49 protein-coding genes, 2 tRNA genes and 1 rRNA gene (1 of these 52 only partly in view) are annotated in these 52,284 nt (G+C 32.7%); 14 read left to right on the forward strand and 38 right to left on the reverse strand.

The features are described 5' to 3' along the window. The 3 genes in view from DU428_RS09910 to DU428_RS09920 are tightly spaced (at most 6 nt apart) and all read left to right on the forward strand, a layout consistent with a single transcriptional unit that may run on beyond the window. A protein-coding gene (locus DU428_RS09910) for a phosphatidylserine decarboxylase family protein (protein WP_113966471.1) crosses the window boundary here: on the forward strand, window positions 1–620 show its 3' portion. Its footprint begins 31 nt before the window's first position; only the last 620 of its 651 coding nucleotides appear in the window; its start codon lies off the left edge, out of view; the stop codon is at window positions 618–620. Beyond that, window positions 620–886 (forward strand): acyl-CoA-binding protein, encoded by a 267-nt coding sequence (locus tag DU428_RS09915; protein WP_072351335.1) that lies wholly within the window; start codon window positions 620–622, stop codon window positions 884–886. The genes DU428_RS09910 and DU428_RS09915 overlap by 1 nt, the downstream gene beginning before the upstream one ends. A gap of 6 nt (window positions 887–892) precedes the next feature. Continuing rightward, window positions 893–1,210, forward strand: coding sequence for an SdpI family protein (locus DU428_RS09920; RefSeq protein WP_072351336.1), 318 nt, complete (start codon window positions 893–895; stop codon window positions 1,208–1,210). 85 nt (window positions 1,211–1,295) lie between these two features. Here the strand turns inward: DU428_RS09920 and pafA are convergent, their stop codons facing one another. Then, window positions 1,296–2,966 (reverse strand): alkaline phosphatase PafA, encoded by a 1,671-nt coding sequence (gene pafA / locus DU428_RS09925; protein ID WP_072351337.1) that lies wholly within the window; start codon window positions 2,964–2,966, stop codon window positions 1,296–1,298. Window positions 2,967–3,089: 123 nt separating this feature from the next. Here pafA and DU428_RS09930 point away from each other — a divergent pair, with 123 nt between their 5' ends. Both DU428_RS09930 and DU428_RS09935 read left to right on the forward strand, forming a co-directional pair. After that, complete coding sequence (locus tag DU428_RS09930) at window positions 3,090–3,827, forward strand: MlaE family ABC transporter permease (RefSeq protein ID WP_072351338.1); 738 nt, start codon at window positions 3,090–3,092, stop codon at window positions 3,825–3,827. Continuing rightward, window positions 3,827–4,594 carry an ABC transporter ATP-binding protein gene (locus DU428_RS09935; RefSeq protein ID WP_072351339.1) on the forward strand — a complete coding sequence of 256 codons (768 nt, stop codon included), beginning with the start codon at window positions 3,827–3,829 and terminating at the stop codon, window positions 4,592–4,594. Before DU428_RS09930 ends, DU428_RS09935 begins: the two co-directional genes overlap by 1 nt. A 47-nt stretch (window positions 4,595–4,641) precedes the next feature. On the opposite strand, the gene DU428_RS09940 is transcribed toward DU428_RS09935, so the two are convergent. The 3 genes from DU428_RS09940 to DU428_RS09950 form a co-directional block, all read right to left on the reverse strand. Then, window positions 4,642–6,135: a DUF389 domain-containing protein gene (locus DU428_RS09940; protein ID WP_113966472.1), complete on the reverse strand. Its 1,494-nt coding sequence runs from the start codon at window positions 6,133–6,135 to the stop codon at window positions 4,642–4,644. 2 nt (window positions 6,136–6,137) lie between these two features. Further along, complete coding sequence (locus tag DU428_RS09945) at window positions 6,138–7,217, reverse strand: mannose-1-phosphate guanylyltransferase (protein ID WP_113966473.1); 1,080 nt, start codon at window positions 7,215–7,217, stop codon at window positions 6,138–6,140. Between the two features lie 109 nt (window positions 7,218–7,326). Then, window positions 7,327–7,944, reverse strand: coding sequence for a SprT-like domain-containing protein (locus DU428_RS09950; RefSeq protein WP_113966474.1), 618 nt, complete (start codon window positions 7,942–7,944; stop codon window positions 7,327–7,329). Window positions 7,945–8,112: 168 nt separating this feature from the next. On the opposite strand from DU428_RS09950, the gene DU428_RS09955 reads away from it, so the two are divergent. Then, window positions 8,113–9,288: an LETM1-related biofilm-associated protein gene (locus DU428_RS09955; RefSeq protein WP_113966475.1), complete on the forward strand. Its 1,176-nt coding sequence runs from the start codon at window positions 8,113–8,115 to the stop codon at window positions 9,286–9,288. Window positions 9,289–9,310: 22 nt separating this feature from the next. On the opposite strand, the gene DU428_RS09960 is transcribed toward DU428_RS09955, so the two are convergent. The 9 genes from DU428_RS09960 to DU428_RS10000 all read right to left on the reverse strand — a co-directional run bounded on the left by DU428_RS09960 (window position 9,311) and on the right by DU428_RS10000 (window position 17,728). Continuing rightward, window positions 9,311–10,057, reverse strand: a complete 747-nt coding sequence (locus DU428_RS09960) for an energy transducer TonB (RefSeq protein WP_072351344.1) — start codon at window positions 10,055–10,057, stop codon at window positions 9,311–9,313. Between the two features lie 224 nt (window positions 10,058–10,281). Continuing rightward, window positions 10,282–11,754: an IMP dehydrogenase gene (guaB, locus tag DU428_RS09965; protein ID WP_072351345.1), complete on the reverse strand. Its 1,473-nt coding sequence runs from the start codon at window positions 11,752–11,754 to the stop codon at window positions 10,282–10,284. 84 nt (window positions 11,755–11,838) lie between these two features. Then, window positions 11,839–12,540: an Insecticidal toxin complex protein gene (locus DU428_RS09970; protein WP_072351346.1), complete on the reverse strand. Its 702-nt coding sequence runs from the start codon at window positions 12,538–12,540 to the stop codon at window positions 11,839–11,841. 33 nt (window positions 12,541–12,573) lie between these two features. Next, on the reverse strand, window positions 12,574–13,077 hold the full coding sequence (locus DU428_RS09975) for a hypothetical protein (RefSeq protein WP_072351347.1): 504 nt from the start codon (window positions 13,075–13,077) through the stop codon (window positions 12,574–12,576). After that, entirely contained in the window at window positions 13,078–13,605 is a 528-nt protein-coding gene (locus DU428_RS09980) for an FMN-binding protein (protein ID WP_072351348.1), read from the reverse strand. 155 nt (window positions 13,606–13,760) lie between these two features. After that, complete coding sequence (locus DU428_RS09985; RefSeq protein WP_072351349.1) at window positions 13,761–14,924, reverse strand: porin family protein; 1,164 nt, start codon at window positions 14,922–14,924, stop codon at window positions 13,761–13,763. A gap of 208 nt (window positions 14,925–15,132) precedes the next feature. Beyond that, window positions 15,133–15,996, reverse strand: coding sequence for a hydroxymethylglutaryl-CoA lyase (locus tag DU428_RS09990; protein ID WP_072351350.1), 864 nt, complete (start codon window positions 15,994–15,996; stop codon window positions 15,133–15,135). 79 nt (window positions 15,997–16,075) lie between these two features. Beyond that, window positions 16,076–16,693 (reverse strand): LysE family translocator, encoded by a 618-nt coding sequence (locus DU428_RS09995; RefSeq protein ID WP_113966476.1) that lies wholly within the window; start codon window positions 16,691–16,693, stop codon window positions 16,076–16,078. Window positions 16,694–16,696: 3 nt separating this feature from the next. After that, window positions 16,697–17,728, reverse strand: coding sequence for a quinone-dependent dihydroorotate dehydrogenase (locus tag DU428_RS10000; protein WP_113966477.1), 1,032 nt, complete (start codon window positions 17,726–17,728; stop codon window positions 16,697–16,699). A 100-nt stretch (window positions 17,729–17,828) separates the two neighbouring features. Here DU428_RS10000 and pepT point away from each other — a divergent pair, with 100 nt between their 5' ends. Then, window positions 17,829–19,067, forward strand: coding sequence for a peptidase T (gene pepT / locus DU428_RS10005; protein ID WP_113966498.1), 1,239 nt, complete (start codon window positions 17,829–17,831; stop codon window positions 19,065–19,067). 114 nt (window positions 19,068–19,181) lie between these two features. Next, entirely contained in the window at window positions 19,182–19,781 is a 600-nt protein-coding gene (locus DU428_RS10010; RefSeq protein ID WP_113966478.1) for a YdeI/OmpD-associated family protein, read from the forward strand. Window positions 19,782–19,872: 91 nt separating this feature from the next. On the opposite strand, the gene yajC is transcribed toward DU428_RS10010, so the two are convergent. The 4 genes from yajC to DU428_RS10030 all read right to left on the reverse strand — a co-directional run bounded on the left by yajC (window position 19,873) and on the right by DU428_RS10030 (window position 22,918). Next, entirely contained in the window at window positions 19,873–20,169 is a 297-nt protein-coding gene (gene yajC / locus DU428_RS10015) for a preprotein translocase subunit YajC (RefSeq protein WP_113966479.1), read from the reverse strand. 5 nt (window positions 20,170–20,174) lie between these two features. Next, window positions 20,175–20,741 carry a DUF1573 domain-containing protein gene (locus DU428_RS10020; protein ID WP_072351355.1) on the reverse strand — a complete coding sequence of 189 codons (567 nt, stop codon included), beginning with the start codon at window positions 20,739–20,741 and terminating at the stop codon, window positions 20,175–20,177. Window positions 20,742–20,797: 56 nt separating this feature from the next. Beyond that, window positions 20,798–21,709: a transcription antitermination factor NusB gene (nusB, locus tag DU428_RS10025; RefSeq protein ID WP_072351379.1), complete on the reverse strand. Its 912-nt coding sequence runs from the start codon at window positions 21,707–21,709 to the stop codon at window positions 20,798–20,800. Window positions 21,710–21,814: 105 nt separating this feature from the next. Continuing rightward, window positions 21,815–22,918, reverse strand: a complete 1,104-nt coding sequence (locus DU428_RS10030; protein ID WP_072351356.1) for a Glu/Leu/Phe/Val family dehydrogenase — start codon at window positions 22,916–22,918, stop codon at window positions 21,815–21,817. 148 nt (window positions 22,919–23,066) lie between these two features. Between DU428_RS10030 and DU428_RS10035 the strand changes: the two genes are divergently transcribed. Beyond that, a complete protein-coding gene (locus DU428_RS10035) occupies window positions 23,067–24,821 on the forward strand; it encodes an ABC transporter ATP-binding protein (RefSeq protein WP_113966480.1) in 1,755 nt (584 codons plus the stop codon). A gap of 141 nt (window positions 24,822–24,962) precedes the next feature. Next, window positions 24,963–25,364: a PUR family DNA/RNA-binding protein gene (locus DU428_RS10040; protein WP_072351358.1), complete on the forward strand. Its 402-nt coding sequence runs from the start codon at window positions 24,963–24,965 to the stop codon at window positions 25,362–25,364. 85 nt (window positions 25,365–25,449) lie between these two features. Here the strand turns inward: DU428_RS10040 and DU428_RS10045 are convergent, their stop codons facing one another. From DU428_RS10045 to DU428_RS10055, 3 genes are all read right to left on the reverse strand, one after another. Further along, window positions 25,450–26,406, reverse strand: coding sequence for a 1-acyl-sn-glycerol-3-phosphate acyltransferase (locus tag DU428_RS10045; protein ID WP_243633492.1), 957 nt, complete (start codon window positions 26,404–26,406; stop codon window positions 25,450–25,452). A 71-nt stretch (window positions 26,407–26,477) separates the two neighbouring features. Next, window positions 26,478–27,386 (reverse strand): bile acid:sodium symporter family protein, encoded by a 909-nt coding sequence (locus DU428_RS10050; RefSeq protein ID WP_113966481.1) that lies wholly within the window; start codon window positions 27,384–27,386, stop codon window positions 26,478–26,480. Window positions 27,387–27,388: 2 nt separating this feature from the next. After that, on the reverse strand, window positions 27,389–27,724 hold the full coding sequence (locus DU428_RS10055; protein ID WP_113966482.1) for a tRNA-binding protein: 336 nt from the start codon (window positions 27,722–27,724) through the stop codon (window positions 27,389–27,391). A gap of 139 nt (window positions 27,725–27,863) precedes the next feature. Between DU428_RS10055 and DU428_RS10060 the strand changes: the two genes are divergently transcribed. Continuing rightward, window positions 27,864–28,421: a thioredoxin family protein gene (locus DU428_RS10060; protein WP_113966483.1), complete on the forward strand. Its 558-nt coding sequence runs from the start codon at window positions 27,864–27,866 to the stop codon at window positions 28,419–28,421. A 50-nt stretch (window positions 28,422–28,471) separates the two neighbouring features. Here DU428_RS10060 and DU428_RS10065 read toward each other — a convergent pair whose 3' ends face one another. The 6 genes from DU428_RS10065 to porU all read right to left on the reverse strand — a co-directional run bounded on the left by DU428_RS10065 (window position 28,472) and on the right by porU (window position 37,824). Then, complete coding sequence (locus DU428_RS10065) at window positions 28,472–29,152, reverse strand: SDR family NAD(P)-dependent oxidoreductase (RefSeq protein ID WP_113966484.1); 681 nt, start codon at window positions 29,150–29,152, stop codon at window positions 28,472–28,474. 94 nt (window positions 29,153–29,246) lie between these two features. Further along, a complete protein-coding gene (locus tag DU428_RS10070; protein WP_113966485.1) occupies window positions 29,247–30,860 on the reverse strand; it encodes a pyruvate dehydrogenase complex dihydrolipoamide acetyltransferase in 1,614 nt (537 codons plus the stop codon). A 3-nt stretch (window positions 30,861–30,863) separates the two neighbouring features. Next, window positions 30,864–31,862, reverse strand: a complete 999-nt coding sequence (pdhA, locus tag DU428_RS10075; protein ID WP_113966486.1) for a pyruvate dehydrogenase (acetyl-transferring) E1 component subunit alpha — start codon at window positions 31,860–31,862, stop codon at window positions 30,864–30,866. A 181-nt stretch (window positions 31,863–32,043) separates the two neighbouring features. Then, window positions 32,044–32,526 carry a cytidine deaminase gene (gene cdd / locus DU428_RS10080; protein WP_113966487.1) on the reverse strand — a complete coding sequence of 161 codons (483 nt, stop codon included), beginning with the start codon at window positions 32,524–32,526 and terminating at the stop codon, window positions 32,044–32,046. A 147-nt stretch (window positions 32,527–32,673) separates the two neighbouring features. Then, entirely contained in the window at window positions 32,674–33,912 is a 1,239-nt protein-coding gene (gene porV, locus DU428_RS10085) for a type IX secretion system outer membrane channel protein PorV (RefSeq protein ID WP_113966488.1), read from the reverse strand. A gap of 33 nt (window positions 33,913–33,945) precedes the next feature. Beyond that, window positions 33,946–37,824: a type IX secretion system sortase PorU gene (gene porU, locus DU428_RS10090; RefSeq protein ID WP_113966489.1), complete on the reverse strand. Its 3,879-nt coding sequence runs from the start codon at window positions 37,822–37,824 to the stop codon at window positions 33,946–33,948. A gap of 268 nt (window positions 37,825–38,092) precedes the next feature. Between porU and gldJ the strand changes: the two genes are divergently transcribed. Together gldJ and DU428_RS10100 are read left to right on the forward strand one after the other, a co-directional pair. Beyond that, entirely contained in the window at window positions 38,093–39,769 is a 1,677-nt protein-coding gene (gene gldJ / locus DU428_RS10095) for a gliding motility lipoprotein GldJ (protein ID WP_113966490.1), read from the forward strand. Between the two features lie 65 nt (window positions 39,770–39,834). Next, on the forward strand, window positions 39,835–41,112 hold the full coding sequence (locus DU428_RS10100) for a UDP-N-acetylmuramoyl-tripeptide--D-alanyl-D-alanine ligase (RefSeq protein ID WP_113966491.1): 1,278 nt from the start codon (window positions 39,835–39,837) through the stop codon (window positions 41,110–41,112). 54 nt (window positions 41,113–41,166) lie between these two features. On the opposite strand, the gene DU428_RS10105 is transcribed toward DU428_RS10100, so the two are convergent. From DU428_RS10105 to DU428_RS10150, 10 genes are all read right to left on the reverse strand, one after another. Beyond that, window positions 41,167–41,241, reverse strand: a tRNA-Val gene (locus tag DU428_RS10105). A 124-nt stretch (window positions 41,242–41,365) separates the two neighbouring features. Then, a tRNA-Val gene (locus tag DU428_RS10110) sits at window positions 41,366–41,440 on the reverse strand. A 113-nt stretch (window positions 41,441–41,553) separates the two neighbouring features. Continuing rightward, window positions 41,554–42,771: a bifunctional folylpolyglutamate synthase/dihydrofolate synthase gene (locus DU428_RS10115; RefSeq protein ID WP_113966492.1), complete on the reverse strand. Its 1,218-nt coding sequence runs from the start codon at window positions 42,769–42,771 to the stop codon at window positions 41,554–41,556. A 3-nt stretch (window positions 42,772–42,774) separates the two neighbouring features. Further along, window positions 42,775–43,626, reverse strand: a complete 852-nt coding sequence (locus DU428_RS10120; protein WP_072351370.1) for an energy transducer TonB — start codon at window positions 43,624–43,626, stop codon at window positions 42,775–42,777. 60 nt (window positions 43,627–43,686) lie between these two features. Continuing rightward, a complete protein-coding gene (locus DU428_RS10125; protein ID WP_113966493.1) occupies window positions 43,687–44,079 on the reverse strand; it encodes an ExbD/TolR family protein in 393 nt (130 codons plus the stop codon). Between the two features lies 1 nt (window position 44,080). Then, complete coding sequence (locus DU428_RS10130; protein WP_207802369.1) at window positions 44,081–44,782, reverse strand: MotA/TolQ/ExbB proton channel family protein; 702 nt, start codon at window positions 44,780–44,782, stop codon at window positions 44,081–44,083. 10 nt (window positions 44,783–44,792) lie between these two features. Continuing rightward, window positions 44,793–45,956: a cell envelope integrity protein TolA gene (tolA, locus tag DU428_RS10135; RefSeq protein ID WP_113966494.1), complete on the reverse strand. Its 1,164-nt coding sequence runs from the start codon at window positions 45,954–45,956 to the stop codon at window positions 44,793–44,795. A 3-nt stretch (window positions 45,957–45,959) separates the two neighbouring features. After that, window positions 45,960–46,352 (reverse strand): ExbD/TolR family protein, encoded by a 393-nt coding sequence (locus DU428_RS10140; protein WP_113966493.1) that lies wholly within the window; start codon window positions 46,350–46,352, stop codon window positions 45,960–45,962. A gap of 1 nt (window position 46,353) precedes the next feature. Continuing rightward, window positions 46,354–47,055 carry a MotA/TolQ/ExbB proton channel family protein gene (locus DU428_RS10145; RefSeq protein WP_207802370.1) on the reverse strand — a complete coding sequence of 234 codons (702 nt, stop codon included), beginning with the start codon at window positions 47,053–47,055 and terminating at the stop codon, window positions 46,354–46,356. A gap of 188 nt (window positions 47,056–47,243) precedes the next feature. Then, window positions 47,244–48,308 (reverse strand): anhydro-N-acetylmuramic acid kinase, encoded by a 1,065-nt coding sequence (locus tag DU428_RS10150; RefSeq protein ID WP_113966495.1) that lies wholly within the window; start codon window positions 48,306–48,308, stop codon window positions 47,244–47,246. Between the two features lie 91 nt (window positions 48,309–48,399). Between DU428_RS10150 and DU428_RS10155 the strand changes: the two genes are divergently transcribed. After that, window positions 48,400–49,542, forward strand: a complete 1,143-nt coding sequence (locus DU428_RS10155; protein ID WP_113966501.1) for an acyl-CoA dehydrogenase — start codon at window positions 48,400–48,402, stop codon at window positions 49,540–49,542. Between the two features lie 72 nt (window positions 49,543–49,614). Here DU428_RS10155 and DU428_RS10160 read toward each other — a convergent pair whose 3' ends face one another. Beyond that, window positions 49,615–52,041 carry a helix-turn-helix domain-containing protein gene (locus DU428_RS10160; RefSeq protein ID WP_113966496.1) on the reverse strand — a complete coding sequence of 809 codons (2,427 nt, stop codon included), beginning with the start codon at window positions 52,039–52,041 and terminating at the stop codon, window positions 49,615–49,617. A gap of 158 nt (window positions 52,042–52,199) precedes the next feature. After that, window positions 52,200–52,284 (reverse strand): 5S ribosomal RNA (gene rrf, locus DU428_RS10165); the annotation flags it as partial.

Consider the following 52,284-nt stretch of genomic DNA (forward strand, 5'->3'; position numbering starts at 1 on the left):
CTATTACATTCATCGTTGTTATTTTAGCTTATATATTAATAGACAAATTTGTTACCATAGAATGGCTTCAAATAGCGCTATTTATTGTTTTAGCTGCGTTTTTATATTTGATACTTCAGTTTTTTAGAAACCCTAAAAGAAACACAGTAGTTAATGACAGTCAAGTGATTTCTCCTGTAGACGGAAAAGTAGTTGTAATTGAAGAAGTTTTTGAAAAAGAATACTTCAACGAAAAAAGATTACAAGTTAGTGTGTTCATGTCTCCTTTAAATGTACATGTAACACGTCACCCTATTAACGGAAAAGTATTATTTAGCAAATACCACCCAGGAAAATATTTAGTTGCTTGGCATCCAAAAGCTAGTGAAGAAAACGAACGTACAACCGTTGTGGTTGAAAGTGAAAGCTACGGAAAAGTGCTTTACAGACAAATTGCTGGAGCTTTAGCAAAACGTATAGTAAACTACGCTAAAGTTGGTGATGCTGTAACACAAGGAACCGACTCTGGTTTTATTAAGTTTGGTTCAAGAGTAGATTTATACTTACCTTTAGATACAAATATTAAAGTTTCTTTAAACCAAAAAGTTCGTGGTGGCGAAACTGTAATTGCTGAAAAATAATGACTTCTGAAGAATTAGATATAGCCTTTAAAGATGCCGTTTCTAGAATAAATGAGCATAAAGAACCGTTTCCAGCAGACTTCTTGCTGCGTCTTTATGCATACTACAAAAAAGCGACAAATAATTATAGCAGACCAAGTAGTAAAAAACAGATAATAAACGCATTTAAAACAAATGCTTTATTTCAAATTCAGAATATTACTTCAGACGAAGCTAAAGAAACCTATATAGAATTAGTGAAAAACTATTTTTTATATAGAAAGTAAAACGCTATGGATGTACTTTTACTTGCTGGTGGTGCGTTTATTTTAGCAGGAATCATCATGCATTTTTTTCCTCCTAAAAAGATCAATAGTATATATGGCTATAGAACAGTTCGTTCTATGAAAAACCAAAACACTTGGGATTTTGCACAAAAGTATTCTGCTAAACTTTTATTAGGGATTGGTGCAGCTTTACAACTGGCATCAACAATATATTACTTATTTACAATTGAAGGACTTGCTCAATTAATAATCAATGCCTGTTTAATCATTGGGGCGGTTGTTTTTGTTTTCGTTAAAACAGAAAATACTCTTAAAAATATATAATTTTAAACAACAATCCTTAAAGAATAAAATCAAAAGCTCTTCCAAACGGAAGAGCTTTCTTTTTAAATAATCTATTCTCTAAATACTATTCTTCTTCTATTACAAATTCTAACGGAACTCCAGTTGCGCCATTAGGAAAGCTAGTTCCTAAAAGTGCAGACATAGTTGGAGCTATATCTGTGATTCTTGTTTTCTTTAATGTGCTTCCTTGTTTAATTCCTTTTCCGTAAAATAAAAGAGGCACGTGAGTATCATAATTTAATCCAGATCCGTGTGTAGAACCTGTTCTACTATAAGAAATTACAGCTGGTTCATAAACAATAACTATATCACCAGAACGCTTTTGGTTATATCCGTTTTGTAGTAATTCTTCTATTCCGGTTGAAAAACCTGTGTTTTGCATCGTAGTTGCAGTGTATACTTTATCAATATTTTTATAAGTAATCAACTCATCTACCAAAGCTTTTTGAACTGCTTCTAAGTCTAATCCTAGTAAAGCTATTCGCTCTCTATTTAAAAAGATTTGATTGTTACTTCCGTTTTCAATTAAGTCACTTGCACCAAATTTCTTTGCTGCAAATTCACTAATATTCTTTCTTAAATCTCTTGAGTTGATATAACCAGCAGGAATATTTACAGATTGTAAATAAGAAGGAACATCAACCGCACCGTGATCTGAAGTTAGAAACAAGGTGTATTCCCCTTTTCCTACCTTTTCATCTAATGTGTTTATTAATCGTTCAATATCCTTATCTAAACGCAAATAAGTATCTTGAATTTCTTTAGAATTAACACCAAAGTTATGACCTACATAATCTGTACTAGAATAACTAAGTGCTAAAACATCTGTAATTTCATCTTGCCCTAATTGCTCTCCATCGATAGCAGCAATTGCAAAATCGGTAGTTAATGCATTTCCGTAAGCAGTTGCTTTTAAAATGTCATATCCTTTATTGTCTTTACTTAATGCTTTTAAGTCATAAGGAAATGTAGCTGTTTCTTTTCCTTTGAAACCTCCTTCAAAATTATTTAAATCGGAACCACTTTCTGTATATGTGTCAATATCATACAAAGTGTTCCAAGTTTTCAAATAAGAATCTGCAGCTCCTGAAGCATTAAAATCGTTTACCCATTTTGGTAATTCATTCATATAAAAAGAACTTGTAATCCAGTTTCCTTCATCCATTCCATGAAACCAATATGCTGCATTTGCTGTATGACCTGCAGGTAAAACCGCTCCTCTATCTTTCATAGAAACCCCTATGGTTTTTCCGCGCATTTGTGTAAATAACCTGTTTTCATCTGCAAAAGAAGTGGTCATCATTCTTTTTGGCGACATCTGTCCTGCAGCATCTTCTGTACCAATAGGATTAACTGTATCATCACCGGCACAGTAAACCGATTCTTTTATTTCTTTATCATACCAGTTATTAGCTATAATTCCGTGATATTTTGGCGTGGTACCTGTATAAACAGAAGCATGTCCTGGACCTGTATACGTTGGAACATAGTTGTAATGATTGTTTTTACAATTGAAGCCTTGGTTGATTAATTTTTTGAATCCGCCTTCACCAAATTTGTTATAAAATCTAGTTAGGTAATCATATCGCATTTGATCAACTACAATACCAACTACTAATTTTGGTCTTGTATTTAGTTCTACATCTGTTTGAGTTACTGTTTGAGAAGTAAGATTTGTTTGTGCTTTACAAGAAAAAAACAATGAAAAGACAAAAACATAAAATAAAGGTTTCATAATAATGATGATTTAATTTTAAAATCAAAAATACATCTTTTATTACTTTATAATTTCCCTTTTTCATTTAAATTATCGTTAAATACGTTGTAGTTTTATACTTTAGCAGTAACAAATTTATTTATGACATACCTTCATAATATAGGAGCTTATTTTTTAATGATTAAAGATATGTTTCGCAAGCCAACAAAATGGTCTGTGATGAAAACTTTAATATTTAAAGACATTGACGATCTTATCATAGGATCTCTGGGCATCGTTGCATTTATCTCTTTTTTCGTAGGAGGTGTTGTAACCATTCAAACAGCGTTAAATATTACCAGCCCATTTATTCCTGAGTATCTAGTTGGTTTTGCTACAAGACAATCTATTATACTAGAATTTGCTCCAACCTTTATCTCTATTATTATGGCTGGTAAAGTTGGATCCTTTATAACCTCTAGTATTGGTACCATGCGTGTTACCGAACAAATAGACGCTCTAGAAGTAATGGGAATAAACGCTATTAACTACTTGGTTTTCCCTAAGTTTATTGCTCTTATGCTCTACCCTTTTGTGATTTCTATCGCAATGTTTTTAGGAATTGTTGGTGGAATGGCTGCCTGTGTTCTAGGAGGATATAGTTCGCTAGAAGCTTATATTATTGGTGTTCAAACAGACTTTATACCTTTTCATATTACTTACGCTTTTATTAAAACTTTTGTTTTCGCCTTTGTTCTTGCAACCATTCCTTCTTTTTATGGGTTTTACATGAAAGGTGGAGCTCTTGAGGTTGGTAAGGCTAGTACCACTTCCTTTGTATGGACTAGTGTGGTAATTATACTTTTAAATTATGTATTAACACAAATGTTACTAAGCTAATGATAGAAGTTAAAGATTTACAAAAGTCCTTTGGAGACGCTCATATTTTAAAAGGTATTAGTACAACTTTTGAGAATGGTAAAACCAGTTTAATTATTGGACAATCTGGTTCTGGAAAAACCGTATTTTTAAAATGTTTACTTGGACTTTTTGAAAAGGATTCCGGAACTATTACTTATGATGGAAACATATATTCGGAATTAAGTGACGAACAAAAACGTAATTTGAGAAGTGAAATGGGAATGGTTTTTCAAGGCTCTGCCCTTTTTGATTCTATGACCATTGCCGAAAATGTCATGTTCCCACTTCGTATGTTCACCAAACAAAGTAAAAGTGAAATGCAAGACCGCGTTAACTTTGTACTAAAGCGAGTTAACCTTCCTGATGCACATAAAAAAATGCCTAGCGAAGCTTCTGGAGGAATGCAAAAACGTGTTGCTATTGCTAGGGCTATTGTAAACAATCCAAAGTATTTATTTTGCGATGAACCTAACTCTGGTTTAGATCCAAAAACAGCGATTGTTATTGATAATTTAATTCAGGAAATTACAGAAGAATATAATATTACTACCATCATCAACTCCCATGATATGAACTCTGTAATGGAAATTGGTGAGAAAATTGTGTTTTTAAAAGACGGTCTAAAAGCTTGGGAAGGTTCTAAAAACACTATTTTTAAAACAGATAACGAAGCTGTTACAGATTTTGTTTACTCTTCGGAATTGTTTAAAAAAGTAAGAAAAATGTATCTAGAGGAAAATCAGTAATCGAATTCCTTTAAATACATTTTAATCTATTTCTTTCTATTTTAAAACTAAGACTTCTGTTTCACTACCAAAGTATCTAATTTAAACTTTAGCTTCAGCCAGCTTTCTAATTTCTTACTTTCTTTATCCCTTAGTTTCGGAGTTGTCTGAGACTCATTCCATTTTACAGTAAATACTGCTATTGTATCTATTGTAGAAAAGTCTGAACGAATTTCTTTCGCATAAGATAATTGTTCCACATTTTCATAATTGATTTTCACTTCTTGAGTTAATTCTTCAAAAGGAATATGATCGCGTTCTATCTTAGCTAACTTTCTAAGTCTATCTTCTAAGAAATTAATCTTCTCCTGTTGCGTCATTAAATCCAAAGAGTCACGCTGACGCAATTCTTCCATATACTCCAGGTTATTAATCACCTTATTCTTAAACTGATTAACATGTAGCTCTGCATCTTTCAAAGAAGTATAACTATTTAGTCTTTTTTGTAAAACAGCTACTGTTGCATCTGGAATTTCATCTGCACCGAAAGTTGTTAACTCAATAGTAGATTTATCTTTTGGGTTATAAACTATCGTAGCGTGTTTTTTAATATACTTTGCATTTGGTAAAGCTTCTAATTCATGAGAAATAAACCTTTTTGCATCATTATTAAAATTACTTTCACGCAATACACTCAAGAAAGTAATAACTGCAGGAACCATTGCTAAAACAGCTACAAAAGAAGCTACTTGTGATATCCGTTTACGCTTTGCTGAATTAGCATATTTAAGCATTGGAAAACGTAAAACCTTAAGCACTAAGAATGTTGCTAAGGCAATAAAAATAGTATTGATTGTAAATAAATATAATGCTCCTGTAGCAAATTGCAAACCGACTGCCAAATCATCATTTAAGGCATAGGCTAAACCATATCCAACCGTACATAAAGGAGGCATTAAGGCTGTAGCAATAGCAACACCAAAAATAACAGAGGCAATAGTTCCTTTTTTCGTTCTAGCAATAATAAGAGCTAAACCACCAAAAAAGGCAATAAGTACATCACGAATATCTGGTTTTGTTCTTGCTAATAACTCTGATGATTGTTCTTGTAGCGGAAAAAATTTAAAAAATAAAAATGCCGTTAAAACACTTAGTAAAATCATTACTCCAAAGTTGATTAACGATTTTTTTAAAGTATCAATATCATTAATAGCTACCGAAAGCCCGATACCAAGAATAGGCCCCATTAAGGGAGAAATTAACATGGCTCCAATTACAACTGCTGTAGAATTGGCGTTTAACCCAACAGAAGCAACAAATACAGAACAAATTAAAATCCATGCTGTTGCACCTTTGAAAGGAATATCACCTTTAATAGCGTCTATCGTTGCGTCTCTATCTGTGTCATCTCTAAAGTCTAAGAGTTCACTAATAAATTGCTTGATACTATGAAACAGCCCTTTGGCCCCTTCTTTTACAGCGTCTTTAGACTGTTTTACAGCCTGCTCTTTCGCATCGTTTTCTTCTTCTTCAGAAAAATTGAATTTACTTTCTTCACTCATAATTAACCATAGTTTTCTCCAAAATTATCTTTTACTTCCTGAAGAACCTTTTTAATATCCTGTTCTTTTGTCTTCGGAAATATAAGCAAAACTTCGTCTTTATCTACAATAATATAATCTTGAATACCATCTACCACCACAATTTTATCTTTATTGGTGCGTATCATGTTTCCAGAAGCATCTTCGGTAATTGTTCTTGCATTAACTACAGCGTTTTGATTTTCGTCCTTTGGCAGTTTATCATATAAACTTCCCCAGGTTCCTAAATCATTCCAATCGAAGGTTGCAGGTAATACAAAAACATTTTCAGATTTTTCCATAATGGCATAATCCACCGAAATATTTTCTGCTTTCGGATAGTTTTCTAAAATGAAATCTTCCTCAAGCTCTGAATTATACACCGAAAAACCTTGCGCAAATAAATCGTATAATTCTGGCTGTTTATTTTTAAATGCCTTCACAACACTTTCTGCACTCCACATAAAAATTCCAGCATTCCAAAGGAAATTTCCTCTTGCTATAAATTCTTTTGCCGTATTATAATCTGGTTTTTCCCTAAACTGATTTACTTCTTTTACCGCTACGCTGGCATCTTTATCAAACTCAATATAACCAAAGCCTGTATTTGGGAAAGTTGGCTGAATCCCTAGTGTCATTAAGGCATCGTTTTCTGCACAAAACTCAAATGCTTGATGTACGTTTTCAATAAATGCATTTTCGTCTTCAATCCAATGATCACTTGGTGCAACAATCATTACTGCATCTTTATTTTCCTTCTGAATTTTTAACGAAGCATATAAAATACATGGTGCTGTGTTACGCATAGCTGGCTCTAAAACAAGCTGTCTACTTGTTACTTGAGGCAACTGCTGAAGCACTAAATCATTATAGCGTTCATTGGTTAAAATGAATATATTTTCTTGCGGAATTATTTTTGCTAGTCGGTTAAAAGTCTTTTGTATAAGCGTTTCTCCTGTTCCTAACATATCGTGGAACTGCTTTGGGAATTCCTGCGTACTTACAGGCCAAAATCTAGATCCTACTCCACCTGCCATTAAAATGGCGTAATTGTTTTTATTCATACTCTATCATTCTTGCGAAGACAAGAATTTATTTTATTAAAATGGATGATTCTCGATGAGATTTCCACTTTACTCATTAATTTACTTACTATAAATATTTATTTCCTTATTAGGAGATTTCTGCCTGCTTAGGAGTAACAATTTCCACCTCAGCATTCGGATTGAAAAGATACAACTTTCCTGTTTTAACCTCAACAGCTTCAAAACGTTTTACTCTTTTCTCTCCTTTCTTAAAAATCCTTCCGTTATACAACTTAAACGTACTGCCATAAGGAACTTCAAAAATAAAGGTTTTATCATTAGGTCCGTCTAATTCTTTTAACGCTAACGAAAGATTAACATCTGTATCACTACTTGCTTTTGGGTTTCTAAAGTGATTTGCTATTAAAGGTAATAATTGCTCAGGGAAAACCTTCGGGTTTATAAGCGGAAGCATTAACCGTTGAAAAGTATATTTCCATTCTTTTCCGTGGGGTTTTATAAACCTGCCATATTTTTCAAAAGCTTCAAAATGTGCAATCTCATGAATTAGGGTAATTAAAAACCTATAACTATTTAAGTTAGCATTTATGGTAATTTGGTGTCTGTTATTAGGGAGTTTTCTATAATCTCCATGACGTGTTTTGCGTTCTTTCTTCACTTTTACCACCAAATCATCATGCTTTAGTAAGTCTAAAACATAAGGCACAGCCTGCTCTGGTATATAATTTTGAAGCGTTTTTTGCATAAGACAAAAATAGCAGAAATTTTCTAATAGATTCAGTAAAATACTACTAACCTTTAGCTTATGATTTTAGTTTTTATAACAACATCTATTTTTTAACAGGTATAATCTTTTACATATAGTTTTCTTTATCAGAAACAATTATATTTACAGCATTCTAATTAATAAACCATGAACCCATCTGCAAACGGTTGGATAAATAAGTTACTTAACACCTTAGAAGGTAATGAAACTATTCAGGAAACTTCTATTAGTGACTTTTTTATTGCCTTACGTGAAAGTGGATTTATTTATGGAAACAATGTAGCTATTGTTCAAAATTTAATTGAGAATATTGACTATACCAGTGAAGAGATTTGTAAAATAAATTTATTTCTTTCTTTATATTTTTCGCATCAAAAGCTTCATTCATCGGAAGACTTTGTAGATTCTGTGATAGACTTTTACACTAAAATTGAAGAATATAAAACTTCTTTTTTCCGGGAACTACTTGGAGAAAAAAAATCTCCAGGTTTACTAGAGAAGATTATTCATAAACGTGTTTTAATTGACGACAATCTACTATCTAAGAGCTTCAATTATTTTATTACCAATGCACTTTTATACATTGATGTTCTTGCTTATAAACACTATTTAAAGAACAAAACAATCACTAAAGACTATATCAAGAATATAGAATCCTCTTTAGAAACCATTGTTTTATCTGTTTTAAATTCGAAACAAACCAAAACAGATTATGACCATAGTTTAATTAAGTTGTTTGAACAATCACTTCGCTACCAAAAGAAATATGATAGCACGTATCAAGAGGCAATTTCGTTTATTAATAGCGAACTAGAAGCCCAATATATTTTAGACATGGCTTGCATGGCTACCTGGACAGATGCCGAAATTGATAAAAAAGAACAGGTTTTCTTAAATAAGTTGGGTACAGACTTACACCTAAATGAGGAAAAAATAAATGAATCGGTTCAAGCAATCACCAAGTTTTTCCACAACTATAAAGACCAAATTTTATTACTAGGCTCGAAAAATATTGTAAAAACTTTTTACGATAACTCTAGTAGTATGGTAAGCAAGCTAATTTCTAGAAACAGTAAACGATTATATAAAGAATTATCTGAAAGTAAAGAATTGATGCTTCTTATTTCTCAGTCTACTGTTAGAGATTTAACAGAGGAAGAACAAAAAAAAGTACAAGCACAGTTATTAGATATTTTTAAATCGATACCAAGTCTTGCTATTTTCATGCTACCTGGAGGTGCTTTATTACTACCATTGGTGATAAAATTTATTCCAAAACTTCTACCAAGTGCTTTTGATGACAACAGAATTGAAGAAGATTAATCACATCCCCTTCAGCAACTTATTAATCTTGTAATTTAAACATAATTGGAATAGAGTATGGTACACTCACTGCTCTATCTCGCTGTCTTCCGGGAGTCATTTTAGGTAATTCGCTTATAATTCTGTTTGCTTCTTTTTCTAGAGACTTATCTGGACCTCTGGTTTTAATATTCACCACATTCCCATTAGCATCTACAATAAACATCACATACACCCTACCTTGAATTCCTAAGTCTTGCGCATTGGAAGGGTATTTAAACGTCTTTTTTATATGCTCTAGGACTTTGTCGTTAAAACACTTTTTAAGTTGTTCTTTAGTGCCAGTACATCCTGGAAAGACAGGAACACTTTCTACAATCGCAAAGGGTACTTCTGTTTCTTCTTCTATCTCCTCGACAACTTCAACATCTTCTGCTTTTACAACATCTACAACCCTTTCTTCTACGTATTCCTCCTGACTAGTTTCGGAACTTTCAATAAGCGTTTCAACCACATCTACTTTATCATCTACAACGATAATTTCTTCTGGAGCTGCAAGAACAACAGGTGGTGGCGGTGGAGGTGGCGGGGGTGTATTTATATTTATTATAGGAATATCTTCTTCTAATTCCTGTTCAATATCAACAATTTCTTCTTCTACAAGCCCTTTGTCGTAGGTTTTATATTCAATAGCTTTCCAAGCAAACAATAGCATGATATTTAATCCTATAAGAAAATAAATAGTGCTGTTTCTGCCAACATCAATTTTAGGATTTTTCTTTAGTCTCATCACGTTATTATTAATAGTATTTAATTTACTACTTTTTTAAATAATAAACTATGATTTTAACTAAAATAAACTACTTAACAAACTAACTACTAGACAATTAAAACAAACACATATTCATACATCTAAACTAAAAGTATAAAAGACCCCGTATGAAGTAGCATCAAATAAAAAGGTTTAAACTTCTTATATAGCAATAAAAATTCCCGCTATTGCGGGAATTTATATCATCTAGAATAATTTGGTGATTCTTTTGTAATGGTGACATCATGTGGGTGACTCTCATTGATTCCGGAAGCAGTTATTTTTACAAACTGACCTGTTTCTTTAAGCGTTTCCACATCTTTTGCTCCGCAGTACCCCATTCCTGCACGTAAACCTCCTACAAACTGGTGAATACTTTCAACCAATTCTCCTTTATAAGCTACACGTCCAACAATTCCTTCTGGAACTAATTTTTTAATATCATCTTCTACATCTTGGAAGTATCTGTCTTTAGATCCTTGTTTCATAGCTTCCACAGAACCCATTCCTCTATAAGACTTGTATTTTCTTCCTTCGTATATAATTGTTTCTCCTGGTGATTCTTTAGTACCTGCAAGAAGCGAACCTAACATTACGGTATCTGCTCCTGCTGCAATAGCTTTAGGAATATCTCCTGTATAACGAATTCCTCCGTCTGCAATAACAGGAACTCCAGAACCTTTAATTGCTGCTGCTACTTCTAATACTGCAGAAAATTGCGGAAATCCTACTCCTGCTACAACACGAGTTGTACAAATGGATCCAGGACCGATTCCTACTTTTACCGCATCTGCTCCAGCTTCTACTAAATATTTAGCCGCTGCAGCTGTTGCTATATTTCCAACAATTACATCTAATTGTGGGAATTTCTTTTTAACTTCTTTTAAAACGGTTACCACACCTTTTGTGTGTCCGTGAGCAGTATCAATAATAACTGCATCTACACCAGAATTCACTAAAGCTTCCGCACGATCTACAGCATCTGCAGTAACACCTATTGCCGCAGCAACTCGTAATCTTCCGAAAGAATCTTTATTTGAAATTGGTTTCTGGGTAAGTTTTGTAATATCTCTAAAGGTAATTAAACCTGCTAGTTTATAGTTTTCGCCAACAATAAGTAGTTTTTCAATTTTATGTTGGTTTAAAATGCCTTCTGCGTCTTGTAAGGAAGTTCCAACTGGAGCAGTTACTAGGTTTTCGCTAGTCATTACTTCAACAATTGGTCTAGAGTTTACTTTTTCAAAACGTAAATCTCTGTTTGTAACAATTCCTTTTAAAGTTCCGTTTGCATCTACTATTGGAATTCCTCCAATACTATGCTCTGCCATATTTTGCTTAGCATCTAGTACGGTTGCATCTGTAGTTAATGTTACAGGATCTGTTATCATACCACTTTCTGCTCGTTTTACTTTACGTACTTCGTTGGCTTGTTGTGCAATAGTCATGTTTTTATGTAAAACACCTATTCCTCCTTCTCTAGCAATAGCAATTGCCATAGCACTTTCTGTAACAGTATCCATCGCTGCAGAAATAATTGGAATGTTAAGGGTGATGTTACGTGTAAACTTTGTTTGAATGTTGACTTCGCGTGGTAAGACTTCGGAAAATGCTGGAACTAATAGTACGTCATCGTATGTTAATCCTTCTCCTACAATTTTGTTTTCGTGTGCTGTCATGATGCAATTAAGGTATAATTGCAGGCAAATTTACATTTTTTTTATTTTATATCTTTAAAAGAAATAATATATTTAATAAGTAATCTAATAATTATTTTCACAATAGCTTCGCAGAATATTTAAAGCGTACTCATAGCGGGTTCTAGCATTAGAAATATCTCCTTTAAATCTAATTTCTCTTGGAACCATCAAACTATAAAAGCCTTTTCCTTTTGCCATTCTTTCAATAGTGATCTTACTTCTCTCGTTTATAGTTTCATAAATAGGATACAGCCACTTTTCTTGTTCTAAATGAATGATATTGTCATCCCATTGTAAAGCTTCTTTTCCTTGTAATATTTCAGTAGAAAAATACAGCTCTTTCATTTTTGTAAAAGCAGCATCAAAAACTGTTTTATTTCCTTGTTTCGCATAGGCTTTTACTTTCTTGTCTGTAAAAAAATTAAACGGAAAGGATTTTATTAGCTTCAACTTATTTGCTATAAAATGAGCCATTTTGGGCCAAACTACTTCATGGCCTTTTTTCTCCAAGGAAGAATAATACCATTTATAAAAATCTCTTCTTTGTTTTATGGAAGTATATTCTTCTGGAAGGTTATTTTGAAGATTATAGATATTGGCTTGCTGCCAAACCTTGGTGTTTTGTTTTCTATCGGAACTTAACCAATCCCTTTCTGCTAAGGTAATTTGGTTTGTTTCTTTTTGATAATGTTGAAGACTTTTCCATTCCTTTGAAAAGGAAGAAATAGACAACAAACATAATATTCCGAAGAAAAATTGCTTCATTATTGCGTTAATATGAAGCCTAAAGTACGAGAATTATTTTTGAAGCGACTTATCGCCTACGAATAATTGATATAAAATAATAAGAATTGAAACGGTAAAAGTAAGCGTCATTAGTGCTCCTGAAAATGCGACAATATACTTCATCCACAGAAAACCTTTCCATAACATAAAGATACCACCAAAAGTAAGAACCACCGAGATAAAAGGCTCTACCATTAAAAAGGTCTTTAATTTTCTTGATAATTTTGTAGTGCTTAATAATAAACCTACCAAAAAGAAAATAATAGACATAGAAAGGATATGGTTATGCACTAGGGTAAGCATTTCCTTTTCACTTTTCTTAAACTTCATTACAGTTGCTTCTTCATCTAGCTCATTCCCTAGATATTGTTCTTCGATGCCATTTGGGTTTGCTGAAGTTGTTTCATTAACAAATAAAAGTCCGGTAAAAAAACCAATGCTTAATACTACAACAAATGCAGCGATGAAAAGCTTTAACTCCTTTGGAAACGAAAATATCAAACCGTTTAATTGCATTTACAGTAGCTGTTTTTTATGAAGTATTTTTAATGAAGCTAATAAGTTATTCATAGCATTAGTCATAGAGCGAACAGAAATTGTAGCTCCAGAAATTGCCATGATATTATCGTTATAACGAAGCTCGTCATTCTGAGTTTTTCCTACAAATTGTTTTAACCATCGTTTGCTTCCTATTTCACCACCATAGTCTTCACGATAAATAAGGACTTTTGTTTTTAAAACAATTAAATCTTTATCTAATAAAACCAAATAATCAAATTCATCTGTTTTACTCGGAGCTTTAGCAACATAAGCATAGCCTAAAAGTTTTCCTTTACTTTTTATAGAGAATAAATTGTCTTCTCCAAAACTAGCAGGGAGTGTACTTGCTACATCTTTAGAGATAACTTTCGCTTTAAACTCAAAGGTTTCTAGATCAAAAACTTCTTTTATTTCTTTATCTACTTTCTTTTGTATGTTTTTTGGCAATCCGAAAGAAAGCATACTTAAAGAGACTAGTAATAAAAATATTTGTTTAAAATTCATAGTGCAAAAATATTGTATTTATTCGCATTTATCATGCCATAATCACTAAAATAACTAATAGCTAAAGTAAAAAACATTGCTTTTTCTTTAGCTATTAGTTTGACTAAAACATTCGGTTCTTTCCGAAGGTAGTTAACTAAGACGTTTGTCTTGTATTAAAACCAAACTCCAAAACCTATATTTAACTGACCTTTAGCATCATTACCAACTGCTTTATTATCTAATATTTGGTAATCTGCTTTAACAACTGCTCCGTTAGCAATATGGTAACTTAAACCAGCAGTTATTTCTTGTCTATTATAACCTAAGTTTCTAGTAATATTAGCATCTTTTGTTCCTGCATGTGTATCATATTCTTCATAACGAACAAATGCATCTAGTTTCTGCTCTTTAGATAATGGTAAAAGGTTATAAGCTGCTTCTGCATACCAACCTCTTAATTCGCTACCTAAATCTGCATCATATAAATCATTATACTCATCTGCATCACTAATTAAAGCATGAATATATTGTCCTCTAGCTGAAAAACGTTGGTTGATATAACGAGCATCTAATCCAAACATAGAAATACCTACATCTGCACCGTCAATGTCTTGCACATCATCTTCTGCTTGCGTTCTTCCGAAGTATCCAGAAAGTCCTAAACGTAAACCTGAAATACCGTAATAATCTACTTTAGCAGAAAGGTTTGGTGTATTAACTGTAGACTCTGCTCCTTTTTGACGTCCGTTACGTAATCCGTTTTTACCTCCTAAAGTTTTGTCTCCGTTTAATGAAGTAAAGCCATTAAAGATATACGCTTGGTAACGTAAAGATGCTTCATTGTATTTTCCTGTTACACCAACTCCAATTTCTCTCCAAGTTGTAGGAACAATACTTTTATCCATATTAGGACGCTCCACACCATTGTAGGTTGTTGGCTCATGGTATTCGTTTATAATTCCCATAGGAACTAACATTAAACCTCCACGAATATTTAACCTATCGTTTAAGCTATAGTTTAAGAAAGCTTGCTCAACGTAAAGTTCCTTTACGTGTTCGTACTCTATTTCTGTAACAAACTGTACTTTATCACTAAATTTATAACCTAAAAGCATCACTAAACGGTGAACATCTAAATTTCCGTTTGCACCTTCTGGTTGGTTATAATCTACTTGTGCATAACCTCCAACTGTAATTCCTTTAGACGCATTTCCATTAAGAATGTTTTGAAGTGCGTTATCTTGATTGTTTTGTGTTGCTGTAGTGTCTTGAGCCACTGTTTGCGAAAATGCTACGATAGAACATAACATTAAAATGGGAAGTAATAGTTTTTTCATTTTACCTTATTGTTATTTAGACTTGATATAAATAATTAATTGTTTGCGGGTGCAAAAGTAAAAACGATTATCACTTACACAAATTTTATTTAGATTTATTTTAAATAAAATTTAAAATAAAATAAAAAACACTAATATTTAAGCATTTACAATATGTTAAAATTGAAATGAAAAATAGAAACTATAAATAAGTACGGAAAAAACCTATTTAATGATATATTGAAAAGATTTTTGTAGCTTCATTATAGGCACTTTCAAAAGATAAAGCATTTAAATCATGAACCTTTTTTGTAGTTAAATAAGAAAGTACTTTTTCGGTTGGCATATTACCTGTTAATTCATCTTTAGCCATTGGGCATCCGCCAAAACCTTGAATTGCTCCATCAAAACGTCTGCAGCCTGCATTGTATGCTGCATCTACTTTTTCAAACCATGAAGTTGGTGTCGTGTGTAAGTGCGCTCCGAATTCTATATCTGTATATTTAGGAATAAGATTAGAAAATAAATAATCTATATTTTCTGGGTTAGAACTTCCTACAGTATCGCTAAGCGAAAGGATTTTAACACCCATTTTACTTAAACGTTCTGTCCACTCTCCTACTATATCCACATCCCAAGGATCACCATATGGATTTCCAAACCCCATAGAGATATACACAACAACTTGTTTGTTATGTTTATGAGCTAAGTCTAAAACATCTTGTAAAAGTAAAACCGATTGCGCGATGGTTTTATGCGTATTACGCATCTGGAAGTTTTCTGAAATTGAAAAAGGATAACCTAAATAATCTATTTCAGGATGCTGACAAGCAGCTTCTGCACCACGCAAATTTGCTACAATAGCTAATAATTTACTAGTAGTTTTACTCAAGTCTAACCTTGACAAAACCTCAGCTGTATCTACCATCTGTGGTATTGCTTTTGGAGAAACAAAACTACCAAAATCAATAGTATCAAACCCTACTCTTAATAGAGACTGAATATACTGCACCTTCTGCTCTGTTGGAATAAATTGTTTTATTCCTTGCATAGCATCTCTTGGGCATTCAATAACTTTTACGTGGTCTTTCATTTGAAGTCAAAGATAAAAAAGATTAGTAGATACAAAAACGTTTTTATAGGATTATGATAATAGATACGCTTCAAAAAGCTTAAAGCAAAATTAAAATAGCAATACCTATAAATACAATAATTTGTAACCATTTTAAAACTACTCCTAGATTCTTATTTTTTTTTATATAATCTGAAATACTTCCTGCTAATATTGCTATAGAAGAAAATAATATGAGTGAAACAAACATAAATATAAATCCTAGAACATAAAACTGAAAAACGGCACTTAAACTATCGCTGAATAGGAATCCTGGAAAAAAAGCCAAAAAGAAAATAGACACTTTAGGATTAAGCACATTCATAATAAACCCTTGTTTAAATAATTGGCTTAAACTCTTTTTGTGCACATTTTCGTTACATAATAGAATTCTAGAATCGCCTTTAAAAACTTTATAAGCTAGATAAAGCAAATAAAATGCTCCAAATAACTTGATATAAAAAAACAGGGTATCATTTTCTTTAATTACCGCCGAAACTCCAAATGCTAAAAATGTTGTGTGAATAATACAACCAGAAATCAGTCCTGCTACTGTAGCCAAACCATATTTTTTTCCGTTTGTAATACTTTGTATTAAAACATAAATATTATCGGGCCCAGGAGAAATAGCTAGGGCTGCAGTAGCCAAAACAAAAGAAAATAATAATTCGTAATGCATAGATTACGAATTTAAAATAGCTTTATTAATTTCTTTTATAAGCTTCGGACCTTCGTAAATAAAGCCTGTATAAATTTGAACTAAATCTGCTCCTGCTTCAATTTTTTCTAAAGCATCTTCGGCAGAGTGAATTCCTCCAACACCAATGATCGGAAAGGCTTTATTACTTTTATCTGCTAAATATTTTATTACCTGTGTAGATTTTTCTTTAATTGGTTGTCCACTTAATCCTCCATTACCAATTTGCTCTAATTCTGCTTCACTTGCCTTTAACCCTGTTCTATCGGTAGATGTATTACTTGCTATAACTCCGTCTAGATTAGTTTCTGCAATAAGCGCCACAATTTCATCTAATTGTCCGTTATTTAAATCTGGAGCTATTTTTAATAATAGAGGTTTTTGTGTTGTAAAAGTTCTATTCGCTTTTTGTACCGTGCCGATTAATTCTAATAAATATTCTTTATCATTTAACTTGGCATGGCTACCCACATTCGGACAACTTACATTCAGTACAAAATAATCTACATAAGGATGCAGTGCGTTAAAACATGCTAAATAATCTTCTGTATAATCTTCTGGTTTCGTTTGGGTGTTTTTTCCGATATTTCCACCAATGATAAGTTTTCCTTTATTCTTTTTTAGTTGCTTAATTGCTGCTTCAAGTCCTTCATTATTAAATCCCATTCTATTAATAATTCCTTGATCTGCTTTAAGTCGGAATAATCTCTTTTTAGGATTTCCTGCCTGCCCTTTAGGTGTAACCGTTCCTATTTCAATAAAACCAAACCCAAAGTTTGCTAACTCATTATATAGTACCGCGTTTTTATCAAAACCAGCAGCTAAACCTACAGGATTCTTAAAAGTTAAACCGAAAAGTTTTCGTTCTAACCTAGCATCTTCCACCACATACATGCTTTTTAGCAAAGAAGAAATTCCCGGAATTTTACTAGTAAATTGAATGAGTGAGAAAGTGAAATGGTGAATTTTCTCTGGATCGAAAAGAAAAAATATTGGTCTAAGGAGTAATTTGTACATCTAATAATATTTGCGCAAAAATACTCCTAAAAAATGTGATATACAATTTATATTAAGATTGAATAATTGTACCTTTATGCCTTCAAAAAAAATTCATAAAATGATTACTAAAGAAGACATTATAAAACGATTTGTAAGCTATGTAACTGTAGACACAGAGTCTGATCCAGAAAGCACAGCTACCCCTAGTACTGCTAAGCAATGGGATTTAGCTAATGCATTGGTAGAAGAGCTAAAAGCTATTGGTATGCAAGATGTAACTATTGATGACAAAGCATATATCATGGCTACTTTACCAAGTAATATAGATCATGATGTACCAACTATAGGTTTTATTTCTCACTTTGATACTTCACCAGATTTTACTGGAGCAAATGTAAAGCCGCAAATCATCGAAAGTTATGATGGAAAGGATATTGTTTTAAATGAAAAAGAAGGCATTGTACTTTCTCCTGATTATTTTGAAGATCTACTTCTGTACAAAGGACAAACCTTAATTACTACAGACGGAACTACTCTTTTAGGTGCCGATGATAAAGCGGGGATTACGGAAATAGTATCTGCTATGGAGTATTTAATCAAGCATCCTGAAATCAAACACGGAAAAATTAGAGTTGGTTTTACACCAGACGAAGAAATTGGTCGTGGAGCACACCATTTTGATGTAGAAAAATTTGGTGCTGATTGGGCTTATACTATGGACGGAAGCCAAATTGGTGAGCTTGAATACGAAAACTTTAATGCAGCAGGAGCTGTTGTAAAAGTAAAAGGGAAAATTGTTCACCCAGGTTATGCTAAAGGAAAAATGATAAACTCCATGTATATTGCTACCGAGTTTATCAATTCGCTTCCAAGAATGGAAACCCCAGAACATACTGAAGGTTACGAAGGATTCTTTCATCTATATTCTGTAAAAGGAGAAGTTGAAGAAACAGTACTTCAATACATCATACGTGATCATGACAAAGGTCATTTTGAAGCACGTAAAGAAATGATGCAGAAACTTACAGACGAGTTGAATGCTCAATACGGACGTGAAGTAGTAACTATTGAAATTAAAGATCAATACTACAACATGAAAGAAAAAGTAGAACCAGTAATGCATATTGTAGATATCGCTGAAGAAGCAATGAAACAATTAAACATTAAACCACTTATCAAAGCTATTCGTGGTGGAACAGATGGATCCCAATTAAGTTATATGGGATTACCTTGCCCGAATATTTTTGCTGGAGGACATAACTTCCACGGAAGATATGAGTATGTTCCTGTAGAAAGTATGATTAAAGCTACAGAAGTAATTTGTAGAATAGCAGAACTAACGGCAGAAAAGAAATAAGCTTTTCTACTTTTACATTAAATACCAAACCCATAATTTCTTAAGATTTTATGGGTTTTATTTTGAATTATATTCTCATTTAAAAATTGTAATTTTATAACAAACTGAAATTAAATGAAAAAAGCAAAATCGGTGGAAGAGTATATTGAAAACAACGCACATTTTGAAGAAGCGTTACATATACTTCGAGATATAATAAACGAAACAGAACTTAATGAATCTATAAAATGGAATGCTCCTGTATATGATTTAAACGGAAAAAATGTAGTTGGTCTTGGAGCTTTTAAAAAACATTTTGGCATTTGGTTTTTTAATGGAGTCTTCCTGAAAGACGAAAATAACCTCCTTGAAAAAGCACAAGAAAAGACTAAAGGGCTTCGACAAATGCGATTTACTTCTAAAGAAGAAATTGATAAGCATGTAGTGCTTGCCTACGTAAAAGAAGCTATAGAAAACCAAAAGCTTGGTAAAGAAATTAAAGCTTCAAGAACAACGCAAAAAGACATTAATATTCCAATAGAATTAAAAAAGGAAATAAATATAAACGCTGCGCTACAAGGTGCTTTTAAGACACTTTCTCCTTCAAAGCAACGAGAATATTCTGAATATATAAATTCTGCTAAAAAAGAATCTACAAGGCTATCTAGGTTAGAAAAAATAAAGCCAATGATTATACAAGGTATGGGTTTACATGATAAGTATAAAAGTTGCTAGTATATTGAAATAAAATGCAACATATTATAAAAGCAAAAAGCATCAAAAGAAAATTCTTTTGATGCTTTTTTTATATCTATAAGTGTAATACTTATTTCTTAACTTCTGTTGGAGATACGTTTAAGTTTTTACTTAGTTCCATAGAAATTGCAGTACGATCAAACTTAAGCTTTCCAGCCATAGTTTCAATAACACAACTGTTATCTTTATCGTTAAGATCTGCTATCTTTCCGTGTAAACCACTTTTAGTAATAACTTTATCACCTCGTTTAAGCTCACTTGCAAACTTTTTTTCTAGTTTTGCTCGTTTCATTTGCGGTGCAATCATAAAGAAATACACTACTGCAAACATTGCTATAAACGGTAAAAATTGTCCTATTTCTCCCATTTTAATTAATCGTGGTTATGACCTTCGTGACCTGGTTGTGTACTATATTTTCTTGGAGCTGGGTTAGCAGCAGCAGGAACAGCTTGATTTACTGGGCTAGTAGCATTTGGTCTAGCTGGTGCGTTAGGGTCTGGCTTAACAAAAGCTTTAATTCTAACTGTTTCTCTTCCTGTTTCTGTGTTAGCAGTTACAGTAATCGTTTTAGTTACTGTGTTTTGACCAGTTCCGTTGAATTTTACTGTAAACTCACCTGATTCTCCAGGAGCTAAAGGCTCTTTAGACCAATCTTCTGGTACAGTACATCCGCAGGTACTTTTAATATTAGTAATTACTAAAGGAGCTTTCCCTGTATTTGTGTATTTAAAAACTGTTTCTACATTCGTTTTAGCTTCAATTTCACCAAAATCATGTTCTGTTTTGTCAAAAGTTAAAACTGGAAAATCAGTTGCTTTTGCATCTCTTTCTGCTGCTTCTGCAACGTTTTTATCATCAATTTTTTTTGATGCATCTTCTTTACATGAAGTAAAAGCGATTAAGCAGAATGCGCTTAAACCTAACAATACTTTTTTCATAATTCTATTTTTTGTTTTTTTAATTATTCAATTTGTAAATGTACTAAATTTTATACTTATAGCAATCCTCTACCAATTTTATTTAACTTATTGTCGACTTGGTATTCCTTTACAAGCTTGTCTAAAACACCATTAATAAAAAAGCTACTTTTTGGTGTAGAATATTCTTTTGCTATTTCTAAATACTCATTTATAGTAACTTTCACAGGAATAGACGGGAAGTTTTGCAACTCGCAAATTCCCATTTGAAGCAAAACATAATCTATTCTTGCAATACGTTCTGCATCCCAGTTTTTAGTTTTTCCTTCTATCTCTAAACTTAGTTTGCTTTGATTTAAGATGGTCTTTTTCAATAAATCTATTGCAAAAGCTTTATCGTCTGCATCTTTATATAAATGCGGAGCAAAATATCTTGAATTAGGATTCGCTTTTACCTGTTTTAATAATTTTAAAACAGTGGTGTTTATAATTGGAAGATCATCTAACCAAGTTAAATTCTTATCTTCTATATATTCGTATAGCTTCTCGTTTGGAGCAATTATTTCTTTAAATACATCTACTAAAAAGTTTTTATCTTCTTTAAAAGTAGAGGTTTTTGTTTGCATATAATCGGCATACAAATCACTTGCTAAAATTGCGCGGAAAATAATATCTACATATTCATCATCTAACTCCCAGTTAGTGATTTTATGAGCTTCTATAGCTTCTTGAAGTACTTCATTATTTCTCAATAATAAAAACACTTCGTTGTTTATTAATTTCTTATTTGGATTTTTGTCTTCGGTAGTTGCTAGAAGTTTGTTCTGCGTTTTTAACACATGATCTTCTGCTTTTTTATGTACTTCTATTAATAAGGACATGATTAGTAAGTATAGATTGTACATATTGTCTATACTATGTAACAAAAACTTTTGGTCTTTACTAAAATTTTCGCTTTCGCCACCTTTAAAAGAGTAAAGGATTTGCATAACTTTAATACGAATGTGTCTTCTATTAAGCATATAAAAAAGAACTTGATTTAAAAAAGGCGAAAGTAGTTACTTTCGCCTTAAAATAATAGTATTTTTTTAGAATTATTTAGAATTTTCTTTTTTTCTAGTGTCAATTCTTTCTTGAGCTATGTTTAATGCTGCTTGGTTTGTAGTAATGCCGTTAGTATCTGCATTAGCTAAAATTTCTAATGTTGTATTGTAAATATTCTCTGTTTTACGCATGATTTCTTTTTTATCATATCCTTCTAATTCTGCGTAAACATTAATAATTCCACCTGCATTAATTAAGAAATCTGGTGCGTAAACAATTCCTCTTTCTTGAAGAATTTTTCCATGTACAGCTTCAACCGCTAATTGGTTATTTGCTGCTCCAGCTATAACTTTTGCTTTAATCTTATGAATAGTATCGTCATTAATTACTGCTCCTAAAGCACAAGGTGCATAAATATCTACATCTTCGCTATAAATATCACTTCCTGTATAAATAGTTGCATTGTATTTCTTGCTTACTTCTTCTAAACGTGCTTGGTTAATATCTGAGATAATAACTTTAGCTCCTTCGTTTGTTAAATGCTCCACAAGAGATTCCCCTACGTGACCAATACCTTGAACAATTACTTTTTTATCTTCTAGAACATCGCTACCAAATTTATACTTTGCAGCAGCTTTCATTCCCATAAAAACACCGTAAGCAGTAATTGGAGAAGGGTTTCCTGATCCTCCTTTACTTTCTGAAATTCCTGTAACGTATGGTGTAACCTCACGAACTAAGTCCATGTCAGCTGTTTCCATTCCAACATCTTCAGCAGTGATATAGTTTCCGCTTAATGAATGCACAAACTCACCAAACTTTCTCATAAGTTCTGGAGTCTTTTGTGTTTTAGCATCACCAATAATAACAGCTTTTCCACCACCTAGGTTTAAACCTGTAATAGCTGACTTATATGTCATACCACGAGAAAGTCTTAAAACATCATTTAAAGCTTCCCATTCGTTGTCGTATTGCCACATTCTAGTACCACCAAGAGCAGGACCTAATACTGTATTATGTATTCCAATAATTGCTTTTAAACCCGTATCTTTGTCATTGCAAAAAACAATTTGCTCATGATTATCAAATGAAAGTTGTCCGAAAACAGGGTCCATTTTTTTTAGATCGTCTGGGGTAATAATATCTGTAGACATTTAAATATTTTTTTAAAAGTTAATGTTTTTGTTTTTTGAATATATCGCAAAAACGATATACAAAAATAAACCTATATTATTATAATCGCAAACTATATCGAGCAATTATATAATTTTAATAAAGTTTAAAACTTCGCAACTATTGTAAATGAAAGAATTACAACATCTAAATAAGTACTTTTTAAAATACAAATACAAACTTATTCTTGGAATATTAATCACCATAGCATCCAAGATTTTTTTACTCTTCACTCCTAGATTAATTAGGCAATCTATTAATGTAGTAGATGAGTACAGAAAAGGAAATTTAACAAACCTTCCTGAAGTAAAAGCAGAATTACTTGAAAACATCCTTTATATTATTGGTGCCGCTCTTATTACGGGAATACTTACCTTTTTTATGAGACAAACCATTATTAATGTCTCTAGATATATTGAGTATGATTTAAAAAATGAAATCTATAAACAATATCAAAAACTATCTCTAAACTTTTATAAAAAGAATAGAACAGGAGATTTAATGAATAGGATTAGTGAAGATGTTGGTAACGTAAGAATGTATGCAGGACCAGCAATAATGTATAGTATCAACACATTTACGCTTTTCATTATTGTAATTATCTCTATGTATAACCAATCGCCTAAACTAACCTTATACACTTTAATTCCTCTACCAATTTTATCTATAATCATTTTTAGAGTTAGTAAAGAAATACATAAACGAAGTACTATAGTGCAAGAGTATCTATCAAAACTTTCAACCTATACCCAAGAAACTTTTAGCGGAATTTCCATTATAAAAGCATACGGAATGGAGCCGCAAACAAGAGAAAACTTTAATGATCTTTCTACGACAAGCAAAGAAAAGCAAATAAGCCTAGTAAGAGTACAAGCTTTGTTTTTCCCTACAATGGTATTACTTATTGGTTTAAGTAACTTAATTGTAATTTATATAGGTGGAATGCAATATATAGATGGGGAAATTGAAAACCTAGGAACTATAGCCGAGTTTATTATATACGTAAACATGCTTACTTGGCCAGTTGCTACTGTAGGTTGGGTAACTTCTATAATACAGCAAGCGGAAGCTTCACAAAAACGTATTAATCACTTCTTGAAAATTGAACCTGAAATTCAGAATAATGTTGAAGAACCTACCGAAATTAAAGGAGAAATAACTTTCAAAAATGTTTCCTTTACTTACGATGACACAAATATCGAAGCTCTAAAGGACATAAGCTTCAACTTAAAACCAGGAGAAACTTTAGCAATTATCGGTAAGACAGGCTCAGGTAAATCTACTATTTTAGATTTAATAGGAAGATTATACGATATTGATAAAGGAGAATTATTAATAGACAACAAACCTATTGACCAAGTAAATCTTGTTAGCCTAAGAAATAGCATAGGTTATGTGCCTCAAGAAGCTTTTTTATTTAGCGACACTATTAATAACAATATTAAATTTGGTAAAGAAAACGCTTCAAACGAAGAGGCTATACAAGCAGCGAAGCACGCACAAGTACATGAAAACATTATAGGTTTCAATAAAGGATACGGAACCACTTTAGGAGAAAGAGGAATTACACTTTCTGGTGGGCAAAAACAACGTATTTCTATTGCTAGAGCTATTTTAAAAGATCCACAAATCTTATTGTTTGACGATTGCCTTTCGGCTGTAGATACTGAAACTGAAGAGAAAATCCTAAACAGTCTTAATAAGCTAACAAAAGGAAAAACAACCATTATTGTAAGTCACAGAGTTTCTTCTGCTAAAAATGCAGATAAGATTATTGTTTTAGATGATGGAAGAGTACTTCAGGAAGGCACACACGACATCTTAATTCAAGAACCTGGATATTATAAAGACCTGTATTTAAAACAATTGTCAGAAAAGTCATAGATTAATTATAATACAAGCTAAGACAACATATTTCTTATTAACAAACTAGTGTAAAAGAATTATAATATTTAGTTGCTTGTTATCTATTTTTTTTTGATTTTTGAAAAACTATTAATGACACTTTAATATAAAAACAAGATTATGGATACCAATGGCATGATGGAGAAAGAGGAAATTTACTCTAAAGTATTACGAGCAGGAAGACGTACTTATTTCTTTGATGTAAGAGCTACAAAGGCGGGAGATTACTACTTAACAGTAACAGAAAGTAAGAAGTTTACAAATGACGACGGATCATTTCATTACAAAAAGCATAAAATCTATATATATAAAGAAGATTTTTCTGAATTCAATAGTATTTTAGCTGAAATGACAGATTATATTATTGCTGAAAAAGGAGATGAAGTAATAAGCGAGCGTCACCAAAAAGACTTCAAAAAAGAATATAACACAGATGTTTCAGAAACTAAGAAAGCAGAAACAACTGAAACTACAGAATCTATCGAAAGCAGATTTACCGATATAGATTTTGACGATATTTAATCTCTTTTTTCTTACAAAACACAAAACCGTTGCTACTAGTAACGGTTTTTTTATTTAATAAATTAACTGAAATACAATTTACATGCTAAGCCTTTACATAATATAAAGCCATAACAGAAACACCCACCGCATAACACAATGCCAACTGCCAACCGAATAACACTATAAGCATAGTTAGAATCACAAAAAACCAAATAGGGAATATGGTTATATAAACAGCAAATCTGAAGGTTGCAATAAACTCCACTTCCTTTATTTTAGGTTTTACCAAAGAACGCCAAACCCAAAATGGTAAAAAGAAATTAGCTATAAGTATTTTATTTACCAACCTCCTAAAGAAACTAGTTTTCACTTTTTCAGGTTTGACACAAATTTCAAAATTAGAAGCAATACAAGAGTTTACAGTTTCCGGATTTAAGAAATCTACATTTCGACTTTCTAATTCCCTTAATGTTTCATTATAATTTTCAGAAGGAATATGAGTTGTTAGAGCAGTTAACGCTTCAAATACATCTTTTTTAAGAGAAGAAATTGCCTCATGTTTATCTTTTGAAAGATACTTTTTTACAGAAATAGGTTTTCCGAAGTATACCGAAGTACTATCTACAAAATTTTCAGCTTTAGCATAATTTAAACCAACTGGAATTATTTGCAAATCTGCTTCTGGGTATCTCTCTAAAGTTTCAAAAACAATTCTTGTAAAACCTTTACTCAAAGGTCGTACCGTTCTATTAATATGATGATTCCCTTCCGGAAAAATTACTATAGCATTATTTTCATTTAGCAGATCTGTACACTTTTTAAAAATAGAATTATTATTACTAATACTACTCCATCCATCACGTACTCTATACACCGGCAACAAGTGAAGCGTATACAAAAACTTACTAATTATTGGTTTATTAAAAACTGAAGCTCGAGTTAGAAAATAAGAAAACCTTCCAGATTTTGTAGCAATGAGCAAGGGATCTATCAGAGCATTTTGGTGGTTTGATAAAAACAAAACGGGTTTATCTTTTGGTACATTTTCTATATCATACACTTTGAAACTTTTATAATAACAAAAGAGTCCTATTCGGATATAAGTTCTGAAAAAATGTAGGATAAGTAAATTCAAATTTTTTCGTTTTTAGATAGTACCAACCAATAAATAGAAACAGATAAACCAGAAATTATATGCCAAATTCCCCAGAAAGCAGCTATAAGAGCCATTCCTCCTATGCCTTCAAAAAAAGTAAAAATAAGCAACAAGCCCAAACCTGAGTTTTGAATTCCGGTTTCTATTGCTAATGTTTTTTGATTTTTAAAAGATAATTTAAAAGCTCTAGCTACAAAAAAACCTAAAGCCAATGCTAATATATTATGACTAATACCTATTGCTAAAACCCAATGTATATAATCACTAAATACATCTAGGTTGTTTAAAAAAGCAATAACTACTATAGCTACAAAAACAATAATAGAAAATGGTTTTAATATTTTAGAAACTTTTTGTGCAAGATCTGGAAACTTTCTTCGTAAACTCATTCCTAAAACTAAAGGTATTCCTAAAATGAGAATCACAAGCTTTACTAATTCGATGAAGTTTAATTCTACATCTTGTAATAATTGAGCGGTAGGCTCGTATAGATTTCCATAAACTTGAAAATTTAATGGTGTCATAAACATTGCTAAAAAAGTAGCAAATGCCGTTAAACTGACAGAAAGAGCTGTATTTCCTTTGGCTAGATGTGTCATAAAATTAGAAATATTACCTCCAGGACAAGCTGCAACCATCATCATACCAAGCGCAATACTAGCTCGTGGTTTTATAAGTAAAATAAACAAATAGGTTATAAACGGAAGAAGTAAAAACTGTAAAACAACACCAAGTATTACCAACTTAGGCTCTTTAAACAACTGCCTAAAATCATTGGTAGTAACACCAAGAGCTACACCAAACATTACAACAGCAAGTGCTAAGTTTAAAACCCAAAGATTATTTGGATTAAAATTTATTTGCACAGCATCTAATTCTGTCATATTTAAGAAACTGTAGATCCGTTTTTAACTCTATTTTCTGGGTTAAGTAAAATAACATCTTTGCCATTTACCGCTCCAAGAACCAAGCATTCACTCATAAACTTGCCTATTTGCTTAGGCTTAAAGTTAACAACACATACAATCTGCTTGTTAAGCAAATCTTCTTTTTTATATAAAGTAGTTATTTGTGCAGAAGATTTTTTAACCCCCAAATCACCAAAATCAATCATTAGTTTATACGCAGGGTTTCTAGCTTCCGGAAAATCTAGAACCTCAATAATGGTTCCTACTCTTAAATCTATTTTTGTAAAACCATCAAAGGTAATTGTTTGTGACATTCGCTACTTATTAGTCTAGCTAATGTATGAATTTTTAAGAATTATAATAAGATAGTTGCTGCTAATTTGAAATACTTCTTTATATGAAATTTCATATATTTTGACTATCTTATTTGACTCACTTTTTATAATTAATAAAATGGCAGATACACCTTCCAACATGCTTCCGTTAGGAACAAAAGCTCCTGATTTTGAATTATTAGATACCGTTTCTCAAAAGCGATTAAATCTTCAGCAATTAAAAGGCGAAAATGCTACGGTTATCATGTTCATATGTAATCATTGTCCGTTTGTAATTCACGTAAATCCTGTTTTGGTTGCAATAGCTAATCATTATCAAAAAAAAGGAATATCCTTTATTGCAATTTCTAGCAACGATGCTGAAAAATATCCGCAAGATGCTCCTGATAAAATGACGCTTCACGCTAAAGAAAACAAGTATCCTTTTGTGTATTTATATGATGAAACCCAAGAAGTAGCTAAAGCCTATGACGCAGCCTGTACACCAGACCTCTATGTTTTTAATAAAGAATTAGATTTGGTTTATCGCGGACAAATAGACGACTCAAGACCAAGAAACGGAATTACTGCCACTGGAGATGATTTAAAACATGCCTTAGATTGTGTTTTAAACAACAAGGAAAACACTAAAGAGCAAAAACCGAGTATTGGATGTAATATAAAATGGAAAAACTAAAGATAGATACTCTTTAGTTTTTCCATTTAATTTTATTCTTTTTTAAAAGTTTAAGGAGTAGAATTGGAAACCTGTAACATCTTCCCATTATAGAATTTGTTTCCTTCAAGGGCAAAATCATGAATATAGTTTGCCATTTCTAAAGGAGAAGTATTTGCTTTATAGCCCGGAAAAGCTTCTTCTAGCATTTCTGTTTGTACAGCTCCAAGAGCTAATACGTTAAATTGCGGACCGGATTCTTTATATTCTTCAGCAAGTAATTCTGTTAAGGTAATAACAGCTCCTTTACTTGAACTATAAGCAGCAAGTCCTGGGAATTTCATACTACCTTGTACTCCACCCATAGAGCTTACAGTTACTACATGGCTATCTTGTTTCATAAAAGGTAGAACTACCCTGGTCATTTCAGCTACACCAAAAACATTGGTTTTGTAAACCCTTTCAAAATCACCCATAGAGGTTTCTTTAAAAGGTTTATTAACAATAGTCCCCGCATTATTAATTAAGATATCCACCTGCTTCCATTCAGTTGCAATAAAGTCTTCTACTTTTTTATAATCTTCTGCTTTACTTAAATCGAAAGCCATAGAAGTAATATTTTCAAAATTTAAATTCGTTACAGGCTTCTCATTTCTTGAAAGAGCTAATACATTATGCCCTTGACTTGCGAAAAGGTGCACCAATTCAAAACCAATTCCTCTACTCGTTCCTGTGATTATGATGTTTTTCATTTAAAAATATTTTAGATTCTAAAGATAAAAAATCCTGCTTCAATATTAGAAGCAGGATTCTGATTTATTATTTAATGCCTGTAAGTAATTGGTGTTATACCAACATAGTTACAGGGTTTTCAATATAGCCTTTTAATACTTGTAAGAACTGTGCTCCTGTTGCTCCATCTACTGTTCTGTGATCACAAGCAAGCGTTAGTTTCATTGTATTTCCTACTACTATTTTTCCTTCTTTAACAACTGGCTTCTCGACAATATTTCCTACAGAAAGAATTGCAGAGTTAGGCTGATTGATAATAGAAGTAAAACTTTCTATACCAAACATTCCTAAGTTAGAAATAGTAAAAGTACTTCCTTCCATTTCTTGAGGAGTTAATTTTCTATTTCTAGCTTTTCCAGCATAATCTCTAACGGCAGCACCAATTTGTTGTAAGCTTTGCTCATTTGCAAAACGTACCACAGGAACTACTAATCCGTCCTCAACAGCTACAGCAACACCAATATGTACATGGTTGTTTAATCGCATTTTATCTGCAAACCATTGTGAGTTTACTTGAGGGAATTGTTTTAATGCTAAAGCACAAGCCTTAACAATCATATCGTTATAAGATATTTTTGTATCTGGAATAGAATTGAATTGTTTACGGAAAGCAATAGCATTTTCCATATCAAATTCTACATTTAAGTAATAATGAGGAGCAGTAAATTTAGATTCTGCTAAACGTTTTGCTATTACTTTACGCATTTGCGAGTTAGCCTTCTCATCAAAATCTTCTTGTCCTGTTGGAACAAATTTACCTACAGAAGCTGATGCTGCAGCAGGTGTGAAGTTTTCTACATCGCGTTTTATGATTCTTCCGTTTTCACCAGAACCTTGTACTTGAGAAAGATTTATTCCTTTTTCTTCAGCCATTTTTTTAGCTAAAGGAGAAACAAATATTCTTCCGCCAGTATTTGTATTAGTCGAAGTAGTTGCAGCTACAGGTTTTTCAACAGGCTTAGCTACTTCTTGTTTTTTCTCTTCTTTTTTAGGAGCTTCTGCTTTTGCTGCTTTTGAAGCGCCTGCTCCTTTATAATTTGCAGCTATAGAAGAAACATCTGTTCCTTTTGGACCTATAATTGCTAAAAGGGAATCTACTTTTGCCGATTCTCCTTCGTTTAATCCTATATGTAATAAAGTACCAGATTGAAAAGACTCAAACTCCATAGTAGCTTTGTCTGTTTCAATTTCTGCAAGAATGTCTCCTTCTTCAACCTCGTCTCCTACTTTCTTTAACCAAGTAGCAATAGTACCTTCTTCCATAGTGTCACTTAATCGTGGCATAGGAACAACGGTTACTCCTTCTGGAAGTTCTTCTTCACTAGCAGTATCATCAGATGATTCTTCTTCAGTAGCAGCTTCAGAAGTACTTTCTGTAGGTTCTTCTTTTTCTGCTTTAGAATTAGAAAGTAAAGCTGAAATATCTTCTCCCTCTTCTCCTATAATTGCTAAAAGCTCATCTACTTTTGTGGTTTCACCTTCTTGCACACCGATGTGTAATAACACACCTTCGTGAAAAGATTCAAACTCCATAGTAGCTTTATCTGTTTCAATTTCTGCAAGAATATCTCCTTCATTTACTGTATCCCCGACTTTTTTAAGCCAGGTTGCTACAGTTCCTTCTTCCATAGTATCACTCAATCGAGGCATGTTTATAATTTCTGCCATAGCTTATAGTTTATGTTGTAAAAATGGGTAATCATCTTGTTCGTAAACAGAGTCGTACATAACACTTAGTTCTGGATATGGAGATTCTTCTGCAAATTTCTCACATTCGCTTACTAAACTTTTTACTCGCTTATCAATAACTTTTAACTCGTCTTCTGTAGCGTAGTTTTTCTCTAAAACAACTTCTTTTACTTGCGTAATAGGGTCTATTTTCTTGTACTCTTCTACTTCGTCTTTTGTTCTATAATGTTGCGCATCACTCATAGAGTGTCCTCTATAACGATACGTTTTTAACTCTAAGAATGTTGGTCCGTCACCACGACGAGCACGTTTAATTGCTTCGTCAAAAGCTTCAGCAACTTTCACCGGATTCATTCCGTCTACAGGTCCTGAAGGCATTTGATACCCTAAACCTAATTTCCAAATATCTGAATGGTTAGCAGTTCTTTCTACAGAAGTTCCCATAGCGTAACCGTTGTTTTCACAAACAAAAACGACTGGTAACTTCCAAAGCATTGCCATGTTGAAAGTTTCGTGAAGAGAACCTTGTCTTGCGGCTCCATCACCAAAACAACAGATAGTTACAGCTCCTGTTTCGTGGTACTTATCTCCAAAAGCCATTCCAGCTCCTAAAGGAATTTGCCCACCTACAATACCGTGACCTCCATAAAAACCTTTTTCTTTAGAAAAGATATGCATAGAACCACCAAGACCTTGAGAAGTTCCTGTTGCCTTCCCATAAAGTTCTGCCATAACACGTCTAGGATCTACTCCCATTCCTATTGGCTGCACATGGTTTCTGTATGCTGTAATCATTTTATCTTTAGAAAGATCCATCGCATGTAGTGCTCCTGCTAAAACTGCTTCTTGACCATTATAAAGATGAAGAAAACCTCTTACTTTCTGTTGGATATAAACTGCCGCTAGCTTGTCTTCAAACTTTCGCCAGAATAACATATCTTCATACCATTTAAGGTATACTTCTTTGGTAACTTTTTGCATTTGTTAGTGCTTCTTTAAAGAAATTAAAAATTGTAATATAATCTACCAATTTTAAGTTGGTATTTATGTAATCTTCATTTTGAGTTTTTGGTCAAAACAAATCCATTAACAAAAGTAATACTTTCGCTAGGAATAAAAAAGGTTGAAAATTGTAAAATTTTCTGAAATTATTTTTGAAACACTAAAGTACCGACTTATCAAAAACCAAAGGCAGCAAATTAGCTAAGGATTCTGACTTTACAACTTTACCAGATTCTCCCATAAAATAAATTTCTATTGGCTCATCTTGTTTTACTTCATACTCCGCTATTGCTTGTCTGCAAGCACCACAAGGCGGAATAGGTGTAATTGTTTTATGTATTGTGGAACCTGCCATTATAGCCATAGACTTCATAGCTACACCGGGATATTTTGCACCTGCGTAATATATAGCTGTTCGCTCTGCACATAACCCTGAAGGATAAGATGCGTTTTCTTGATTACTACCTGTAATTACTTCGCCATTCTCTAATTGTATTGCTACTCCTACAAGAAACTTTGAATATGGTGCATAAGCTTTTTCTCTAGCTTCTTCTGCTTGTTTCATTAATGAAACGATGTTTTCTGGTGATTCTTTTAAATCCTCAAAAACACTTAAAGTTGTTTCTATCTTTATTTCTTTCATCTGTGAATTTTTATTTCCTTCTTTCTTTTTAGAATGCTTTCTATAAAATTTTCTAAAAAGAATAAGTTAAGCTTTGTTTAAAAACGTTTTTAGACAAAAAAACTATTGCTTTTTGGCAATAGTTTTCATGGCTTTTATATTTCAAAATTAATATTCTGTATAAGCATCTTCATCAAATTTAAATGATAAAGAGAAACGCAATGTATTTTCTAATGGGCTTTGAACTTTTGAAGCCGAGAATAAATACGATAAGTCAATATTAACTACATTAAATTTAAATCCTGCTCCTAATGCAAAGAATTTTCTTGCTCCTTTATCTTCACTTTCATTAAAGTATCCTGTACGGAAAGCAAAAGAGTTTTGGTACATATATTCTGCACCTATAGCATAAGTAAATTCTTTTAGCTCTTCGCTAAATCCTCCTGGTGCATCACCAAAAGATTGAAACATTCCTGAAACAAAACTTACATCTGGATCTTTTCCTTCAATAATATAGTTTGGTTCATAGCTAATTTCATTATCGATATTTGGATCGTATTCCCCATTTCCATTTACATCTTCGTACTCACGTCTTTCTCCCATAATTGGAGGAGTTGGCACTAATAATTTAGTCACCTCTCCAGTTACCGAAATCGTATTATAATCATCTAAGATAAAGTCGAATCCACCACCTAAACGTAAAGTTGTTGGTTGAAAGTTATCTACTCCTCCTTCTGAATATTTGAATTTTGGTCCGATATTTTGAATAGCAAATCCTAAACGAGTTCTTCCGTTATAACTATTATATGCTTCTTCTTCACTTTGGTAGTATCCAGTTACATCTACCCCAAAAGTACTTGCTGCATAAGCTTCATCAAAGCTATCTAACTTTAAATCTGAACGCATATAACGCATTGCTACAGCCATAGAAAATTGCTCGCTTAACTTTAAAGCATAAGCTGCATCAAGAGTAAATTCATTTGGTCTTTGTACTAATGGTGTTGAATTTTCATCTACAACAAATTCAATATCTCCTAAAGAGAAATATCTTAAACTAGCAGAGAAAGCACTTCTTTCATTTATTCTATTAAAATAAGTAAGGTTTCCTAAAAAGATATCGTTTACTAACTGACTTAAATATGGTGTATAACTAACAGCAAATCCTTGTTTATCTGTTGAGAACGCATATTTGGCTGGATTCCATTGTTGTGAGAATGCATCAACCGAAGTTGCTACACCTATATCTCCCATACCTGCTGCTCTCGCGTCTGATGCAATTAACAAGAAAGGCATTCCTGTTGTAATTACTCTAGAATCATAAGGGTCTGGAGTTATTTCTACAACATTTTGAGCATTCGTTTTTACTAAAAAAAGCAAACAAGCTATGGATAAAATTAGTTTCTTCATTTGATCTGTTTATTTAACAAATATAAATTATTATTATAGTATTACAAGTTTCTCTATTTTTTCAACCTTTTTATTTAAGGTATTGGAACGTACTGTTAGCTTATAAACATAAACTCCTTTTCCTATTTTGTCTCCAAAATCATCACGTCCGTCCCAAACAATATCTCTTGATAGTGCCGAACCACTTCCTCCACAACAATCGGATGCATTTGTTTGACCATTAATGGTTCTTACCAATTTACCGGACACGGTGAATATCTGTACTGAAACGTCTAAAGGTTCCGAACTATTGTGGTTAAACCAAAATTCTGTGTAATTAACAAATGGGTTTGGGTAATTTAATACGTTATCTACAACAAGTTGTTCGTTTTCATTATATACAACAAATTGAATTTCTTGCGTAGTAGAATTGTTATATACATCCCAAGCTTTTAAGGTTAAGGTATGTAAACCTGGGCTTAAATTTCTAAATGGGTAGCTTACCGTACCTTTAGTATAATCATCTACTTCGGTTTGATAATAATCATTTAAAATAAACGGATTGGTTTCGTCTCCATCAATAATAGCTACGATATCATGACCAATACCACTTGCGGTGTTAATACCATTTTCATCTTCTAGTTTTACTAATAATGTAGGTGATTCGTTTGTAATTCCACCAGAAACAAAACTTTCATCATTCATAAAAAGGGTTACTAACGGACCAACATTATCTTCTGGTGCATCGTTATTTATTCCTCCTATTTTAATTGTTTCTATACTTGCTCCTGTTTGATCTTGAAGAAAAGGAATTTCAGATTTTGCATAAAAGCTGGCTTTTCCGAAGCCAACAGGAATACTAATATCTCTAGGAACTACAAATTCGAATTCGAATTGCCCATTGGTAATAGACGCTTGCCCTCTGAAAATTATTTCTCCTAAGGTTTTAAAGTCCATATAAATTAAAGCACCTCCATCTCTTGTTCTATCATTTGCTAAGGTTCTTCTGTCAATTTCCTTATCGTATATAGTTGTCGAAAGCACCCCATTATAATTAGTTAATACATTACCTGCTAAGTCTGTTACTTCACCAGATAATTTTACACGACCTAAAGCTTGTAATGTATCTGTATCATCTTCAACAGGAACATCATTTATTTTTGTTAATCGAATACTTGGCTTAGGAAAAGATAATTTCATTGCAGGGTCTCCAATAAAAAAGATTAATCTTCTTTGGGATACATTGGAAATTGAAGGACTATTTTTTGTTAGTCTTAAAGCTTCAGCTATCGAAGGATATTCGTGATCTTGATACTCATCGGTATCATTATATGAAAACATATATTCACTTAATACCTCATTGAAGGTCACACCAACACTTACAAAAATTTGTCTAGTAGTGGTTATTAAAGAAACAGCTCCACCATCTGGATTCCAGAAAGTAAACTCTCCTGCTGTTGGTCGTAACGGATTGTCAAACCTTGTAAACTCACAGGTTACCGTAACGAAGCAATTCAGCTTACAGGTGTTTCCGAAGTTTTTTGCCATAGGCTGATCGTAAAAACGCTCATGCCCTAGTCCGTCTTCACCACCATGTCCAAAATAATTCACTACCAACGCACCTTTTTCTACTGCATTATTAATCGCTTCTGTTACTTTAGGATAACGATCCCCTCCTGCTGATGCTTCCTGTAAAAAAGCATCACTGTGAATTTTTGTTGCATTTAAAAATGGCTTAGCAGCAGATATATTATCTGATAGTCTATCGGTAGTTTCTTGTAAAGTTCTTTCCCATGCTAGATCTACATCATCAGAAATCATTACGAAGCTATTCCTCCAACTATCATAACTTTCTTCACTGTGATAAGAGATTATTTTATCTACAACCTCTCTTGCTTGTTGTGTAGTACTTACCAAAATTCTTCCAACGGCAATATCTAATTTATCTGAAGAACTCATTGCTCCTTCATTATCATCCATCATTCCAAAAAAGTCATCTGAAACGAATGAATTTGTTAGATTGAAACTCTCCATAGCATGCCATGAAGGAACAATATTGGTGTTGTTTTGCAATCTGTCTTTATAGTCTACAGAGCCATCACCGAAAAGGCATAAATATTTTAATCTTTTTTCAGGCGAACTCGCATTATCATAAATGTATTTAACAAAATTTCTAATTGCACCTATATCTTGACTACCAGAACTGAATTCGTTATAAATCTTACCTAAGGTCACCACCTTAACATTAAGATTGTATTTCAGCTTATTGATATCTGCCAACCTTTGCGCTTGATTTACTAAAAAAGTAGGGGTAACAATTAAGTAATCTATATCTTCAAAATTACCTTGCTCATTTAAAAAGATGGTTCCTTTTAAATCTTGATTAGCAACATTAGAGTTAGAAGCCATTATTGGTTCAAAATAACCTGTTTTACCAACAACTACATATTCTTTTAAACTACCTAAGTTGGAAGTGAAACTAAAAGTATTGCTAGCTTCAGTATTTACGGCGGTTGTAACATTATACAAGTCGGTAATCTCCCAAATTTCTGAAACATTACTCGCATTTGTAATAGTGTATCTTCCTATTCCCGTACTTGTAGCTACTGCCTTATTTCTAAAACTGAATTGATTACCAGAGTAGTTCAGAGCTCTAGTTCCTTCAATAGAAATATAATCTAAATAAGCATTAGCACTAGGGTTTCCTGCGTTGTTATAATTCAGTTGAACAGCTATTTCGCCAGAATTAACATTTATATCTCCGTTAAAAACAGACTCTACTGCTAAAGTTTCGTTAGTTGCTGCTGCCAAATTTAAAGTGGTAATATTTGCTCCATTAGCATTTAACTGCATGCTTGAAGCTGTAGAAGCATCTGATGCAACATACACCTTCAGTCTTAAAGGTTCAGAAGTTATTAAATCTGGCATAGAAAAATTAAAAGTTTGTTCGTTTTCTATATCAAACTTTTCTCCAAACCATCTTCTACCTACATTGACTATATTATGTTCATCTACCTCATGAAACTGATAATCTTGAAAATTATCAATTTCTAAATCTACAGGCCCTGAAGGCTGAATAAAAGGCTGTATTCTTTTTCCTTGTCCCGGACTTATATTTATATAGTAATAAGTTACATCAGAATATAAATTAATATGCGTATTACTTTCTGCGCTATAACCTTTAGGACCTTGGGCATAAAACAATATATAGTCGTTATTATCAAATTGCCCATCACTTTCTCCTACAATTCTAATAGCATTTTCTGCAAGATCGTAAGGATAAGGCTCGGAATTCGCATATGGAATCATTTTACCTCCATTACCATATAACTTAATGTTTCGCGGATCTACATTATTTGTATTTACACCAATCGAGCTTAAAAAGTCTTTAGTTATTTTAAAAACTCCCGTGGTATCCACATAAAACTTATACCACTCCCCAGAACTTAATACCGAATTAGAAATCGCTCTGTTAGTTGCACCATTATATCTAGAGCTAGAACGGTTATCATAATTCACCGTAAAGGAAGTTACTTTCTTATACACGCCATTATCATTAATAATAGGAGAAACTTCTAAATAAGCATGACGAACATCTCTTGCTATAGAGTTTGATAAAGTATATTGAATCTTTTTAGGAATACTTTTAAGGTTAACTCCCTTTAATTCATTTTTTGAAATACTTGCGTAAGTAACTTGAGACAATGCAACAGAAGACTCATTTACCAAACTAGCTATTTCCCACTGTGCAACAAATTGTAAACCATCTGTTAAACTATAATTGAAATGCTCTTTATTAAAATAAGGAACCTCGAAAGAAAATTTTTCTGTAGCAATGGTTGTATAATCCTGCCATGTAATTTTGAATGTTTTCTGTTGCGAAAAAACAGCAAAATGTAGTATAAAGCCTATTAAAAGTAATATCTTTTTCATTGCATAAATAACGTGAATAATTGACTGTTATTATTTAAAAACACACAATTTTTAAAAAGGAATCAAAAATACAATAATATTTTAAAATCTTGGGCGTTATAACATTTACTAATTCAACGATAAACTGAAAAAACACTATCGTTGTAAGGTTTAATAATCAAGATAAACTGCAATTAATTTTTAATCTATTTTAACTTATTAACTTGTAGTATTAACTGAAATTATTATATTGCATCACTAAAAATAACAAGAAGCTTACTTTAAAAGTATGAACATGAGAAAAGTAGTATTATTATTAATTCTTGCAGTATCTGTAACTGCAGTAAGTTGTAAAAGATCTAGTTCAAAAAACACATCTAGAGCAACTGGTTGGCAAATCAACTCTAAAGAAGGTGGTTTTCAATACAATGATAGGTTCAAAGAGCAAGAAACCGCTCCTGGATTAGTATTTGTTGAAGGAGGAACTTTTACGATGGGTAAAGTTCAAGATGATGTTATGCATGATTGGAACAACACACCAAACCAACAACATGTACAGTCTTTTTATATGGACGAGTCTGAGGTAACTAACTTTATGTATACAGAATACTTATATTGGTTAAAATCAACTTACCCACCATCTGAAGAAAACTTTAAAGCTATATATAATGGCGCACTTCCAGACACTTTAGTATGGAGAAACCGTTTAGGGTATAACGAAGTTATGACAAATAACTATTTACGTCACCCAGCTTACGCAGAATATCCTGTTGTAGGTGTTAGTTGGATTCAAGCAGTTGAATTTGCAAACTGGAGATCTGACAGATATAACGAGTTGAACTTAGAAAAAGCAGGTTACTTAACAAGAGATGCTAAATTAAGTGCAACTGCAGATGCTAACTTTAATACAGACACTTATATTAATGCTCCTACCTTAACTTATGGTGGAAATGATAGTATTATCAAACCAGAAAAATCAAGACGTAGAGTACAAACTACTGCTAGTGGAGACACTATTAATGTTTTTGCTAATAGAGAAACTGGACTTATTTCTCCAAAATACAGACTTCCAACGGAAGCAGAATGGGAATATGCAGCTTTAGGAATGTCTGAAATTAGAAGCTATAACACACACAGAGGTAGAAAAAAATACCCTTGGAATGGACAGTACACTCGTACAGGAAAACGTCAAATCCGTGGGGACCAAATGGCTAACTTCAAACAAGGAAAAGGGGATTACGGTGGAATTGCAGGATGGTCTGACGACGGTGCAGATATCACTAAACAAGTAATGTCTTTCGCTCCTAACGATTACGGTTTATACGATATGGCTGGTAACGTTGCAGAATGGGTTGCCGATGTTTACAGACCTATTGTTGACGATGAGTTTAACGACTTTAACTACTACAGAGGTAACGTTTATACTAAAAATGCTATTAACGATGACGGAACTGTTAAGATTGTAACTACAGACGAAATAGTTTTCGATACATTATCTAACGGTAAAGTTGTTGCTAGAAACCTTCCTGGAGAAATTCTTCAAGTAGGTGTTGACGAAAACGAAACTTACTTAAGAACAAACTTCGATAGAAGTGATAACCGTAACTTTAGAGATGGTGATAAACGTTCTTCAAGACAATATGCAGATTCTTTTGATGAAGAAGATGGGGAAGTTGAAAACGAACAACTAACTAGAAAAATGTATAACTCACCAAAACATAGCATCGAAAGAGATTCTTCAGGAGCTATTATTCGTGATTACGACAAATCAAACAAACGTACTTCTTTAATTAATGATGAAGTAAGAGTTTACAAAGGAGGTTCTTGGAAAGACAGAGAATACTGGTTAGATCCAGCTCAAAGACGCTACTTCCCTCAAGATATGGCTACAGACTATATCGGATTTAGATGTGCTATGTCTCGTGTAGGTTCAAAATCGAAACAAAAGAACAAAACTAAGAACTAAGAATTCTTTAATAATATTAAAAAAGTCCTGACAATTGTCAGGACTTTTTTTTATACATTTAATCTATGAAAATAGAACAATTACACCAACTGTACTTACAATGCAACAAAGTAAGTACAGACACTAGAAAAATAGAAAACAACTCACTTTTTTTCGCTTTAAAAGGAGAAAATTTTAACGGCAATACCTTTGCTAAACAAGCCATTGAAAATGGTGCAAAATATGTTGTTATAGATGAGGAAGCATACGCTATAGAAGGTAAAACCCTATTAGTAGATAATGTTCTTAAAACACTTCAAAAGCTTGCTAGTTATCACCGTGATTACTTAAAAGTAAAAATCATATCGCTTACGGGAAGCAACGGAAAAACTACTACGAAAGAACTTATTAACGCTACCCTTTCACAAAAATTTAAAACGGTTGCAACTATAGGAAACCTAAATAACCATATTGGTGTTCCGCTTACTTTATTATCAATGGATAAAAGCACCGAAATAGGTATTGTTGAAATGGGTGCAAATCATTTAAAAGAAATAGAATTCTTATGTAATATAGCTAAACCAGATTATGGTTATATCACTAATTTTGGAAAAGCACATCTAGAAGGTTTCGGAAGCATAGAAGGAGTTATACAGGGTAAAACTGAATTGTACCAATTTTTAAAAGAAAACAACAAGCACATCTTTTTTAATGCCGATGATTTCATTCAAGAAGAAAAACTACAAGGCTATAAACTTAAATTTGGATTTACTCAGACCAAAGAAGATTACTATAAAATAGAATTAGAAGAAGCCAATCCGTTTGTTGTTTGTAAAGTAGAAAATACTACTATCACTTCTAATCTAATTGGTGCTTATAATTTTATGAATCTTTCTGCCGCAATAAGCATTGCTAGCTATTTCAAGGTGGATTTAAAGGCTATAAAAAAAGGAATAGAGAATTACACCCCAAACAACAATAGATCTCAAATCATCACTGTAGGAAGTAACAAAGTAGTATTAGATGCTTACAATGCAAACCCTACAAGTATGCAAGCAGCATTAAACAACTTTTCAAAGTTGAAGAGCACTAATAAAATAGTTATTCTTGGAGATATGTTTGAATTAGGAAGTGAAGCAGAAGCAGAACACCAGAACATTGCCGGTTTATCCTTAAAATTAGGTTTTGACAAAATATATTTGGTTGGTGAAAACTTTTATAAAACAGAATTACTTTCTGATAGAATAGAAAAACACCCATCTTTTGCAGCTTTTAAAGAGAATTTCAAAAAACCAGAAAACGCTAACTTGTTAATTAAAGGATCAAGAGGAATGGCCTTAGAAAGAACTTTAGAATTACTTTAAAAATGAAACTGCTACAAATAAAAAAAGCTTCTCTAAAAAGAGAAGCTTTTTTTGTGGGCGCGAAGGGATTCGAACCCCTGACCCCTTGGGTGTAAACCAAGTGCTCTGAACCAACTGAGCTACGCGCCCTATTTCAAAATTTCAACAAATTACTCTTAAGTAATTATTTGTGTTTGCTTATAAATGGAAATTATAAGACGCTTCTATATATAATAGAAAAATAAAAAGCCCCTCTATTAAGAGAAGCTTTTTGTGGGCGCGAAGGGATTCGAACCCCTGACCCCTTGGGTGTAAACCAAGTGCTCTGAACCAACTGAGCTACGCGCCCTATTCCAATATTTCATCAGATTTCTCTGAAGCAATTAAACTTGTTTCCTCATCAATTGCGAGTGCAAATATAAGACTGTTTTTCGTTTCTCAAAAACTTTTTTGATAAATTTTTCAAATAATTTCTGCAACTACAAAAGTACTGCCTCCTACATAAATTACATCTTCTTTATTTGCTTGATTTTTTGCAGCATTATATGCTTCATTAACAGATTCATAATACGCACCTTCAAATCCTCTTTCTTTAAAATAGACTAATAATTCGGAAGCATCTTTACCTCTAGGAATATTTGGTTTACAGAATAAATAGTTGGCCGCTTTTGGTAAAACATCTATAATTCCGTCTAAATCTTTATCGTTTACAACACCAAAAACAATATATAGCTTATTATAATCTTCTTGCTGCAATTGCTTCATAGTATAAGTTAAACCTTCTAAGTTATGAGCTGTATCGCATATTACCTTTGGAGATTCTTGCAAAACTTGCCACCTTCCTTTTAATCCGGTATTTTTCACAACTTCTAATAGTCCGTTTTTAATATTATTATCTGTGATTTTCCAATTATTAGACTGTAAAACTTTAATTGTTTGTAAAACGGTTTTGATATTCTTTTCTTGATAACTTCCTATTAAATCACTGGTATAGCTTTCAGTAATTAATTGATCGGCATAAAGTATTTCTGAATGAACTTCTGCTGCTATAATATTAAAAACTGCTGTTGTTTCTTCTTGTGTTTCTCCTATAACAACAGGAATATTCGGTTTTATTATACCTCCTTTTTCAGCGGCTATCGCCTTTAAACTATTTCCTAAGAATTGTGTATGATCTAATCCAATATTGGTTATAACAGAAACTTCTGGAGTAATAATATTTGTAGAGTCTAATCTTCCGCCTAGACCAACTTCAATAATTGCTATATCTACTTTTTGGGTCGCAAAATATTCGAAAGCCATTCCTACAGTCATTTCGAAAAAGGAAAGAGTGTTTGTTTCTAAAAAAGCTTTGTTCATTTTTATAAAGTCAACAACAAACTCTTTACTAACTTCTTTGCCATTAATCTTTATACGCTCTCTAAAGTCTTTTAAATGCGGAGAAGTATAAAGTCCAACCTTATAACCTGCTTCTTGTAAAACAGAAGCTAACATGTGGCTAGTAGAACCTTTTCCGTTGGTTCCAGCAACATGAATACTTTTAAAACTAGTTTCTGGATTTTTTAGATGCTTTGCGAGTAATTTAGTATTACCTAAATCCTTTTTATAAGCTTTTTTTCCTTGTTGTTGATACATTGGAAGTTGTGAGAACATCCAATTTACGGTATCTAAATATGTCATGTATTATTGACCTAAATTGAAATTAACTTTTACAAAACCAACTTGTTTTGCAGGTGCTTTACTATCTGCTCGCCATTTGTGGGATAAGGCAATTTTTTTTGCTGGTTCTAACAAACAAGCCGCAGTATTAGTGGTTCCTTTTACTCCCGGAACTGCTTCTGTAACGCGTCCGCTTCTATCTACTACAATTCTTACAATAACCATTCCTGATTCATTGCAATCTTGTTTATATACTTGCTTAGATGGTTTTCCTCTTCCGTTTAGTCCGTAGCCTACTCCACCACTACCTGTTCCTGGGTCACCGAAATAACTTGGAGCATAAGGGTCACCGTCTAACTGACCTTTATCCCCTGCCTTATTATCGTCACCTTCACTTCCTGATTCGCTACCTTCAGAATTACTAACTCCACCAATTAAGGCGTCTAGTTTTTTCTTTTTTTCTTCCTGCTCTCTTTTCTCTTTAGCAATTCTATCGGCTTCTGCTTTCGCTTTCGCATCTGCAATAGCTTTTGCCTTTGCTTCAGCTTCTTTTTGTTTTTTTATTGCAACCGCTTCTTCGGTTTCTTGTGTTAAAACTTCTTCTGCAACCTCCGGTGCTTTAGTAGGTTCAGCTGCTTCTGTAGGTTCTGTTTCTGCAGGCTTATTAATGTTTATGTCTTCAGATTTCACAGGTTTTGTTGGTTGTACATCACCACTACCAAAATCAGTAGTTCCAAAATTTATTGCAACACCATATTCTTCTGGCGGATCCATATATTTTGGACCTACCACAAAAATTAACAACAAGATAATCAAAGCAACTAGTGCTGTGATTTTTGCTGAGTCTTTTTCGTGTTTGGTGTTAAAATACTTCATTTTTACTTTATAGTCTTCTTTGCACTTAATTACAATCTGCGTGCCAATTATACTAATAGTTTATTGTGACTTTACAGCTAAAGTAGATTTGATTTTGTTTCTATTGGCAATATCCATTATAAAAACCACGTGTTTCATTTCTACATCCTGATCGGAACGAATGGTTATGGATGGACTTTCTGTTTCGCCTACTTTTGCTAAAACTTCTGCTTCTAAAGATTCTTTAGAAACTTGCTTCATGTCTACGTAATAATTGACATCCTTATCTACGCTTACAGATACATTTTTTGTTTGGGTTGTTTTGCTGGTAGATTTTGGTAATAATAAATCTATAGCTTCTGCCGAAACCAATGTTGATGCAATCATAAAAAATATTAGTAACAGAAAAACTATATCTGTCATAGATGACATATTGAATTCTGGTGTTACTTTATTTCTTCCTCTTAAATTCATATTATGTTGGCTCGTTTAAGTGATCTAGAAATTCTAATGAATTTGCTTCCATTTGGTATACAACCTTATCGGTTTTTACTACTAAATGGTTATATGCTACATAGGCTATAATACCTACAATTAGCCCTCCTACTGTAGTGGTCATAGCTGTATAAAGTCCGTCTGCTAGTGTTTTAATATCTATAGAACCTCCTGAATTAGCGATTTCAAAAATAGAAAGAATCATTCCGATTACTGTACCTAAGAAACCAATCATTGGTGCTGCTCCAGAAATGGTTGCTAAAACTGAAACGTTTTTTTCTAATCCGTAAATTTCTAATCTTCCTGCATTTTCAATGGCAGTATTAATATCTTCTAGAGGTTTTCCTATTCTTGTAATTCCCTTTCCTATTAATCTAGAAACTGGTGAATTTTGTTGTACACATAACATTTGTGCTGAATCAATTTTTCCGTTAGTAACATGATCTTTGATTTGATTCATAAAATTAGCATCTACTTTGGAAGCTTCTTTTATAGCGAAAAGTCTTTCGAAATAAATATATGTTGCAACTATTAGCAATACAAATAATAATGCTATGATTACCATTCCGGCAGTTCCTCCGCTAGTGATTAATTCTATTACCGAAAGTGTTTTTTTTACAGATTCTCCGTCTGTTAGTAAATCTGCTTCTGTAGCAGCGTCTTGGATGATTGTGTTTAACATATTAAACTTATTAGTCTTTTAATTTTATTCTAAGTGGTAATCCATAAGATACAACTACTGCTCTACCTTGTTGCATTCCTGGTTTCATTTTGGGCAATAACCTGATAACACGCTTAGCTTCTTCTTCTAATTTAGGGTCTTGAGCTCTTGCCTGAATAGCTACAACATTACCTGATGTATTAATTTTAAAGGAAATATTTATTTTTTGAATTCCCTTTAAGTCTTCTGCTAAATCTGTATTGTAATTATCACTGATAAATTTAGTGATTTTCTCATTCATACATTTTTTTCTAGCATTATTATCCCCGCCTTCACATCCCGGATAAATAGGCACATTCTCTATTAGCGCAAAAGAGGTTTCTCCGCTTCCTTCATTTTGTTTTTTTGCTGCTGCCGCTTTTGCGTCAGCTGCAGCCTTTGCATCAGCCTTCGCTTTTGCTGCTGCTTGTGCAGCGGCTTCTGCTCTCGCAGCGGCTTCTCTTTCTGCTTTTGCTTTCGCTTCAGAAGCTGCTTTTGCCTTTGCCGCTGCTACGGCTCTAGCTTTTGCTTCGGCCTCTGCCTTAGCTTTAGCTTCCGCTTCGGCTTTAGCCTTTGCTTCTGATTCCGCTTTTGCTTTGGCTGCAGCTTTAGCATCGGCTTCCTTTTTCGCTTTCTCTCTTGCTAGTGCTTCAGCTTTTTGCTTTGCTTCTTTCTCGGCTTTTATTCTTTCTGCTTCCTCCGCTTCTTGTTGTAATAATTTTTCTGCTGCCAAAGCTTCTTTTTCAGCTTTCTCTATTGCTTCTGCTTCCGCTTTTTGCTTTGCTGCTTCTTCGTTTTTTAACTTCTCTGCAGCTTCTTTCATTTTTTTAGCTTCTTCAACTTCTTGATTAGCTTTTTCTTCAGCTACCTCTTCTTCAACAACTTCTTCTAAAGCCTCTTCTACTACTTCCTCTACTTCTTCGATCTCTTCTTCTGGTTGAGCTTCTTGGGCCTGGGTTTGAGTAGGCTGCACCTTTTCTGGTTGCATGTTATCACCTCCTAGAGCTGACTCTCCAAAATTTATTGCAACACCATATTCTTCTGGCGGATCCATATATTTGGGACCTACCACAAAAATCAATAGCAAAACAATCAACGATATAAGCGCTGTTATTTTTGCTGAATCTTTTTCGTGTTTGGTGTTAAAATATTTCATTATCTATTGCGACTTTACAGCTAAAGTAGACTTGATTTTGTTTCTGTTGGCAATATCCATTATAAAAACTACATGCTTCATTTCTACATCCTGATCGGAACGAATAGTTATGGATGGACTTTCTGTTTCGCCTACTTTTGCTAAAACTTCTGCTTCTAAAGATTCTTTAGAAACTTGCTTCATGTCTACGTAATAATTGACATCCTTATCTACACTTACAGATACATTTTTTGTTTGGGTTGTTTTGCTAGTAGATTTTGGTAATAATAAATCTATAGCTTCTGCCGAAACCAATGTTGATGCAATCATAAAAAATATTAGTAACAGAAACACAATATCTGTCATAGATGACATATTGAATTCTGGTGTTACTTTATTTCTTCCTCTTAAATTCATATTATGTTGGCTCGTTTAAGTGATCTAGAAATTCTAATGAATTTGCTTCCATTTGGTATACAACCTTATCGGTTTTTACTACTAAATGGTTATATGCTACATAGGCTATAATACCTACAATTAGCCCTCCTACTGTAGTGGTCATAGCTGTATAAAGTCCGTCTGCTAGTGTTTTAATATCTATAGAACCTCCTGAATTAGCGATTTCAAAAATAGAAAGAATCATTCCGATTACTGTACCTAAGAAACCAATCATTGGTGCTGCTCCAGAAATGGTTGCTAAAACAGAAACGTTTTTTTCTAATCCGTAAATTTCTAATCTTCCTGCATTTTCAATGGCAGTATTAATGTCTTCTAAAGGTTTTCCTATTCTTGTAATTCCCTTCCCTATTAATCTAGAAACTGGTGAATTTTGTTGTACACATAACATTTGTGCTGAATCAATTTTTCCGTTAGAAACGTGATCTTTGATTTGATTCATAAAATTAGCATCTACTTTGGAAGCTTCTTTTATGGCAAAAAGTCTTTCGAAATAAATATATGTTGCAACTATTAGCAGTACAAATAGTAATGCTATGATTACCATTCCGGCAGTTCCTCCGCTAGTGATTAATTCTATTACCGAAAGTGTTTTTTCTACAGATTCTCCGTCTGTTAGTAAATCTGCTTCTGTAGCAGCGTCTTGGATGATTGTGTTTAACATAAACAGTTATTTTACTATTGTATTAACGTTTGATTTTGTGGTTAAGTATATATTGTTTTAAAGTTCTAATTACCTGAAATATTCAAGTGTACGGACTCGTTTTTATGTGGTAGGCAATTAGATTTTCATTATTTAGGTTTTGTTTGGGCAAAAACAAATATAAAAAACTAAAAGGGCATTATATTATATTAGGGGATATAAATTTTACCCGAACTATGGTCATGCTTTGCACCTGTAACACTGCTCAAACAATTCGCTTCTTCACGCAGTTTTAAAACACCTAAAAGTCCGAAGATTAAAGCTTCTTTATAATTAATAATTTCTTCGGAAGGAATTATAATTTCGTTACCTGTTAAGTCTTTTATTCTTTTTATTAAGTACAAATTGAAAGCACCACCACCTGTTACTAGAACGGAAGCATTTTCTTTTTTATTAATTTGATAGGTAATTTGAATAGCAATATGCTCTACAAAAGTTCTTAGAACATCTCTAACTTCCATATTGTATGCATCGATAATAGGAAAAATGACTTTTTTAACCCACTCTAATCCCAAGGACTTTGGTGCCTGCAAATTATAAAACTCTAAATTATTGAGGTCTTTAAGTAATGCTTGATGTACTTCTCCTGAGGAAGCAATCATTCCTTTGTCGTCATAGGAGAAACCTAATCTTTCTGTGTAATGATTCAACACAATATTGACAGGACAAATATCATAAGCTAAACGAAGATTATTCACTTCGGATGAAATATTAGCGAATCCGCCAAGATTCACACAAAAATCATATTTCCCAAACAACAACTTATCCCCAATTGGTACAAGTGGAGCTCCTTGTCCACCCAAAGCAACGTCCTGTACTCTAAAATCACATACTATCTGTTTCTTTGTAATTAAAGCAAGTTCTGGCAAATTCCCAATTTGATAAGTTAGTCCTTTTTCCGGTTGATGTAAAGCAGTATGTCCATGCGAACAAATTGCAACTATTTCGGTTATATTATTTTTTTGAATAAATGCATTAATGACACTAGCCAATAATCGTGTGTACTGTTTATCTATTTCCTGTAATTCTTCAGAAGAAAAAGTAATAAGATTCTTTAGTTTTAGCTGCCACTCTTCAAAATAAGACACTGTTTCGCAATGAATTATTTTAAATCCATAAGCGTTTTCCATACTAAATTTTATGTATGCTAGATCTATTCCATCTAATGATGTGCCAGACATGACTCCAATTACATGATATTCTTTCTTTTTCATATTCTGTAAAAATAACAATCTCTGTTGAATGTATATTATTAAAGACTTATATTTGCACTCTATTTATTATCGAAAAAACAATAAAAAAACTATGGATTTTAGCCTTACAGAAGAACATATTATGATTCGCGATGCAGCTCGCGATTTTGCACAAACAGAATTACTTCCAGGTGTTATTGAACGTGATAACACTCAAACCTTCCCTAAAGAATTAGTAAGAAAAATGGGAGACTTAGGTTTTATGGGAATTATGGTAGACCCAAAATATGGAGGAAGCGGAATGGATGCAATCTCTTATGTATTAATTATGGAAGAACTTTCTAAAATTGATGCATCTGCTTCGGTAATGGTTTCTGTAAATAACTCTTTAGTTTGTTATGGATTAGAAGCTTTTGGAACAGAAGAGCAAAAACAAAAATATTTAACAAAAGTTGCTACTGGTGAGCAAATTGGAGCTTTTTGTTTAAGTGAGCCTGAAGCAGGTAGTGATGCAACTTCGCAAAAAACTACTGCTATAGACAAAGGAGATCATTATGTAATTAACGGAACTAAAAACTGGATTACTAATGGTGGTCGTGCAGATGTTTACTTAGTAATTGCACAAACAGATAAAGAAAAAGGTCATAAAGGTATTAATGCTTTTATTGTTGAAAAAGGAACTCCTGGATTTGACATCGGACCAAAAGAAGATAAATTAGGTATTCGCGGAAGTGATACTCATACTTTACAATTTAATGACGTAAAAGTACCTAAGGAAAACAGAATTGGTGAAGACGGATTTGGTTTCAAATTTGCTATGAAAACACTTTCTGGAGGAAGAATAGGTATTGCATCTCAAGCTTTAGGTATTGCTGCTGGAGCTTATGAATTAGCTTTAAAATATTCTAAAGAGCGTAAAGCTTTTGGTACAGAAATTTGTAACCACCAAGCTATTGCTTTTAAATTAGCGGATATGCACACTGAAATTGAAGCTGCGCGTATGTTGGTAATGAAAGCTGCATGGGATAAAGATCAAGGTAACAACTACGATATGTCTAGTGCTATGGCAAAATTATACGCTAGTAAAGTAGCTATGGAACAAACTGTTGAAGCGGTTCAAATTCATGGCGGAAATGGTTTCGTAAAAGAATACCACGTAGAACGTTTAATGCGTGATGCAAAAATTACTCAGATTTATGAAGGTACTTCTGAAATTCAAAAAATCGTTATTTCTAGAGGGGTTATAAGAGACTAATCCTTTCCAGAAATACTTTAAATAAAAAAAGGCTTCAGTTTTACTTCTGAAGCCTTTTTTTATAATTAGTTTTTACTTTTTTGATAGTTCATCTAAAACCAAACGGATTTCACCATAACTATACTTGTCATCTAGTTGATATTTTAAATCAGAAAGGTTTTCAAAAGAATGTTTTGGTATAGCTTTTTTAAGTTCGTTATAATGTTCTTCTGAAATTAAATCGGTTATTTTTATTTCTCCTGACGGAATAAAACTTGCTAAGTGACCAAAGATTGTATTTTCGTTTAATTCTCTTTCTAAAGCAATTTCCTCAATAGATTTTCCTTTTTTGTATAAGTCTAAAGAAATTCTTTTAGTTTCCCCTCTTTTCTTTTTGGGTGTCTTTTCTTCAAATATTTCAACAGAATTAGAAACTTCAATATCATTTTCAATACAATAGTCTCGTATTATTTTTAAAATATCGTTTCCATATTTCTCTACACGTACTTTCCCCATTCCATTTACCTTAAGAAGTTCTTTCTTATTTACAGGTAGTGTTTCACACATTTCATATAAAGCTTTTTGTGTAAAAATTTGAAAATGAACAAGATCATGTTCACTAGCTAAATCATTACGTAACTCCCTAAGCAGTTCAAATAACTCAACATTTGTTGTGCCGTCTATAACTGTACTTCTCGCTTTCTTAGGTTTTTCTTTAGCTATAAAGACTGATTTACCACGTAACTCTAAAAATTTTGCTACTTTAAACGCACTATCCATTTCTTTAAAATAAAGATTCTTTACCGCTAATTGCTCTTCAATATCATCAATGTACTTATAAAGATCTTTCTCTACAGTTTTATTATCTGTAGTAAAGTTGATAGATTTAAATGGAGTATGTAAGCTTGTTTCTACTTGTTCTTTAAAGTATTTAATAGCCTTTACAAATCGTTCTTGAATGTCTTTATTCGTTTCTGGTTCAATCATTGATTTGGAAAATTCTTTTAATTGAGCAGCAAAACCATTCTTTACTTTTAACAGATTGGTTACGCTATTCTTCATGGCTTTAATAGGTTCTTCTATAGTTCCTGTAATGCTTGTTCTATTTTTATAAAATATATCTAACACACGGTTTAATGGGAAAACTAATTTGTAGAAATCAAATATTTCTGAAATTAGCCCTAATTGAAAATCAATTTTAGATTGTATTAAGTCTGCTTCGTTTGGTTGATTCTCTTCAGTATATTTATTAAACGAAGTTACATTACTATCACTTATAATTTGGTTAGCACCTATTTTTGTTTTTAAAACTAATCCTTCTAGAGTTTTGCATCTACTTAAGGCTACATAGGTTTGTCCGTGAGCAAAAGCACCTTCTGCATCTATAATTGCTTTTTCAAAGGTTAACCCCTGACTTTTATGTATGGTTATTGCCCAAGCTAAACGCAATGGCATTTGTGTATAAGAACCTATTTTATTTTCGGTTATTATACTTGTTTCTTTATCTACACTATAGTTTATATTTTCCCATGTTTCAGAAGTGGCTACTATGTTGAACTCATCATCTGGACATTTTACTATAACTTCATCCTTATCTAATAATATTACTGTTCCTATCTTGCCATTATAGTATCGTTTTTCAACAGAACTATCGTTTTTAATAAACATTACTTGAGCTCCGACTTTTAAAACTAAATCCTCATCCGTAGGATATGCATACTCTGGAAATTTACCAACAACCTTTGCCTTATAACTAACGGTTTTTCCGTTTAATTTATCTAATTCTTTTCTATTGGTTAGCTCTGCTTTATTATTATGTGTAGTTAATGAAATATATCCTGAATCGTTACTTGGACTAAAATCTGGTATATATCTACTATTTAAAGCTTCCGCGGAAGAAGCAGATAAAGTGTTATTTCTTATTTCATTTAAAATCTGAATAAAGGTAGGGTTATCCTGTCTATAAATATGTTTTAGTTCTACAGTAATAGCATTAGAGTTTTGAAACACCCTACTACTAAAAAAGAATACATTATTATAAAAATCTTTTAAAAGTTGCCATTCATAATCTTTTACAACAGGAGATAATTGTTGTAGATCTCCAATCATTAAAACTTGAACGCCACCAAAAGGTTTATCTCTATCTCTAAATCGTTTTAATGTTTTATCTATTGCATCTAATAAATCAGCTCTTACCATACTAATTTCATCAATTACTAATAAGTCTAGAGATTTAATAATATTGATTTTAGTCTTGTTAAATTTTCTAGAGGAATCTAAAGCTGCATCAGGTAAGATTGGCCCAAAAGGCATTTGAAAGAAAGAGTGTATAGTAACTCCCTTTGCATTAATAGCGGCTACACCTGTAGGAGCTACAACAACCATTCTTTTTAAGGAATTCATTTTTAACTTATGCAAAAAGGTAGTTTTACCAGTACCTGCTTTACCAGTTAAAAAAACATTCCTATTGGTGTTATTGATAAATTTCCAGGCAAGATCTAGCTCAGCATTCTCTTTCATTGATTAATATAACTTTAGAATTTCTAATATAATCAAAATGAATAATAGTTGGTAGAAGTTTTGATAGAAAAGTAGGTTAGATAATATTACTTGGAAGCAATAACCTTTGCAATATTGCATAAAAAAACCCTTCATTAAATAAATAATGAAGGGTTTAAAAAAGGCGACGACCTACTCTTCCACAATGTAGTACCATCGGCGCTAATGGGCTTAACTTCTCTGTTCGGAATGGTAAGAGGTGAG

The organism is Oceanihabitans sediminis (genome assembly GCF_003337215.1).
Classification (GTDB): Bacteria; Bacteroidota; Bacteroidia; order Flavobacteriales; family Flavobacteriaceae; genus Oceanihabitans; species Oceanihabitans sediminis.

Excerpts from the sequence above, each read along its gene's own strand:
- DU428_RS10020 (WP_072351355.1), bottom strand. The coding sequence starts at position 20,741 with ATGAAAAAAGTATTGTTAGGTTTAAGCGCATTCTGCTTAATCGCTTTT.
- DU428_RS09980 (WP_072351348.1), bottom strand. The coding sequence starts at position 13,605 with ATGAATTTTAAACAAATATTTTTATTACTAGTCTCTTTAAGTATGCTT.
- DU428_RS10030 (WP_072351356.1), bottom strand. The coding sequence starts at position 22,918 with ATGTCTACAGATATTATTACCCCAGACGATCTAAAAAAAATGGACCCT.
- DU428_RS09940 (WP_113966472.1), bottom strand. The coding sequence starts at position 6,135 with ATGAGTGAAGAAAGTAAATTCAATTTTTCTGAAGAAGAAGAAAACGAT.
- DU428_RS10055 (WP_113966482.1), bottom strand. The coding sequence starts at position 27,724 with ATGTCACAAACAATTACCTTTGATGGTTTTACAAAAATAGATTTAAGA.
- DU428_RS10040 (WP_072351358.1), top strand. The coding sequence starts at position 24,963 with ATGGATACCAATGGCATGATGGAGAAAGAGGAAATTTACTCTAAAGTA.
- yajC (WP_113966479.1), bottom strand. The coding sequence starts at position 20,169 with ATGGGAGAAATAGGACAATTTTTACCGTTTATAGCAATGTTTGCAGTA.
- DU428_RS10070 (WP_113966485.1), bottom strand. The coding sequence starts at position 30,860 with ATGGCAGAAATTATAAACATGCCTCGATTGAGTGATACTATGGAAGAA.
- DU428_RS09950 (WP_113966474.1), bottom strand. The coding sequence starts at position 7,944 with ATGCAAAAAACGCTTCAAAATTATATACCAGAGCAGGCTGTGCCTTAT.
- DU428_RS10145 (WP_207802370.1), bottom strand. The coding sequence starts at position 47,055 with ATGTTAAACACAATCATCCAAGACGCTGCTACAGAAGCAGATTTACTA.
- DU428_RS09960 (WP_072351344.1), bottom strand. The coding sequence starts at position 10,057 with ATGAGACTAAAGAAAAATCCTAAAATTGATGTTGGCAGAAACAGCACT.
- pepT (WP_113966498.1), top strand. The coding sequence starts at position 17,829 with ATGATTACTAAAGAAGACATTATAAAACGATTTGTAAGCTATGTAACT.
- DU428_RS10000 (WP_113966477.1), bottom strand. The coding sequence starts at position 17,728 with ATGTACAAATTACTCCTTAGACCAATATTTTTTCTTTTCGATCCAGAG.
- pdhA (WP_113966486.1), bottom strand. The coding sequence starts at position 31,862 with ATGCAAAAAGTTACCAAAGAAGTATACCTTAAATGGTATGAAGATATG.
- DU428_RS10160 (WP_113966496.1), bottom strand. The coding sequence starts at position 52,041 with ATGAAAGAGAATGCTGAGCTAGATCTTGCCTGGAAATTTATCAATAAC.
- DU428_RS10120 (WP_072351370.1), bottom strand. The coding sequence starts at position 43,626 with ATGAAGTATTTTAACACCAAACACGAAAAAGACTCAGCAAAAATCACA.
- DU428_RS09990 (WP_072351350.1), bottom strand. The coding sequence starts at position 15,996 with ATGAAAGACCACGTAAAAGTTATTGAATGCCCAAGAGATGCTATGCAA.
- DU428_RS09945 (WP_113966473.1), bottom strand. The coding sequence starts at position 7,217 with ATGAATAAAAACAATTACGCCATTTTAATGGCAGGTGGAGTAGGATCT.
- DU428_RS10035 (WP_113966480.1), top strand. The coding sequence starts at position 23,067 with ATGAAAGAATTACAACATCTAAATAAGTACTTTTTAAAATACAAATAC.
- DU428_RS09920 (WP_072351336.1), top strand. The coding sequence starts at position 893 with ATGGATGTACTTTTACTTGCTGGTGGTGCGTTTATTTTAGCAGGAATC.
- DU428_RS09970 (WP_072351346.1), bottom strand. The coding sequence starts at position 12,540 with ATGAAGCAATTTTTCTTCGGAATATTATGTTTGTTGTCTATTTCTTCC.
- DU428_RS10065 (WP_113966484.1), bottom strand. The coding sequence starts at position 29,152 with ATGAAAAACATCATAATCACAGGAACGAGTAGAGGAATTGGTTTTGAA.
- DU428_RS09955 (WP_113966475.1), top strand. The coding sequence starts at position 8,113 with ATGAACCCATCTGCAAACGGTTGGATAAATAAGTTACTTAACACCTTA.
- DU428_RS10155 (WP_113966501.1), top strand. The coding sequence starts at position 48,400 with ATGGATTTTAGCCTTACAGAAGAACATATTATGATTCGCGATGCAGCT.
- gldJ (WP_113966490.1), top strand. The coding sequence starts at position 38,093 with ATGAACATGAGAAAAGTAGTATTATTATTAATTCTTGCAGTATCTGTA.
- DU428_RS10150 (WP_113966495.1), bottom strand. The coding sequence starts at position 48,308 with ATGAAAAAGAAAGAATATCATGTAATTGGAGTCATGTCTGGCACATCA.
- DU428_RS10010 (WP_113966478.1), top strand. The coding sequence starts at position 19,182 with ATGAAAAAAGCAAAATCGGTGGAAGAGTATATTGAAAACAACGCACAT.
- DU428_RS10100 (WP_113966491.1), top strand. The coding sequence starts at position 39,835 with ATGAAAATAGAACAATTACACCAACTGTACTTACAATGCAACAAAGTA.
- tolA (WP_113966494.1), bottom strand. The coding sequence starts at position 45,956 with ATGAAATATTTTAACACCAAACACGAAAAAGATTCAGCAAAAATAACA.
- DU428_RS10050 (WP_113966481.1), bottom strand. The coding sequence starts at position 27,386 with ATGACAGAATTAGATGCTGTGCAAATAAATTTTAATCCAAATAATCTT.
- cdd (WP_113966487.1), bottom strand. The coding sequence starts at position 32,526 with ATGAAAGAAATAAAGATAGAAACAACTTTAAGTGTTTTTGAGGATTTA.
- DU428_RS10115 (WP_113966492.1), bottom strand. The coding sequence starts at position 42,771 with ATGACATATTTAGATACCGTAAATTGGATGTTCTCACAACTTCCAATG.
- DU428_RS09930 (WP_072351338.1), top strand. The coding sequence starts at position 3,090 with ATGACATACCTTCATAATATAGGAGCTTATTTTTTAATGATTAAAGAT.
- DU428_RS09985 (WP_072351349.1), bottom strand. The coding sequence starts at position 14,924 with ATGAAAAAACTATTACTTCCCATTTTAATGTTATGTTCTATCGTAGCA.
- DU428_RS09915 (WP_072351335.1), top strand. The coding sequence starts at position 620 with ATGACTTCTGAAGAATTAGATATAGCCTTTAAAGATGCCGTTTCTAGA.
- DU428_RS09935 (WP_072351339.1), top strand. The coding sequence starts at position 3,827 with ATGATAGAAGTTAAAGATTTACAAAAGTCCTTTGGAGACGCTCATATT.
- porV (WP_113966488.1), bottom strand. The coding sequence starts at position 33,912 with ATGAAGAAACTAATTTTATCCATAGCTTGTTTGCTTTTTTTAGTAAAA.
- porU (WP_113966489.1), bottom strand. The coding sequence starts at position 37,824 with ATGAAAAAGATATTACTTTTAATAGGCTTTATACTACATTTTGCTGTT.
- DU428_RS09975 (WP_072351347.1), bottom strand. The coding sequence starts at position 13,077 with ATGCAATTAAACGGTTTGATATTTTCGTTTCCAAAGGAGTTAAAGCTT.
- pafA (WP_072351337.1), bottom strand. The coding sequence starts at position 2,966 with ATGAAACCTTTATTTTATGTTTTTGTCTTTTCATTGTTTTTTTCTTGT.
- DU428_RS09995 (WP_113966476.1), bottom strand. The coding sequence starts at position 16,693 with ATGCATTACGAATTATTATTTTCTTTTGTTTTGGCTACTGCAGCCCTA.
- guaB (WP_072351345.1), bottom strand. The coding sequence starts at position 11,754 with ATGACAGCACACGAAAACAAAATTGTAGGAGAAGGATTAACATACGAT.
- DU428_RS10125 (WP_113966493.1), bottom strand. The coding sequence starts at position 44,079 with ATGAATTTAAGAGGAAGAAATAAAGTAACACCAGAATTCAATATGTCA.
- DU428_RS10140 (WP_113966493.1), bottom strand. The coding sequence starts at position 46,352 with ATGAATTTAAGAGGAAGAAATAAAGTAACACCAGAATTCAATATGTCA.
- nusB (WP_072351379.1), bottom strand. The coding sequence starts at position 21,709 with ATGCAAATCCTTTACTCTTTTAAAGGTGGCGAAAGCGAAAATTTTAGT.
- DU428_RS10060 (WP_113966483.1), top strand. The coding sequence starts at position 27,864 with ATGGCAGATACACCTTCCAACATGCTTCCGTTAGGAACAAAAGCTCCT.
- DU428_RS10130 (WP_207802369.1), bottom strand. The coding sequence starts at position 44,782 with ATGTTAAACACAATCATCCAAGACGCTGCTACAGAAGCAGATTTACTA.